The sequence below is a fragment of the Nocardia canadensis genome (assembly GCF_032656385.1).
GTDB lineage: Bacteria > Actinomycetota > Actinomycetes > Mycobacteriales > Mycobacteriaceae > Nocardia > Nocardia canadensis.
On sequence record NZ_JAVCWB010000002.1, the window covers coordinates 1,024,685 to 1,082,355 of the forward strand.

General features: G+C 71.1%; 44 protein-coding genes (1 of these 44 cut by a window edge). 14 read left to right on the forward strand and 30 right to left on the reverse strand.

From position 1 onward, the window contains the following. Positions 1–8,052 carry the 3' portion of a non-ribosomal peptide synthetase gene (locus Q7X29_RS07890; protein ID WP_316573651.1) on the forward strand. 5,529 nt of this gene lie to the left of the window's left edge, so the window shows 8,052 of its 13,581 coding nt (coding positions 5,530–13,581); its start codon lies beyond the left edge, outside the window; the stop codon is at positions 8,050–8,052. On the opposite strand, the gene Q7X29_RS07895 is transcribed toward Q7X29_RS07890, so the two are convergent. Together Q7X29_RS07895 and Q7X29_RS07900 are read right to left on the reverse strand one after the other, a co-directional pair. Next, a complete protein-coding gene (locus Q7X29_RS07895) occupies positions 8,049–8,333 on the reverse strand; it encodes a GNAT family N-acetyltransferase (protein ID WP_218720929.1) in 285 nt (94 codons plus the stop codon). The genes Q7X29_RS07890 and Q7X29_RS07895 overlap by 4 nt on opposite strands. A 37-nt stretch (positions 8,334–8,370) precedes the next feature. Continuing rightward, entirely contained in the window at positions 8,371–9,702 is a 1,332-nt protein-coding gene (locus Q7X29_RS07900) for an FAD-binding oxidoreductase (protein WP_394358664.1), read from the reverse strand. A 368-nt stretch (positions 9,703–10,070) separates the two neighbouring features. Between Q7X29_RS07900 and Q7X29_RS07905 the strand changes: the two genes are divergently transcribed. Further along, positions 10,071–10,406, forward strand: a complete 336-nt coding sequence (locus Q7X29_RS07905) for a hypothetical protein (protein ID WP_218720931.1) — start codon at positions 10,071–10,073, stop codon at positions 10,404–10,406. Positions 10,407–10,472: 66 nt separating this feature from the next. Continuing rightward, entirely contained in the window at positions 10,473–10,976 is a 504-nt protein-coding gene (locus tag Q7X29_RS07910) for a GtrA family protein (protein WP_316573653.1), read from the forward strand. On the opposite strand, the gene Q7X29_RS07915 is transcribed toward Q7X29_RS07910, so the two are convergent. From Q7X29_RS07915 to Q7X29_RS07925, 3 genes are read right to left on the reverse strand one after another with little or no spacing between them, the layout of a single operon-like run. After that, positions 10,947–11,621: a Type 1 glutamine amidotransferase-like domain-containing protein gene (locus Q7X29_RS07915; protein WP_218720933.1), complete on the reverse strand. Its 675-nt coding sequence runs from the start codon at positions 11,619–11,621 to the stop codon at positions 10,947–10,949. The two genes, Q7X29_RS07910 and Q7X29_RS07915, sit on opposite strands and share 30 nt — an antisense overlap. After that, positions 11,621–12,463 (reverse strand): maleylpyruvate isomerase family mycothiol-dependent enzyme, encoded by an 843-nt coding sequence (locus Q7X29_RS07920; protein WP_316573654.1) that lies wholly within the window; start codon positions 12,461–12,463, stop codon positions 11,621–11,623. Before Q7X29_RS07920 ends, Q7X29_RS07915 begins: the two co-directional genes overlap by 1 nt. After that, complete coding sequence (locus Q7X29_RS07925; protein ID WP_218720935.1) at positions 12,460–12,903, reverse strand: HIT family protein; 444 nt, start codon at positions 12,901–12,903, stop codon at positions 12,460–12,462. The genes Q7X29_RS07920 and Q7X29_RS07925 overlap by 4 nt, the downstream gene beginning before the upstream one ends. A gap of 407 nt (positions 12,904–13,310) precedes the next feature. Here Q7X29_RS07925 and Q7X29_RS07930 point away from each other — a divergent pair, with 407 nt between their 5' ends. The 3 genes from Q7X29_RS07930 to Q7X29_RS07940 are packed head-to-tail and all read left to right on the forward strand — an operon-like array spanning position 13,311 to position 16,170. Next, on the forward strand, positions 13,311–14,429 hold the full coding sequence (locus Q7X29_RS07930) for a Re/Si-specific NAD(P)(+) transhydrogenase subunit alpha (RefSeq protein ID WP_316573655.1): 1,119 nt from the start codon (positions 13,311–13,313) through the stop codon (positions 14,427–14,429). After that, a complete protein-coding gene (locus Q7X29_RS07935) occupies positions 14,429–14,731 on the forward strand; it encodes an NAD(P) transhydrogenase subunit alpha (protein WP_019045334.1) in 303 nt (100 codons plus the stop codon). Before Q7X29_RS07930 ends, Q7X29_RS07935 begins: the two co-directional genes overlap by 1 nt. A gap of 17 nt (positions 14,732–14,748) precedes the next feature. After that, the gene (locus Q7X29_RS07940; RefSeq protein ID WP_316573714.1) at positions 14,749–16,170 is read left to right on the forward strand and encodes an NAD(P)(+) transhydrogenase (Re/Si-specific) subunit beta; all 1,422 of its coding nucleotides are present in this window, start codon (positions 14,749–14,751) and stop codon (positions 16,168–16,170) included. A 63-nt stretch (positions 16,171–16,233) separates the two neighbouring features. Here Q7X29_RS07940 and Q7X29_RS07945 read toward each other — a convergent pair whose 3' ends face one another. From Q7X29_RS07945 to Q7X29_RS07970, 6 genes are all read right to left on the reverse strand, one after another. Then, positions 16,234–16,977 (reverse strand): hypothetical protein, encoded by a 744-nt coding sequence (locus Q7X29_RS07945; RefSeq protein WP_316573656.1) that lies wholly within the window; start codon positions 16,975–16,977, stop codon positions 16,234–16,236. A gap of 164 nt (positions 16,978–17,141) precedes the next feature. Next, a complete protein-coding gene (locus Q7X29_RS07950; RefSeq protein WP_316573657.1) occupies positions 17,142–18,143 on the reverse strand; it encodes an ABC transporter substrate-binding protein in 1,002 nt (333 codons plus the stop codon). A 33-nt stretch (positions 18,144–18,176) separates the two neighbouring features. Beyond that, positions 18,177–26,780: a non-ribosomal peptide synthetase gene (locus Q7X29_RS07955; RefSeq protein WP_316573658.1), complete on the reverse strand. Its 8,604-nt coding sequence runs from the start codon at positions 26,778–26,780 to the stop codon at positions 18,177–18,179. A 164-nt stretch (positions 26,781–26,944) separates the two neighbouring features. Beyond that, positions 26,945–27,601: an isochorismatase family protein gene (locus tag Q7X29_RS07960; RefSeq protein WP_218720939.1), complete on the reverse strand. Its 657-nt coding sequence runs from the start codon at positions 27,599–27,601 to the stop codon at positions 26,945–26,947. Between the two features lie 29 nt (positions 27,602–27,630). Next, positions 27,631–28,779: an isochorismate synthase gene (locus tag Q7X29_RS07965; protein ID WP_316573659.1), complete on the reverse strand. Its 1,149-nt coding sequence runs from the start codon at positions 28,777–28,779 to the stop codon at positions 27,631–27,633. Next, positions 28,776–29,618: an SDR family oxidoreductase gene (locus tag Q7X29_RS07970; RefSeq protein ID WP_316573660.1), complete on the reverse strand. Its 843-nt coding sequence runs from the start codon at positions 29,616–29,618 to the stop codon at positions 28,776–28,778. Before Q7X29_RS07970 ends, Q7X29_RS07965 begins: the two co-directional genes overlap by 4 nt. A gap of 87 nt (positions 29,619–29,705) precedes the next feature. On the opposite strand from Q7X29_RS07970, the gene Q7X29_RS07975 reads away from it, so the two are divergent. Further along, positions 29,706–31,364 carry a (2,3-dihydroxybenzoyl)adenylate synthase gene (locus tag Q7X29_RS07975; protein ID WP_316573715.1) on the forward strand — a complete coding sequence of 553 codons (1,659 nt, stop codon included), beginning with the start codon at positions 29,706–29,708 and terminating at the stop codon, positions 31,362–31,364. Positions 31,365–31,404: 40 nt separating this feature from the next. On the opposite strand, the gene Q7X29_RS07980 is transcribed toward Q7X29_RS07975, so the two are convergent. The 7 genes from Q7X29_RS07980 to Q7X29_RS08010 are packed head-to-tail and all read right to left on the reverse strand — an operon-like array spanning position 31,405 to position 37,646. Then, positions 31,405–31,620 carry a phosphopantetheine-binding protein gene (locus Q7X29_RS07980; protein WP_218720943.1) on the reverse strand — a complete coding sequence of 72 codons (216 nt, stop codon included), beginning with the start codon at positions 31,618–31,620 and terminating at the stop codon, positions 31,405–31,407. Between the two features lie 3 nt (positions 31,621–31,623). Further along, complete coding sequence (locus tag Q7X29_RS07985) at positions 31,624–32,463, reverse strand: siderophore-interacting protein (RefSeq protein ID WP_218720944.1); 840 nt, start codon at positions 32,461–32,463, stop codon at positions 31,624–31,626. Then, complete coding sequence (gene entS, locus Q7X29_RS07990; RefSeq protein ID WP_316573661.1) at positions 32,460–33,686, reverse strand: enterobactin transporter EntS; 1,227 nt, start codon at positions 33,684–33,686, stop codon at positions 32,460–32,462. Before entS ends, Q7X29_RS07985 begins: the two co-directional genes overlap by 4 nt. A gap of 34 nt (positions 33,687–33,720) precedes the next feature. Continuing rightward, a complete protein-coding gene (locus tag Q7X29_RS07995) occupies positions 33,721–34,716 on the reverse strand; it encodes an ABC transporter substrate-binding protein (RefSeq protein WP_316573662.1) in 996 nt (331 codons plus the stop codon). 56 nt (positions 34,717–34,772) lie between these two features. After that, positions 34,773–35,585: an ABC transporter ATP-binding protein gene (locus Q7X29_RS08000; protein ID WP_316573663.1), complete on the reverse strand. Its 813-nt coding sequence runs from the start codon at positions 35,583–35,585 to the stop codon at positions 34,773–34,775. A 10-nt stretch (positions 35,586–35,595) separates the two neighbouring features. Beyond that, on the reverse strand, positions 35,596–36,651 hold the full coding sequence (locus Q7X29_RS08005; RefSeq protein ID WP_316573664.1) for a FecCD family ABC transporter permease: 1,056 nt from the start codon (positions 36,649–36,651) through the stop codon (positions 35,596–35,598). Next, positions 36,648–37,646: an iron chelate uptake ABC transporter family permease subunit gene (locus Q7X29_RS08010; protein WP_316573665.1), complete on the reverse strand. Its 999-nt coding sequence runs from the start codon at positions 37,644–37,646 to the stop codon at positions 36,648–36,650. Before Q7X29_RS08010 ends, Q7X29_RS08005 begins: the two co-directional genes overlap by 4 nt. Positions 37,647–37,802: 156 nt before the next feature. Here Q7X29_RS08010 and Q7X29_RS08015 point away from each other — a divergent pair, with 156 nt between their 5' ends. Next, positions 37,803–38,522 carry a hypothetical protein gene (locus tag Q7X29_RS08015; protein ID WP_316573666.1) on the forward strand — a complete coding sequence of 240 codons (720 nt, stop codon included), beginning with the start codon at positions 37,803–37,805 and terminating at the stop codon, positions 38,520–38,522. A gap of 306 nt (positions 38,523–38,828) precedes the next feature. Then, the gene (locus Q7X29_RS08020) at positions 38,829–39,884 is read left to right on the forward strand and encodes a serine/threonine protein phosphatase (protein WP_316573667.1); all 1,056 of its coding nucleotides are present in this window, start codon (positions 38,829–38,831) and stop codon (positions 39,882–39,884) included. Here the strand turns inward: Q7X29_RS08020 and Q7X29_RS08025 are convergent. Next, positions 39,881–41,458 (reverse strand): MFS transporter, encoded by a 1,578-nt coding sequence (locus tag Q7X29_RS08025; protein ID WP_316573668.1) that lies wholly within the window; start codon positions 41,456–41,458, stop codon positions 39,881–39,883. The genes Q7X29_RS08020 and Q7X29_RS08025 overlap by 4 nt on opposite strands. A gap of 109 nt (positions 41,459–41,567) precedes the next feature. On the opposite strand from Q7X29_RS08025, the gene Q7X29_RS08030 reads away from it, so the two are divergent. Beyond that, on the forward strand, positions 41,568–42,722 hold the full coding sequence (locus Q7X29_RS08030; protein ID WP_316573669.1) for a DUF5925 domain-containing protein: 1,155 nt from the start codon (positions 41,568–41,570) through the stop codon (positions 42,720–42,722). 3 nt (positions 42,723–42,725) lie between these two features. On the opposite strand, the gene Q7X29_RS08035 is transcribed toward Q7X29_RS08030, so the two are convergent. After that, positions 42,726–43,289 (reverse strand): TetR/AcrR family transcriptional regulator, encoded by a 564-nt coding sequence (locus tag Q7X29_RS08035; RefSeq protein WP_316573670.1) that lies wholly within the window; start codon positions 43,287–43,289, stop codon positions 42,726–42,728. A 103-nt stretch (positions 43,290–43,392) separates the two neighbouring features. Here Q7X29_RS08035 and Q7X29_RS08040 point away from each other — a divergent pair, with 103 nt between their 5' ends. Beyond that, positions 43,393–45,093 (forward strand): nitroreductase family deazaflavin-dependent oxidoreductase, encoded by a 1,701-nt coding sequence (locus Q7X29_RS08040; protein WP_316573671.1) that lies wholly within the window; start codon positions 43,393–43,395, stop codon positions 45,091–45,093. Here Q7X29_RS08040 and Q7X29_RS08045 read toward each other — a convergent pair. Together Q7X29_RS08045 and Q7X29_RS08050 are read right to left on the reverse strand one after the other, a co-directional pair. Then, entirely contained in the window at positions 45,083–46,426 is a 1,344-nt protein-coding gene (locus tag Q7X29_RS08045; protein WP_316573672.1) for an MFS transporter, read from the reverse strand. The two genes, Q7X29_RS08040 and Q7X29_RS08045, sit on opposite strands and share 11 nt — an antisense overlap. Before the next feature lie 93 nt (positions 46,427–46,519). After that, on the reverse strand, positions 46,520–47,365 hold the full coding sequence (locus tag Q7X29_RS08050) for an NAD(P)H-binding protein (RefSeq protein ID WP_218720957.1): 846 nt from the start codon (positions 47,363–47,365) through the stop codon (positions 46,520–46,522). 81 nt (positions 47,366–47,446) lie between these two features. On the opposite strand from Q7X29_RS08050, the gene Q7X29_RS08055 reads away from it, so the two are divergent. Next, positions 47,447–48,397: an AraC family transcriptional regulator gene (locus tag Q7X29_RS08055; RefSeq protein WP_316573673.1), complete on the forward strand. Its 951-nt coding sequence runs from the start codon at positions 47,447–47,449 to the stop codon at positions 48,395–48,397. A 54-nt stretch (positions 48,398–48,451) separates the two neighbouring features. Further along, positions 48,452–48,886 carry an acyl-CoA thioesterase gene (locus Q7X29_RS08060; RefSeq protein WP_218720959.1) on the forward strand — a complete coding sequence of 145 codons (435 nt, stop codon included), beginning with the start codon at positions 48,452–48,454 and terminating at the stop codon, positions 48,884–48,886. Between the two features lie 6 nt (positions 48,887–48,892). On the opposite strand, the gene Q7X29_RS08065 is transcribed toward Q7X29_RS08060, so the two are convergent. The 7 genes from Q7X29_RS08065 to pdhA all read right to left on the reverse strand — a co-directional run bounded on the left by Q7X29_RS08065 (position 48,893) and on the right by pdhA (position 55,562). After that, a complete protein-coding gene (locus Q7X29_RS08065; RefSeq protein ID WP_218720960.1) occupies positions 48,893–49,111 on the reverse strand; it encodes a hypothetical protein in 219 nt (72 codons plus the stop codon). A gap of 124 nt (positions 49,112–49,235) precedes the next feature. Then, a complete protein-coding gene (locus Q7X29_RS08070) occupies positions 49,236–50,039 on the reverse strand; it encodes an SDR family oxidoreductase (RefSeq protein ID WP_218720961.1) in 804 nt (267 codons plus the stop codon). Between the two features lie 22 nt (positions 50,040–50,061). After that, positions 50,062–50,628, reverse strand: coding sequence for an antibiotic biosynthesis monooxygenase family protein (locus Q7X29_RS08075; protein WP_316573674.1), 567 nt, complete (start codon positions 50,626–50,628; stop codon positions 50,062–50,064). An 84-nt stretch (positions 50,629–50,712) separates the two neighbouring features. Beyond that, positions 50,713–52,086 (reverse strand): uracil-xanthine permease family protein, encoded by a 1,374-nt coding sequence (locus Q7X29_RS08080; protein ID WP_316573675.1) that lies wholly within the window; start codon positions 52,084–52,086, stop codon positions 50,713–50,715. Positions 52,087–52,162: 76 nt separating this feature from the next. Beyond that, complete coding sequence (locus Q7X29_RS08085) at positions 52,163–53,494, reverse strand: dihydrolipoamide acetyltransferase family protein (RefSeq protein ID WP_316573676.1); 1,332 nt, start codon at positions 53,492–53,494, stop codon at positions 52,163–52,165. Between the two features lie 14 nt (positions 53,495–53,508). Then, entirely contained in the window at positions 53,509–54,483 is a 975-nt protein-coding gene (locus Q7X29_RS08090) for an alpha-ketoacid dehydrogenase subunit beta (protein WP_316573677.1), read from the reverse strand. Further along, entirely contained in the window at positions 54,480–55,562 is a 1,083-nt protein-coding gene (gene pdhA, locus Q7X29_RS08095; protein ID WP_316573678.1) for a pyruvate dehydrogenase (acetyl-transferring) E1 component subunit alpha, read from the reverse strand. The genes Q7X29_RS08090 and pdhA overlap by 4 nt, the downstream gene beginning before the upstream one ends. A 170-nt stretch (positions 55,563–55,732) precedes the next feature. Here pdhA and Q7X29_RS08100 point away from each other — a divergent pair, with 170 nt between their 5' ends. After that, complete coding sequence (locus Q7X29_RS08100) at positions 55,733–56,227, forward strand: Lrp/AsnC family transcriptional regulator (protein ID WP_218720967.1); 495 nt, start codon at positions 55,733–55,735, stop codon at positions 56,225–56,227. 57 nt (positions 56,228–56,284) lie between these two features. Here the strand turns inward: Q7X29_RS08100 and Q7X29_RS08105 are convergent, their stop codons facing one another. Further along, positions 56,285–57,487 carry a benzoate/H(+) symporter BenE family transporter gene (locus Q7X29_RS08105; RefSeq protein WP_218720968.1) on the reverse strand — a complete coding sequence of 401 codons (1,203 nt, stop codon included), beginning with the start codon at positions 57,485–57,487 and terminating at the stop codon, positions 56,285–56,287. Positions 57,488–57,671: the final 184 nt, after the last annotated feature.

The window sequence follows — 57,671 nt, forward strand, 5'->3', positions numbered from 1 at the left end:
TTCGACACCGGCATGGTCTTCGAGTCCTACCCGATGGACGCCGAGGCCCTGCGCGCGGCCTCGGCGCAGGCGCGTTTGCGCGTCACCGACTTCCACGGCCGCGACGGCACCCACTACCCGCTGTGCCTGGCCGCCCACGACCGGGCCGGCCTGCGCCTCTCCCTCACCTGCTCGGACCGGTACTTCGACGACGCCGAGGCCACCGCGCTCGCGGATCGCCTGTCCCGCATCCTCACCTGCCTCGCCGACCCGGCCACCCCGGTCGCCGCCGTGCGCGGCCTCGCGGGCGCCGAGGTCCTGCGCACCCGGCCACAGCCGATCCAGCTGCTGCCGGAACTGCTGGCGGCCGGAGTGTCCGCAGGGCAGACCGCCGTCATCGGATCGTCTGTCGCGCAGGCGATTCAGGCGAGCGGACCTGGGCCCGTGAAAGTCGACGTCGGCGCCTCCGACGAGCTCGAGCCGGACGATATTTCCGGGCGCGAATACTGCCGTCGTGCGACTGTCGAGCCCGAGCCCGAGCCCGAGCCGGGACCGGAGTCAGGGCCGGTGCCGGGACCGGAGTCAGGGCAGGAACTCGGCGCGAGGGAGGCGGTGGTCGAGCTCGGGTACGCCGTGCTCGACGAGCAGTCGAATCGCTTGGCGCGCACCCTGATCGCCGACGGTGCCGGGCCCGAGGGCGCGGTGCTGGTCGCAATGCCTCGGTCACCGGAGTGGTTGGTGGCCGTTTGGGCGGTCGCCAAGTCGGGTGCGGCGTTCGTGCCCGTCGACGTCGACCACCCGGTCGACCGGATCGCCGCCGTCGCCCACGGCAGCGGCGCCCGGCTCGGCATCACCGTCGCCGCGCACCGGAAGACATTGCCGGACACAGTGTCCTGGCTGGTGCTCGACGACGACCCGGTCGCCACCAGTGTGGCCGCCCGCCCGGCCGACCCGGTGACCGACGCCGACCGGACCCGCCCGCTGCACGCCGGGCATCCCGCGTACCTGATCTACACCTCCGGCTCGACGGGCACACCCAAGGGCGTCGCGGTCACCCACGCGGGACTCAGCGGGCTCGTCGCCGGCGTCGCCGCGCGGCTGCGTCCCGGCCCACGCGACCGCTTCCTGCTGTGTATGAATCCCGCCTTCGACGCCTCGGTCCTGGTGTGGCTGAGCTGCTGTCACGCCGGCGCCACACTCGTCGTCGCCACGTCGACGGCCACGGCGGGCGACGAGCTCGCCCGCGTGATCACCGATCATCGGGTGACCCACCTGATCGCACCGCCCGCCGTCCTCACCACGCTGCCCACCGCGGCCGTCGCCGGGGTCCGCGCGATCGTGACCGGCGGCGAGCCCTGCCCGCCCGAACTCGTCGCGCGCCTGGGCACGGGCCGGACGATGCTGAACTCCTACGGCCCCGCCGAGTCGACGGTGGCGGTGACCCTGAGCGCGCCGCTGACCCCGGACGACGCGGCCGACCTCGGCACCCCGCTCCCCGGGTGCGGCCTCGCGGTGCTCGACAGCTGGCTGCGGCCGGTGCCGCGAGGCGCGGTCGGCGAGCTGTACCTGATCGGTCCGGGCCTGGCCCGCGGCTATGCCGGCGCCGCCGCGCGCACCGCGGAGCGCTTCGTCGCCAACCCGTTCGGTACCCCCGGCGAGCGGATGTATCGCACCGGCGACTTGGTGCGCCGGACCTCGTCCACCGGGCTGAACTATGTGGGCCGCAACGACTCCCAGGTGCAGTTGCACGGCATCCGGGTAGAGCCGGGCGAAGTGGACGCCGCGCTGCTGGCCGCGCCCGGCGTCGCGCTCGCCGTGACGGTCCCGCGTCCCGGGCCGACCGGTGACCAGACGCTGGCCTCGTATGTCGCGCCGGTCGCCGGGGCCGAGCCGAGCCCGACGGCGCTGCGCGAGTTCCTGGTACGGCGGCTGCCCCGGCACCTGGTGCCCGCGACGGTCACGGTCCTGGACGCGCTACCGGTCACCGGCAACGGCAAGGTCAACCTGTGCGCGCTCCCGGAACCCCAGCACACCAGCGCGCCGTACGTCGCCCCGGTCGGCGCCGAGCGGCTGGTCGCGCAGGCCTACGCCGCCGTCCTCGACCACCCGGAGGTCGGCGCCGACGACGACTTCTTCGCCCTCGGCGGCGACTCGCTGTCCGCGACGCGCGTCGCCGCCCGCCTCGGCGCGGAGCTGGGCGTACAGGTCCCGCTGCGGCTGCTGTTCGAGGCGCCGACCGTGCACGGGCTCGCGGCCCGGCTGGGCGGTGCGGCCGCGCTGCCCGCCGGGGTACTCGGCGGGCCGAGCACGGGGCCGCGCCCCGACCGGATCCCGCTCGCGCCCGCGCAGCGGCGGATGTGGTTCGTCAACCAGTACGACCCGGCCTCCGGCGCCTACAACATCCCGGTGGTGCTGCGGCTGACCGGACGGCTCGACCTCGCCGCGCTGCGGGCGGCCCTGCTCGACGTGGTCGAGCGGCACGAGGCGCTGCGCACCGTGTACCCCGGCCACGATGGCATCGGCTACCAGGTGGTCGTGGCGCCGGACGACCTCGCCGACCGGATCGAGGTCACCGACATCGACCCCACCCGCCTGGCGGCCGCCGTCCTCGCCTGTGTCACCGAGGGTTTCGATGTCGCCGCCGCGGTTCCCGTGCGGCTGCGGCTGTTCCGCGTCGGTCCCCAGGAACACGTGCTGGCCGTGGTGGTGCACCACATCAGCGCCGACGGCTCCTCGATGGGGCCGCTCGCGCGCGACGTGATGACCGCCTACGCCGCCCGCGCCGCCGGGTCGTCTCCCGCGTGGCGGGCGCCGGCGGTGCAGTTCGCGGACTACACCCTGTGGCAGCGTGATCGGCTCGGCAGCCCCGACGATCCCGAGGCGCTGTCGGCGCGGCAGCTGGCCTATTGGACCGACACCTTGGCGGGACTCCCGGACCGGCTGGAACTGCCCGCCGATCGTCCCCGCCCACCGGTCGCGTCCCTGCGCGCGGGCACCGTCGCCCGCACCGTGGATCCGGAGCTGCGAGCCGGGCTGGAACGTCTCGCCGCCGCCCGCCGGTGCTCGCTGTTCATGGTCCTGCACAGCGCCCTGGCGGTGCTGTTCGCCCGCCTCGGGGGCACCACCGACATCGCGCTGGGCACGCCCGTCGCGGGTCGCGGAGTGGCCGAACTCGACGAAGTGGTAGGCATGTTCGTCAATACGGTGGTGCTGCGCACCGAGGTGCCCGCCGCGCTGCCGTTCACCGACCTGCTCGACCGGGTCCGCCGTACCGACCTCGATGCCTTCGCCCACGCCGACGTCCCCTTCGAGAACCTCGTCGACCTGCTCGAACCCACCCGCTCGGCGGCCCGCCATCCGCTGATCCAGGCCATGCTGATCTTCCAGAACCTGGGCCGCGCCGAGTTCGCGCTACCCGGTCTGGGCGTCGAGGCACTCGAACTGGACCAGCAGAGCCTGCGCTTCGATCTCAGCGTCACCGTCGGTGACGACGGCGCCGAGGGATTGGCGGTCCGCCTGGGCTACGCGACCGACCTGTTCGACCCGAGCACCGCCGCCCGCTTCGCCGACCGCTGGCTGCGCATCCTGCGCGCCGTCGTCGCGAATCCCGCCGTGCCGGTGGGCGATATCGGCCTGCTCGATGCCCGCGAGCGCACGATCCTGCCCGGTGCCGCACTGCCTGCCGTCGTCGCCCCCGCCGTCCTGCCCGATCTGCTCGCCGCCGCCGTCACCACGAATCCGGACGGTGTCGCCGTCATCGACGGGCCGACCCACCTCACCTACCGTGACCTGGACGAGCGCTCGAACCGCCTGGCCCGCACCCTGATCCGCTGCGGCGCGGGTCCCGAGACCCCCGTGGTCATCGCCGTCCGCCGCAGCGCCGCCTCGGTCACCGCCGTCTGGGCCGTCGCCAAGACCGGCGCGCCCTTCGTCCCGGTCGACCCCGCCTATCCCGCCGACCGCATCGCCCAGATCGTCACCGACTCCGGCGCCCACCTCGGCATCACCACCCGCGACGCCACCGCCGTCGATCCGTGGCTCGACGCTCGGACGGCAGCGGGCAGGGCTCCCGGATCGGTGGTGCCGGGCGCGGACGCGATCCCCGCGTTGCGGTGGCTGTTCCTGGACGACCAGGTCGCGGGGGACCTCACCGTGTCGGCCGCGCCGATCGACCCCGCCGAACGCCTGGCACCCCCGCGACCGGCGCACGCCGCCTACCTCATCTTCACCTCCGGATCGACCGGCAGGCCGAAGGGCGTCGTGGTCACCCACGCCGGGCTGGCGAATCTGGTCGCCGCGCAGCGGGAACGGATGAGCATCACCAGCGACTCGCGCGTACTGCACGTGGCCTCACCGGGTTTCGACGCCGCCGTGCTGGAACTGCTGCTGGCCACGGGCGCGGGCGCCGCCCTGGTGGTCGCGGGGCCGACCGCGTACGGCGGGGCCGAGCTCGGCGAGCTGCTCGCCGGGGAACGGGTCACCCATATCGCGCTCACCCCCTCGGCGCTGAGCTCGGTGGACACCGTCGACCACGAGCACCTGCGGGCCATCGTCACCGGCGGCGAACCGTGCCCGCCGGAGCTGGTGCAGCGGTGGGCGGCGCCGGGGCGGGTGCATTTCAACGACTACGGGCCGACCGAGGCCACCATCTGGGCGACCGGCGCGGGCCCGCTGCTGCCCGGCGGCGAGATCACCATCGGCACACCGATTCCGGGCCTGGCCGCGCTGGTGCTCGACGAGCGGCTGCACCCGGTGCCCGACGGCGTCACCGGCGAGCTGTATCTGGCCGGGCCCGCGCTCGCCCGCGGCTACCAGGGCCGCGCCGATCTCACCGCCGCCCGTTTCGTCGCCGACCCGTTCGGCGGGCCGGGCGAACGGATGTATCGCACCGGTGATCTCGTGCGCCGCCGCGCGGGCGCGCTGGACTACCGCGGCCGCGGCGACCTCCAGGTGAAACTGCGCGGCCTGCGCATCGAACTGGGTGAGATCGAATCAGCGCTCATCGCGGACCCGGCGGTGCGGCAGGCCGCCGTCACCGTGTACACCGACCCCGCCGTCGGCGAACTGCTCGTGGCCTACCCGGTGCCCGAACAGCCGGGAACGCTCGACGTCGACGCGGTGAAAGCGGCGCTGGCGCTGCGTCTTCCGTCGTACATGGTGCCCTCGGCCTTCGTCGTCCTCGACGCGCTGCCGCGCACCGCCAACGGCAAGCTCGACCGGCGCGCGTTGCCCGCTCCCGACCTCAGATCCGGCCGGTTCCGGGCTCCGGTCACCGCGGCCGAGCGGGCGGTGGCCGACACCTTCGCCGACCTGCTCGGCGTGCCGAAGGTCGGCCTGGACGACGACTTCTTCGCCCTCGGCGGCAACTCGCTGATCGCGACCAGGATCGCGGCCCGGCTCGGCGCGGCCCTCGATACCCGCGTTCCGGTGCGCACCGTCTTCGACGCGCCGACCGTCGCCGAGCTGGCCGCCGCTATCCGCGCCGACGCGCGCCCGCCGGGCCCGCGTCCGGGCCCACGGCCGCGCTCCGACCGGATTCCGCTCTCGGCCGCGCAGCGGCGGATGTGGTTCCTCAACCGCTACGATCCGGATTCGCCCGCCCAGAACGTGCCGATCGCCGTCGAGGTGGACGGCGAGATCGACCCGGTGGTGTTGCGCGCCGCGGTCGACGACGTCGCGGCCCGGCATGAATCGCTGCGCACCGTGTACCCCGTCGACGCCGACGGTGACCCGTACCAGGATGTGCGCGCCGACGCCCGGGTGCCGGTGCGGGTGTCGGCGATCGCGCCGGACGGTATCCGGGCGGCGGTGGCGGGTGAGATCGCCCGGGGCTTCGACCTCACCACCGAAGTGCCGGTGCGGGTTGGCCTGTTCCGGATCGCCGCGCAGCGGTCGGTCCTGGCGGTCACCATGCACCACATCGCCTCCGACGGCTGGTCGCTGGCACCGCTGACCCGCGACGTCGCGATCGCCTACGCGGCGCGCCGCGCGGGCACCGCCCCGGCGTGGGCGCCGCTGCCGCTGCAGTACCCCGACTACGCGCTGTGGCAGCACGAAGTGCTCGGCGACGCGGACGATCCCGGCAGCGTGGCGTATCAGCAGCTGGCGTACTGGCGCGACCGCCTCGCGGGACTGCCCGAGGTCTCGGCGCTGCCCAGCGACCATCCGCGCCCGGCGATCCTCACCCACCGGGCGGGACTGGTCGAATTCGAGATCGACGCGACCGTCCAGATCCGGCTGCGCGAACTGGCCCGCTGGCACGGCGTCAGTGTGTTCATGGTGGCCCACGCGGCGCTGGCGGTCCTGCTGGCGCGGCTGTCCGGGACCGAGGAGGTGGCGATCGGTTCGGTCATCGCGGGCCGTGGCGCCGGTGAACTCGACGATCTCATCGGCATGTTCGTCAACACCCTGGTCCTGCGCAGCCGAGTGCGGTCCGCGGACACCTTCGAGGCGCTGCTCGCCGCGACCAAGGACGGCGACCTGGACGCCTTCGGCAATGCCGATGTCCCCTTCGAACAGCTCGTGGAAGTGCTGGCCCCCACCAGGTCCACCGCGCACCACCCGCTGTTCCAGGTGCTGCTGGTCTTCCAGAACTTCGATCGGGAGTCGTTCGATCTGCCCGATCTGCACGTTCGGCCGATCGAGATGCCGCCGGTCGGCGCGAAATTCGACCTGGAGTGGATGCTGGCCGAGGAGTTCGGTCCCGACGGCGCGCCCGCGGGCATGTCGGGCACCCTGACCTTCGCCCGCGACCTGTTCGAGGAATCGACCGCGGCGACCATCGCGCATCGCTTCGTCGACGTGCTCGACGCGGTCACCGCCGATCCCGGCCTGCTGGTCGGCGCGCTCGATGTCACCGCGCCACCCGGCACCGTGGTGCACGCGCTCGCGCCCGCGCCCGCGCACCGCGTCGACCTGCCGTACCGGCCGCCGGTGACGCCGACCGAGCACGCCGTGGTCACCGCGTTCGAGACGGTGCTCGATGTCGACCGGGTCGGCCTGGACGACAACTTCTTCGAGCTGGGCGGCACCTCCATGGTCGCCATCCGGTTGGTCGCGCAGGTGCGCGAGCTGCTCGACTTCCCGATGCCGGTGCAGTGGATGTTCGGCGACCCGTCGCCGGGCGCGCTCGCCGAGCGGATCGCCGCGTCCGGGGACACCCCCGTCGATCCGGCCCTGCGGACGCTGCTGCCGCTGCGTTCCGGCGGTACCGGCCCGGCCCTGTTCTGCGTGCATCCGGCGATCGGCGTCGCCTGGTGCTACGCGGGGCTGTCCGCTCATCTCGACCCCGGCTATCCGGTCTACGGCCTGCAATCACCCGGGATCGTGGCCGAACGACCCGACCGGCCGCTGCGCGAGCGGGTCGCGCACTACGCCGACGAGATCCAGGCGACCCAGCCCGACGGACCGTACCGGCTGCTCGGCTACTCCGCGGGCGGCCCGATCGCCCACGCGCTCGCGGTGGAACTCCAGCGCCGGGGCGCCCAGGTCGACGCGCTGATCGTCCTGGACGGTCGGGCCGACGTCGACCCGGCCAGCGCCGCGGACATGCCGCCGATGCAGGCCCTGCTCGCCGAGTTCGGCGGCCTCGATCCGGCCCGGCTCGGCGGCGGCGACCAGGCCGAACAGGCCGCCCGACTACTACGCGCCGGCGCTGCCGCCGACGCCGTCGATCGAATCGCGCCGACAGCGTCGTCGGCCGATTCCGCGGGGTATCGGGGTACTGCCGCACCGCTGCCCGGCGCCGACAACGAGGTCGGCGCCGGCCCCGGCAACCCGGCCGCCGGACTCCTCGACACCATCAGCGCGACGGACCTGCGCCGGCTCTACGCCGACTACCAGCAGATCGTCCGCGAAGCCGCCGGCTACGCGCCGGGCGTGTTCGACGGCGACCTGCTGTTCTTCAGCAGCACCAGCGCCCGTCCCGGCTACGCGCCCAACGCCGACACCTGGCGCCCCTACATCAGCGGCGAGATCATCGACCATCAGACCGGGCACGAGCACAACCGGCTCACCGGCCCCGAGGCGCTCGCCGTGATCGGCCCGATCCTGGCGGGCTACCTGCGGCGCTAGGCGACCAGGTCGGCGTACTCGCGGTGCTCGGCGATGTACTTCTCCACGTACCAGCAGGTGGGGATGACCTGGTAGCCGGCGGCGCGGGAATCGTCGAGGCCGAACTTCACCACATCGGCGGCCACGCCGCGGCCCCGGTACTCCGGGAAGGTCATGGTGTGGTGGAAATCGCGAACCTTGGGGTCGTCCCGTTCGGCGTAGTCGGCGTATCCCGCGAGGACGTCGTCGTGATAGATCTCGTAGCGGGTATCGGCGACGTTGTGCTCGAGCCTGGTGGTCATACCGGATGCTAACCCGGTGCCGGGACGGGTTGTTCCGCTAGAGCACCGCACCGGGGTTGAGGATGCCCTCGGGGTCGAGTGCGTCCTTGATCCGGCGGGTCAGCGCCATCACCTCGGGACCCACCTGATCCGGCAGCCACGCCTTCTTCAATCGGCCGACGCCGTGCTCGCCGGTGATGGTGCCGCCCAGCGCGATGGCGAGGTCCATGATCTCGCCGAAGGCGCGGTGCGCGCGGGCGGTGTTGTCGGGGTCGGTGGGGTCGTGCACGATCAGCGGGTGGGTGTTGCCGTCGCCCGCGTGCGCGATGACCGAGACCAGCACGTCGTTGCGTTCCCCGATGGCGGTGATCCCGGTGATCAGATCACCCAGCCGGGGCAGCGGGACGCCGACGTCCTCGAGCAGCAGCGGCCCGATCCGCTCCACGGCGGGGATCGCGAATCGCCTTGCGGCGGTGAAGGCTTCGCCCTCGGCGGGATCCTCGGTATCGAAAACCTCGGTCGCCCCGGCCTTCTCGCACAGCGACACCATCAACCGCGCTTCGTGCGCGGCGAATTCGCCCGGCGCGTCGGACCGGGCGACCAGCAGCGCGGCGGCGGTGCGGTCCAGCCCCATCCGCATCTCGTCCTCGACGGCGTTGATCGCGACGGTGTCCATGAACTCGAGCATCGCCGGGCGCAACGTCGAGGTGATGGCCAGGATCGCGTCGGTGGCGGCGGTGAGCGAGCCGAAACTCGCGACGACGGTCGCCTGCGGCGGCTGGGCCGGCAGCAGGCGCAGGGTCAGTTCGGTGATCACCCCGAGCGTGCCCTCGCTGCCGACGAACAGCTTGGTCAGCGACAGTCCGGCCGAGTCCTTCAGCCGCGGTCCGCCCAGCCGCACGGCGGTCCCGTCGGCCAGCACCACCTCCATGCCGAGCACGTAGTCGGTGGTGACGCCGTACTTCACGCAGCACAGTCCGCCCGCGTTGGTCGCCGCGTTGCCGCCGATGGAGCACATCTCGAACGAGGACGGATCGGGCGGATACCACAGGCCTTCCGCCGCGACGGCCCGCTTGACCTCGGCGTTGAGCAGCCCGGGCCCGACGACGGCGGTCCGGGTGACCGCGTCGACGCTGAGCGCGCGCATCAGTTCGGTGCTGAGCACGATCCCGCCGTCCACCGCGGTCGCGCCACCGGACAACCCCGACCCGGCCCCGCGCGGCACGACGGGCACCCGCCCCGCGTGCGCCCACCGCAGCGTGGCCACCACATCGGCGGTGTCGCGCGCCCGCACCACCGCCAGCGGCGTGCCCGCGTCCGGATCGCGCGCCCAGTCCTGCCGGTACCCCGCCAGCAGATCGGGATCGAGGACCACAGCCCCCTCGGACACCGCGGAAATCAACGACTCGAGGTCAACCCTGCTCTCGTCCACCTACTCAAATTAACCCGCGACGACCACCCCGCGTCGGTACTCCGGCCGGACTCGTGAACAGCGCTGACCCGCCGTGGGAGCGAGCTGGTCACCTGACCGACGTGATGTGCGCCCGACCAAGTGAATTTGCGCATGATTGTGATCCGGCGCGCCCGGTTGGTGTATACGGCGTCCAACCCGTCACAATGCCCATAGCGGGTGTGTCCGTCGGCGATCGGCCGTCGCGCACCCGGCGTGTTTCGCATTCCGCTCTACGGTGCGCTCGCTCGCGCATCGCACACACCGACGCGCCGCGTCGCACCGTACTCGCCGGGAGGGGCCGGAAGATGAAGGAACCGCAGGACCGCAACGAGTTGGTCGGCGCGCTGCTCGCCGCCGAGTTCGCCGATGCCGGGATCGACCCCGATGCCATGCGCCGGGTGCGCGACGGCGAACACGAGGAGTGGCTGTCCGCGCTGGAGGCCACCGGCATGTTCGGCATCCGCGCGCTGGCCGAGATCGCCGGTGAATGGTCCGCCGAACCGCGCCTGCTGCGGGACGCGCTGCTCGCCGAGGCCGACGAGTTCACCCGGCGCCGCTGCCTGGCCGCCTGGACCGCGCTCGGCCGCCCGGTCGTCGAGCAGCCGACCGCGCACGCGGTGGCCGTCGCCGTCCCGCACTGAGGCGGCGCACGCGCCCGTTTGCCGACTGCTCATCTCGGCGTCATCTCGCGCTGGCAGGCTGACGGCGTGGAGCAGCACGCGAGTGTCACCGACTCGATCGCCGACCGGTTCACCCGCTGGTGCGAGGCCGTCGTCGCCCGCCTGCCGTTCGGGCTGGACCGGATCGTGCCCGCGACGCTGCTCGGCTTCGGTCTGATCAACAGTTTCACCTTCGGTGTCGACCTGCTGCTGCTCACGCTGCTGCACACCGGGCTCGGGGTGCCGGTACCGGTGTCGATCACGCTGGCCTATGTCGCCGCCTTCGGCCTGGCCTTCCTGCTCAACCGCACCTTCAACTTCCACTCGCACGCGCCGATGGGCACGCAGGCCGTGGTGTACGCGGCGGTGGTGCTGGTGAACTATCTGGCCTTCATCCTCGGGGTCGGCTCCGGTCTGGTGGCGCTGGGCATGGAGTATCACCTCGCGCGGCTGGCCGCCGGGGCCTGCGAGGCCGTCTACATGTACTCCGCGATGCGCTGGATCGTGTTCCGGCGCAAGCGATCAGCGGATCCGGTCGGCGCCGGGCGCTGAACCGCCGCGCAGCACCTCGGTACGGTCGCCGTCGACCAGGACGACGTCGTCGTCGGTGAGGGCCCAGTGCGGGGTGCCCTCGGCGCGATAGCGGGCCAGCAGCTTCGCGGACTCGCCGTCGGGGTCGGTGGGGGAGTCGAGATGGACCACGAGCGGACGGTCCACCACACCCAGTCCGTCCCATCGTGATTCGACGCCGGTGGCCGGACGCACCTCGGCGGGGTCGTCCATCGTCTCCAGGCCGTGCAGGTCGGGGGCGAGCAGGCAGGCGCCCGCGCTGTAGCCCGCGTAGACCAGCGCGTCCTCGGCGAGCAGCGCGGGCAGCACGGAATCGGCTCCGCTGCGGGCGAATTGGGCCCGCAGGACGAAGGTGTTCCCGCCGCGCACCCACACCATGGCGAACGCGCGCAGACGCCGCTCCAGTTCACCCGGCGCGCCGAGGTGGTCGCGCAGGTCGACCACTTCCGGCGCGTACCCGTGCTGCCGCAGCGGGGTCAGGTCACTGGCCACCGCCGACGACCACGCGGCAGGCCACGCGTCACAGGCGTTGGGGATCACCGCGACCCGGCCGCCCGGCGCGCCGACGAGCCCGGCGAGCCGGTCGGCGAAGGCGCCGAACCGATAGGACGCCAGGAACAACCGCATCAGATGGTGAAGGCCAGGTTCTGCACGAGGCGCTCGCCGAGGGCCTTGTCACCGGTCACGGTGACCTCGTCACGGTGCGCGTCGGCGGTGGTCCGCCCGCCGCGCAAGCGCGCGAAGAGCCCGGAATCCATGCTGATCACGGCGTTCGGTTCGGCGTCGGCGGCGTCGAGCACCGCGCCGCGGCCGTCGAGCACCCCGAGGTGGATCTGCCGGGTGACCGGGCCGGTGAGGTCGAAGGTCAGGCGCGCGCCGTCGGGCGCCTTGGCCCCCTTCACCACGGCCCGGCCCAGCCCGATGGTGAGTTCGGCGAAGGCGGTCTCGGCGCGCGCGCCGCCCTCGGATACCGGGCGGCCGATGCCGTCGGCGAGGTCGAGTTCGTGCATCCAGCAGTCGAACAGGCGCACCCGCATGAACCGCCCGTAGGGCACCTGCCCGACCGGCGACACGGTCGGTGTCTGCCAGGCCTGCTCGTCCATCGCGGCCAGGGCGGCTCGCCGGCGATCGGTGACCTCGTCGAACAGCGCGAGCAGCCGCTTGCCGGACAGCGGGCGTAGTCGGTCGATCCAGATCTCGTTGAGCACCGCGACCTCGTTGCGCACGTGCGGCAGGGTCCGCACGTCGGTCTTGGGCCGCAGCGGGTCGTGCGGGGGCGGGGTCTCGCCGAGCAACCACGACTCGGTGCCGATCACATGCGCGACCACGTCGAACAGCGTCCAGCCCGGCAGCGGCGACGGCTTGCGCCACGCCTTCTCGTCGAGGTCGGCCACCAGGATGCCGATGGCCTCCCACTGCTGGGCGAGCAGGTCGGTCAGCTGCTCGCGGTCGGGCGTGCCCTCGGTCATCCCTGTGCTCCTTCAGCGTCGAGCGCCGTGAGTCCGGCGCGGATCGCGGCCGCGGTCGAGTTCGGTTCGTGGGGGCGGCGCAGCAGGAAGCCCTTGGCGAAGCTGAGCTTGTCCCCGTGTCTACGCGGCACCACGTGCAGGTGCACATGGCCGACGGTCTGGAAGGCCGCGATTCCGTCGTTGAGGATGAGATTGGCGCCGTCGCTGCTCAAGTCGCTACGGCGCAGGGCGCGCGCGAGCCGGTGCCCGGTACGGAAGAGTGTCGCGCCCAGATCGGGGGCGAGATCGTCGAGCTCGGTGGCGTGCTGCTTGGGAACGACCAGGGTGTGCCCGCGGGTGATCGGCCTGATGTCGAGGAACGCGCACACCGCGTCGTCCTCGTAGACCTTGGTCGCGGGCGCGGCACCCGCCACGATCCGACAGAAGACGCAGTCGTTCACAGCGACGACCCTACGGTGTGGCGTGGGTCGCGCAACAGTCCGAACCCCGCACCGACATGACGCGCGTCACGTATGTCGAGTAACCGGTCGGCTGACCAGCATTCGGACGTGGAAGTAAGTAGCCCACCTTCATGTGTGGTCTTGTCCGGCCCTACCTGCGGCGACGAATGTGATCATGGCCGCGGGGCCGCGGCCGCCGTGCGGAAAGGTCGTCAACTTGGCGAAACGGGTCGGGTCTGTCCTATTTCCCAGTGGATGGTCCAGCCCGCCGATGTGACGGGCATCTCGGCTAGGCTCACCGCGAGCCGAGTACAGTAGCGAGGATTTCAGCCGAACCTACTCGCAAGTAACGTCGGCTGACCCGTTGTTCCCCGGCTCGAAGCCAGCACAAGAAGGAAGTCTGACTAGTGGAGACAACGCAAAACGTGGGCGAGGGTTCGCCGCGCGGCGCGCGTGTCGGAGTCGTTCGCGAGTCCGGCCCGGGTGAGCGGCGGGTCGCATTGGTGCCCAAGATCATCCCCGCCCTGTCCAAGCAGGGTGTCGAGGTGGTCGTGGAAGCCGGTGCCGGCCTCGGCGCCCTCATCCCCGACGAAGCCTTTGTCGAGGCGGGCGCGACCATCGGTGATCCGTGGTCGGCCGAGGTCGTGGTCAAGGTCGCCCCGCCCAGCGATGCCGAGGTGGCCAAGCTGTCCTCCGGACAGACTCTGATCGGGTTCCTCGCGCCCCGCAACGCCGAGAACCAGATCGGCGCGCTGCGCTCCGCCGGTGTGCAGGCCTTCGCGGTCGAGGCGATTCCGCGTATCTCGCGCGCGCAGGTGATGGACGCGCTGTCCTCGCAGGCCAACGTCGCCGGATACAAGGCCGTGCTGCTCGCCGCCTCGGAGTCCACCCGCTTCTTCCCGATGCTGACCACCGCCGCGGGCACCGTGAAGCCGGCCACCGTGCTGGTGCTCGGTGTCGGTGTCGCCGGTCTGCAGGCGCTGGCCACGGCCAAGCGCCTCGGCGGCCGCACCACCGGCTACGACGTGCGTCCCGAGGTCGCCGACCAGGTGCGCTCGGTCGGCGCCCAGTGGCTCGACCTGGGCATCGACGCCGCCGGTGAGGGTGGCTACGCCCGCGAACTCACCGACGACGAGAAGGCCCAGCAGCAGAAGGCCCTCGAAGACGCCATCAAGGGCTTCGACGTGGTCATCACCACCGCGCTGGTGCCGGGTCGTCCCGCGCCGCGCCTGGTCACCGCCGCCGCCGTGGAGGGCATGAAGCCCGGCAGCGTGATCGTCGACCTGGCCGGGGAGACCGGCGGCAACTGCGAGCTCACCGAGCCCGGACAGACCGTGGTCAAGCACGAGGTGACCATCGCCTCGCCGCTGAACCTGCCCGCCACCATGCCCGAGCACGCCAGCGAGCTGTACTCCAAGAACATCGCGGCCCTGCTGGAGCTGATGCTGGTCGACGGCAAGCTCGCGCCCGATTTCGAGGACCAGGTGCTGGCCGATTCCTGTGTCACCCGTGAGGTGGAAGCCTGATGTACACCGAACTTCTCGCCAATATCGCGATCCTGGTCCTGTCCGGATTCGTCGGCTTCGCCGTCATCTCCAAGGTCCCCAACACCCTGCACACCCCGCTGATGTCGGGCACCAACGCCATCCACGGCATCGTGGTGCTCGGTGCGCTGGTGACGCTGGGCAACGTGAAGGACCCGTCCCTGCTGGTCCAGATCATCCTGTTCGTCGCCGTGGTGTTCGGAACGCTGAACGTCATCGGTGGCTTCGTGGTCACCGACCGCATGCTCGGCATGTTCAAGGGTAAGAAGAAGGCGGCCGAGTGATGCACGCAGTCGACAACATGACCTACCTGGTCAACGGCCTCTACATCGTGGCCTTCTCCATGTTCATCTACGGCCTGATGGGCCTGACCGGTCCGAAGACCGCGGTGCGCGGCAACCAGATCGCCGCGGTCGGCATGGCCATCGCCGTGATCGCCACGCTGATCTCGGTGCGCCACGCGGACCTGATCAACTGGATCCTGATCGGCGCGGGCCTGGTCGTCGGTGTGGCACTGGGTGTTCCGCCCGCCGTGCGCACCAAGATGACCGAGATGCCGCAGCTGGTCGCCGCGTTCAACGGTGTCGGTGGTGGCACGGTCGCGCTCATCGCGTGGGCCGAGTTCATCGACAGCTCGGGCTTCTCGGCGCTGCACGACGAGCCGAACATCCACATCATCATCGGCTCGCTGTTCGCCGCGGTGATCGGTTCGGTCTCGTTCTGGGGCTCGATCATCGCCTTCGCCAAGCTGCAGGAGATCCTGTCCGGCAAGCCGATCAGCGTCGGCCGCCTGCAGCAGCCGCTGAACCTGCTGCTGCTCGTCGGCGCGATCGTGTGCGCCGTGGTCATCGGCCTCGGTGCCGACAACGGCGGCGTCTCGCAGCTGTGGATGATCGGCCTGCTGGTGCTGGCCGGTGTGCTCGGCCTGATGGTCGTGCTGCCGATCGGTGGCGCGGACATGCCGGTCGTCATCTCGCTGCTCAACGCCCTGACCGGGCTGTCGGCCGCGGCCGCGGGCCTGGCGCTGAACAACACCGCGATGATCGTCGCGGGCATGATCGTCGGCGCGTCCGGCACCATTCTGACCAACCTCATGGCCAAGGCCATGAACCGCTCCATCCCGGCCATCGTCGCCGGTGGCTTCGGTGGCGGCGGCGGTGCGGCCGGTGGCGGCGCCGGTGGCGAGAACAAGCAGGCCAAGGCCACCTCGGCCGCCGACGCCGCGATCCAGATGGCCTACGCCAACCAGGTCATCGTGGTGCCCGGCTACGGTATGGCCGTCGCCCAGGCCCAGCACGCGGTCAAGGAGATGGCCTCGCTGCTCGAGGGCAAGGGTGTCGAGGTCAAGTACGCGATCCACCCGGTCGCCGGTCGCATGCCCGGTCACATGAACGTGCTGCTGGCCGAGGCCGAGGTCTCCTACGACGCGATGAAGGAAATGGACGACATCAACGGCGAATTCGGCCGTACCGATGTGGTCCTGGTCATCGGCGCCAACGATGTCACCAACCCGGCCGCCCGCGAGGACAAGTCCAGCCCGATCTACGGCATGCCGGTCCTCAACGTCGACCAGGCCAAGAGCGTCATCGTGCTCAAGCGCTCGATGAGCTCCGGCTTCGCCGGCATCGACAATCCGCTGTTCTACGCCGATCACACCTCCATGCTGTTCGGCGACGCCAAGAAGTCCGTCGGTGCGGTCACCGAGGAACTCAAGGCGCTGTAAGTCGCCACGTCCCGGGGCCCTTGCCGTTCATCGCGAACGGCAAGGGCCCCTTGCGTTGTCGGCTCAGAACAGCCGGTTGTACTTGCGGGTCCCCGGGAGATCCGGATAGGGGCAATCGGCGGAACCGGTGCGCAGGGTCGCGGTGGCGTCATCGGGGGCGATCCACTGGAGCTTGCCGCTGTCCAGCCAGGGTCTCAGATCGAAGTCCTTGCTGTTGGAGCCCCAGTTGTCGTCCCAGGCGGCGTACCGGCCCGGAGCCCGAACGACGTCGTAATGGTCACTGCCCCACACCGGTTCGAGCGCGATGCCGCGCGGCCGGTACACGGAGCAGTGGTAGGTGATCGGCCAGCCGGTGTGCGGACCGACCCGCAGCTGGGTGATCACGGCGCGTATCTCGGGATGGCCGAGTACCTGGGGATACACATAAGGCACGTCGGGGCCTACGCGGCGGGCGAACGGCGCGGGCGCGGGCGGGCCGTCGAGCCGCATCGCACCGGCCATCAACAACCAGGTGTGCGGTACGGGGTCCAAGCGGCGAACCGGGTTGGACGACATCCAGAACCACCCGTCGACATCGGCGATGTCGAGCGGCCAGTACACCAGCTGTCCGGTGAACGGGCACCGCGAGACCACGATGTCGGGCAGCAGTTCCTGGTACCGGGCGTGGAGCGCGGAGAAACGCTGGTAGGCCGCCCAGCCGTCGTCGGTGGCGCCCAGCTCCTGGTAGCGGGCGGTGAAGTGATTGCCTTCCGCGAGCAGAGCCGAACGCTCGGTGACGAACGGCTCCACTCCGACGATCTTGCGCACCGTTGACCCCCCACTCCCACGCGACTGTCGCGGAACCGACTGTGCCACAGCCGGAATCCTCGGCCAACCCGTCCGTGCGTGGTGCGGTGCCGCCGAAACGCGGCCACCCCGCCCGCTGGAGGTCCGGCGGACGGGGTGATCGGGACGGCGTCGGTGCCCGAGGACTACTTCTTGAAGCGCTCGGCCAGCAGATCGAGGGTCGCCATGGCCTGCCGGTAGTCCGGCCGCTTGCTGGCGGCGGGCAGCTCGTAGACCTGGCCCCGCTGGAAGGCGGGCAGCATGGCCAGCGCCGGATCCTGCTTCAGCTGGGCGATGTCGCGGCCGCCGTCGAGCTTGATCACGAACAGCACCGGAGCGTCGACGACGGTGCTCAGCAGTTCGGGGCTGAAGGTGACCCAGTCACCGGCCTCGGCCTTGGTCGGGTTGCCCGCCTTCGCTTCGATCTTGTCGTCGACGGTGAAGCCGACCCCGGACAGCAGCGTGGCCAGCGGGGTGTTGGGGGCGAGCAGGATGGGCTTGCCATCGGACTGGGACTGCATCACCGCCGTCGCGCCCTGCGGCAGCCGCACGGCGGATTTCACCTCGTCGACCCGCGTGTTGTAGGCGGTGATCATGCCGTCGACCTTCTCGGGGCGGTTGACGAAGTCGGCCACCGCCTTCAGCTGGTCCTGCCAGTTGGCGAGGTTGGACGCCACCAGCGCGGTGGGCGCGACCGCGGCCAGCTTGTCGTAGTTCTTGATCGTCTGCTGACCCGGCCAGCCCGGTCCGCCGCCGATGATCAGGTCGGGCTGCTGGGCGGCGATGAACTCCAGGTTCAGGTCGTCGCCGGAAGGCACCGCCACGGTGCCCTGTGCCTCGGCGTCGGCGGCCCAGGCGGCGGGGAACTCGCCGGGCTGCAGCGTGACACCCAGAATCCGTGGATCCGCGGCCTTCACCTTGGCGTCGAGGTCGAACAGGTACCCGGCGAGCGCGCCGTTGAGGACCACGATGCGCTGCGGGTCGGCGGGCACGGTGACCGGGCCCTTGGCGGTTTCCACCTGGTGAGTGCCGGACTCGGCCGCCTGCTCGGAGGTGGAGCTGCCGCAGCCCACGGCCGTCGCGGTCACCGCGACGATCAGGAGGGCGACGGCGGCACGCATGCGTGCCGTCATTCGGTGCGCTGACATGGAGTGATTTCCTTCTTTCTATCCAGTGGAAGGTCAGGTGCGGATCGCGGGATCCACGTCGAGCAGCGCGGCGACCTCGGTCCAGCCGGTCGGCATCGCGATCTCGTTGTGCGTGTAGGGAAGTCGCCGGACCACCAGGTGCGCGCCCGCGGCCTGCCACCCGGTGAGCTGGGCGTGCACGCGTTCGGGTTCCAGGCCGTTGTCCGCGCAGTACAGGGCCATCGGGCCGCGATAGCGCGGTGACGCGGACTCGGTGACCATGCGCAGCAGCTCGGTCGCCGCGTTGCGCACCACTTCCGCCAATTCCGGTGCGTACTCCGCGATTTCGGGCAGCAGCGCGTCCATGCCGGAGGGGTCGGCCAGGGTCGCGGCGGCCCGATCGGTCAGGTTCGACAGCGGATGCGAGTCCAGCAGACCAACGAAGCCGACCTGCTCGCCCTCGGCCTCCAGGATGGCCGCCATCGCGTGGGCCAGGTTGCCGCCCAGCGAGTAGCCGAGCAGGTGGTACGGGCCTCGCGGCTGGATGCGGCGCACGGCGTCGAGGTAGAACCGGGCCAGATCGTCGAGCGTGGGCGTCCGCCTGTCCGGCTCGGTGAGCTGGGGCATCTGCACACCGATGATCGGCCGGTCGGCCCGCAGCAGCCGGGCCAGCGGCGCGTACTTCCAGGCGGTGCCGCCGATTTGGTGGATGCAGAACAGCGGTGGGGCCGATCCCTCGGCGCGCAGCTCCAGCACCGGATCGAGGCGGCTGCCCAGACTGGCGAGACCGTCCGCCGGGCGCGCCGCGGTGGGATCGACCGCGCCGATCCGGGCCGCGAGCGCACGTGGTGTGGGAGCGCTGAAGACGTCGTCGAGGACGGCGGGCAGGTCGGCCCGGGTCAACCGGCCGATCAGCCGCACCGCGAGCAGCGAGTGCCCGCCCTGATCGAAGAAGTCGTCGTCCGCGCCGATCTCGTCGATCGACAGGACCGCGGCCATGGCCTGACGGATCGCGTCGAGCAGGCCGGGTTCGGTCGGCGCCGGGACTGTGGTCGCCGTGGCGGGTGTGTGCGCGGGGACCGCCCCGGGCCGGACGGATTCCGGCGCGGGCAGTTCCTGCCGGGCGATCTTCTCGGTCGCGGTGCGCGGGATGTGATCGAGCACCAGGAAAGCGGCGGGAATCATGTACGCGGGCAGCGCTGTTCGCAGCTGCTCGCGCACCGCGTCGGTGTCGAGTACGGTCCCGGACTCGGCGATGAGGTAGGCGACCAGGCGCTGGTCACCCGGGGTGTCCTCGCGCAGCAGCACCACCGCGTGGGCCACTCCGGCACAGGTGAGCAGGGCGGATTCGATATCGCCCAGTTCGACGCGCTGGCCGCGCAACTTCACCTGGCTGTCGGTGCGGCCGACGTACTCGAGCTCACCGCGCGGGTTCCTTCGCACGAGATCGCCGGTGCGGTACATCCTTTCGCCCGTCCCGTACGGGTCGGCCACGAAGGCGGCCGCGCTCAGGTCGGGACGGGCCAGGTAGCCGCGCGCCAGCCGGACGCCGGTCAGGTAGAGCTCGCCGACGGTCCCCTCGGGCACCGGCCGCAGCCGGTCGTCGAGAATGCGGATCGGATCGGCGGGCGCGCCGACCGGCACCGAGGTCGTGTCGGCGTCGACGGTCTGGTGGAAGGTGAAGCCGATCGCGGCCTCGGTGGGACCGTAGAAGTTGTACACGGCGGTGCCGGTCAGCGCGCGCATGCGCTGCGCGGTCGCGGGCGGCAGCACCTCACCGCCGGTGAGGACACAGCGCAGGTCCGTGCAGCCCGAGAGGTCGGCCTCCTCGGCGAGCACGGTCAGCAGGGAGGTCGTCATCCACATCGCGGTCACGCGCTCGGTGCTCATGAGCCGCGCCTGGTAGTAGGGATCGCGGTGCCCGCCCGGCCGGGCCAGCACGATCCGCGCGCCGACGCACAGCGGCAGGAACATCTCCAGGAGCGAGGCGTCGAAGATCGGCGGCGTGCGGTAGAGCATGGTGTCGCCCGGCCCGAACCGGCGTTCGCGGTGCAGCCACTCGAAGGTGGAGATGATCGAGGCGTGCGACAGGCTCACGCCCTTGGGCACCCCGGTGGAGCCGGAGGTGAACAGCAGGCAGGCGGTATTGGCCGGGCGCAGCGGCGCGCGCCGGTCGGCGTCGGTGAGCGCCGCGTCGGCGAATCCGCTGCTGTCGGCCTGGTCCAGCGAGCGCAGCACCATGGCGGGCGCGGCCGTGGCGAGGATCTGCTCGACGCGCTGTGCGGGCTGTTCCGGGTCCACCGGCAGGTACACGCCACCGGCCCGGCAGATCGCGTGCGCCGTGACGACCGAATCGATGGAGCGTGGCATGGCGACGGCGACCACGGTCTCGGGACCGACGCCGCGCGAGACGAGCCACCGGGCAAGACGATTCACCCTGGCATCGAATTCGCCGAAGTCGAGGGTGACGTCCTGCGCGGTGATCGCGGGGGCCGCCGGATCGACGGGCGTTCCCCAGACGGCGAGCGTGTCGCCGTGGGGGACCGGCTGTTCGCCGGTGGGCTGTGCGACGGCGGCGGTCGATGCCGTCGCGACCGGCACGGGTGTGAGCGGTGCGAGGAACATCGCGGGACGCAGGTCGGTGTCGGCGATGACCGCGGTCAGGATCTCGGTGATCCGCTCGGTGATCCGGGCGAGCGTGCTGTCGTGGACGGCGGCGCGGTCGTACCAGATCACCAGCGTCAGCTGATCGCCCGGCGGGGCGATCAAGGTCAGCGGATAGTGCGTGTTGCCGTGGTTGTGGAATTCGCCGCGGCGCAGCTCGTGCGACTCCGGCTGCCCGGCACCGGAATCCGGGAAGTTCTCGAAGGCGACCAGGGTGTCGAACAATGTCCCGAGGCCCGCGATCCGTTCGATCTCCGCCAGGCCCGCGTAGTCGAATTCCTGCATGGCGAACTGGTTGTCCTGGAGCTCGGCCAGCTGCGCGAGCAGCGCGCGCTCGGGGTCCACGGCGCAGCGCACCGGCACGGTGTTGGCGAACAGGCCGACGATGCCGGCCACGCCGGGCAGTTCGGCGGGTCTGCCGGAGACGGTCGCGCCGAACACGACGTCGGCGCGTCCGGTGAGCGCGGCCAGGATCAGTGCCCAGGTGCCCTGGACCAGGGTGCTCATCGTCAGGCCGCGGCGGCGGCCCAGCTCGGCCAGTGCCGTGGACAGCGATGCGGGCAGCGGCACCTGCCACTGCCGGAACTCGCGTGCGCGGCCGGTGTCGGTGCGCACCAGCGTGGGTCCGGCGAGTCCGGCCAGCCGCGCCGACCAGGCCGCGCGGACCGCCGCGCGGTCGCGGGTGCCGAGCCAGGCCAGATAGTCGCGGTAGGAGGCGGGTGCGGGCAGGTCGTCGCCGTGGTAGGCGGCGAGCACCTCGCGCAGGACGATCGGGGTGGACCAGCCGTCGATCACCAGATGATGGGTGTTGAGGACCAGCCGGTGCGCGTCACCGGGCATCCGGATCAGCGTGGCGCGCAACATCGGCGACCGGTCCACCGGGAAGCGGTGCCGGGTCGCTTCGGCTTCCAGCCGGTCGGCGGCGGCTCGCGCCGTGGGCAGCGGCAACCGGGACAGATCGATCTCCCGCCACGGCATGCCGACCGCACGCGGGACGGCCTGCACGGGCTGGTCCAAGCCCGCGTAGTGGAAGGCGGCGGCCATGGTGGGATGGCGGCCGACGACGGTGTCGAACGCGGCCGACAGCCGCGCGCCGTCCAGCGGACCGTGCAGGTCGACGCGGGCGCTCAGCGCGTAGACGTCGTCGGCTCCGTCGCGAATCGCGTGGAACAGCAGCCCTTCCTGCAAGGGGGACAGCGGCAGCAGCTCGGCCAGCGGACCGTGCGCGGTCTCGAGCGCATCGATCGTCTCCTGGGTGACGGCGAGGCCGGGGGCGTCCGACGGCGTGAGCCCGCCGGGGAACAGCACCGTGTGCGCGGCGAACGCCGCCAGCGCGCGGTCGAAGTGCCGCTGGATGTCGGCGACCTGATCCGCGCCGAGAATTCGGCTCGCCGAGGTCCACTCCACCGCCAGCCGGGCGCTACCCGGCTGCGCGGCGGGGGGTTCGTGTACGAAGACGTTGAGCGAAAGTACTTCCGTGAGCGCCTTTTCCGGCGGTTCCGTCACCGCGAACGCGTCGTGGTCGGGCAGCCGCCAGCCTGCGGTGCCCCCGCCCCCGAAGCGCCCGAGATAGTTCAGCAGCACCTCGGGTGCGCGCCGCCCGGCGAGTCGCGGCACGGTTTCCGGGTCGAGCCAGCGCAGCACGCCGTAGCCCACACCGTTGCCGGGGACGGCCCGCTTGGCCTCTTTGACCGCGCGCAGCAGCCGTCCGGCCGCCGCGCCGCCTGCCAGGGCGTCGGCCAGCCCGTCCGGGTCGTCGATCCCGGTGGCGGGTGTCCACACCGGGAACTCGGTGGTGAACCAGCCGATGGTGCCGGCGACATCGGTATCGGCACGCGGGGCTTCGCGCCCGTGTCCCTCGACCGTGACGGGCCTGCCGGACTCGAGGGCTTCGCCTCGCTCGTGCCGCCAGGCGTTGAGCGCCAGCACGAGCGCGGCGAGCAGCACGTCGTCGGTCTTGGCCCGATAGGCGCTGGGCAGCGTGGTCAGCAGCGCCTCGGAGACCTCGGCAGCGGCGAAAGTTCTCGTCCGCTGGGCGCTCTCGACGCGGTCCACCGTGTGGTCGAGCGCGCGTGCGCCCAATGTCGCGACGGTGTCGTCACCGAGCGCGCGCTCCCAGTGCGCCAGTTCCGGGCGGTGCGCGCCCGCGGCGCCGGACTCGGCGAGCAATGTGGCGTAGCGCCGCCACGAACTGCTCTTCGCCGACATCCGCGCCGGACGGTCCTCGCGCGCCGCCGCACACGCCTCGTACAGTTCGGGCACCAGAATGCGCCACGAAACCCCGTCCACCACCAGGTGGTTGGCGACCAGGACCAGCCGGTCGGCGGTTCCCGGCGCGGTGCGCACCACCGCGGCGCGGATCTCGACACCGGCGGCGGGATCGAGTTCCCCCGACAGTGTGGTCGCCACCGACTCGACCAGCGCGTCCACGTCGCTGTGCGGTGTCGCGGCCTTCGCGCCTGCGGGGTGGAGCCGGTCATAGAACAGCTCGCTGACCAGCTCCGATGCGCGGACAGTGCCGACACCGGCGACCTCGAGCCGGTCCGATTCGCCGAGGATCAGGCGTAGGGCGTCGTGGCGGTCGAGCAGGGCCTGGAGGCCGGCGGTCAGGTGGTCGAGGGTGAGGTCCTCGAGCAGGGTCAGGGCGGTCCACTGGGCGTAGCCGGCCACCGCGGCGCGATCGGGGTTCGCCGCGAGCAGCGCGGCCACCATAGGGGTGATCGGAACGGGGCCGGTCGCCTCGTCCGGGACCGGGGCGTCGGCGTGCTGGTCGCTCACCAGGGCCGTGGCGGCGATCGTGGCCAGATCACGCTGGGCCAGCAGTGTTTTCGGCGGGACTGCCCAGCCGAGGGCGCGCAGCCGACTGCTCACGCCGATCGCGGTGATGCTGTCGCCGCCGAGCCCGAAGAAGTCGTCGGTGGCGTTGACCTGGACCATGCCGAGCACCTCGGCCACCACGCCGCACAGCGCCCGCTCCTGCTCGGTGCGGGCCGGTCGCCCGGTGGAGGTCAGCTGGGGCGCGGGCAGCGCCGCGCGATCGAGCTTGCCGTTCACGGTGGTGGGCAGGGCGTCGAGCACCACGAGCGCCGAGGGCACCAGATGGTCGGGGACCAGCGTGGTGAGCCGGTGCCGCAGCTGATCGCCGTCGAGCGCGCGCCCGGCCTCGGGGACCAGGTAGCCCACCAGCCGCGTGCTGTCGCCGGACGTGCGCACGGTGGCGGCCGCGGCGGCCACGCCGGGCAGCGCGCCGAGCGCGGCCTCGACCTCGCCCAGTTCCACGCGGTAGCCACGGACCTTGATCTGCGCGTCGGCACGGCCGAGATAGTCGTAGCCGCGGCCGGGGAGCCAGCGCGCCCGGTCGCCGGTGCGGTACATGCGCTCGCCGGCCACGAACGGATCGGCGACGAACCGCTCCGCCGTCACCTCGACCCGGCCGAGATAGCCGCGCGCCAATTGCGGCCCCGCCAAATACAACTCGCCGATCTCGCCGTCGGGGACCAGGTGCAGCGCACCGTCGAGCAGATAGGCGCGGGTGCCGTCGAGCGGCCCGCCGACATGCGGCAGCGCGCCGGTCACCGGGGCACTGAGCGCGTCGACCGTGGCCTCGGTCGGCCCGTACATGTTGCGGGCGGCCACCCCCGAGGCGACGATGATCGACCACAGCGCGGGCGGGGTCGCCTCGCCGCCGAGCAGCAGCAGCCCGGGACGGTGCGCGCCGGCGAGCAGCCCGTTGTCGATCAGGGCGGTCGCCATCGACGGGGTGGTGTCGACGACGTCGATGCGATCGGCGCCGAACGCGGCGACCTGCGCGGCCGCGTCTTTCTGGATCTCGGTGTCGTACAGGTGCACTCGGTGCCCGCACCACAGCCACAACAGCTGGTCCAGCGCCGCGTCGAAGGCGAACGAGTAGGTGTGCGCGACGTGCAGCCGGCGCCCGCCCGCGCGTTGGGCGGCCTCGGCGTAGACGGTCGACCGATGGTGGTGCAGCAGCTGGGCCATCGCACCGCAGGAGATCTGCACGCCCTTGGGCTTGCCGGTGGACCCCGAGGTGTACACGACGTAGGCCAGATGCGCGGGCGAGCGCGGCGCGGCGAGCTCCGCGGTGGTCAGCGGACCGTCGGCGAGCCCGGCGACGGCCTCGCGAATGCCGCTGTCCGAGAGTCGGATCAGACCGCACACGGCGTCGTGGGTCGCTCGTTCGGCCGATGCCGCGTCGGTGATCGGGAGCGGGGCGTCGGACCGATCGGCGAACACCGTCGTCGCGACCGCGTCGTCGGTCAGGATCAGCACCGGCGCGGCGTCGTCGACGATGTCGGCGAGGCGCTGCGCGGGGTGCCCGATGTCGAGGACGAGGTAGGCCGCGCCCGCGTGCCGGACCGCGAGCAGCGCGACGACCAGGTCCACGGTGCGCGGGAGCGCGATCCCGACGATGTCCTCGGGGCCGACGCCGAGGCCGCGCAGGTATCGGGCCAGCCGGTGCACGCGGGCGCCCAGGTCGGCGGCGGTGAGCCGGTGGGCGCCGGCGACGAGCACGATGTCGTCTCCGCGCGCCGCGACCATGCGGTCGAAGACCTCCACCGTGTCCACCGCGTGGCCGGGCAGCGCGGCGCCGGCACGCTCGACAGCGATGCCGTCACTGATCTCGTTCCGGTACAGGGTGATCGCGCCGATCGGGGTGTCCGCTCCGTCGACCAGTGCGGTGATCAGCGTGACCAGCGCGGCCATCCGCCGCCGGGCCGTGGTGGCGTCGAGCGAGCGGGCGTCGACCTCGAAGCCGAGCTGGATCCGGTCCTCCGACAGCGGGGTGACGGTCAGGCCCAGGTCCTCCGGCGGGCCACCGGCGACATTGCGCAAGGTGCCGGTGGCGCCGTCGAAGTCGAGCGCGAAGTCGAACGCCTTGAGGTTGATGCCGATGCCGTGCAGCAGCGCGCCGGTCTGGGCGCCGCCGAATTCGCGAGCCAGGTCCTCACCGCGGAACCGCTGGTGCGCGCGCATCTCCCGCAGCGCGTCGGCCACCCGCTTACCCAGGTCGCCTAGGCGATCCTGGCTGGAAACCGCGATCCGCAGCGGCAGTACGTTGACCGCCATGGACGGGGTGGTGAGGGCGGTCTTGCCGACCCGCGCCATCACCGGCAGGGCGATGACGACATCGGTCTCGCCGAGCAGCCGGTGCACGAACCCGACGTAGCCGGCGACGAGCACATCGGCCCAGGTGATACCGGCGGCGGTGGCCGCCTCCTTGATGCGGGCCACCAGGTCGGCGTCGAGGACGGCGCGGGCCAGGTGGGTCCGCTCGACCACGCCCTCGGGCGCGCGGCCGCGACCGTCCAGCGGCGGCAGCGGGGTCAGCCGGTCGCGCCAGTAGTCGCGATCGTGCTGATGTGCCTGGCTCGCCCGGTATTCCAGGTCCTCGGCCACCAGCGTCTCGATCGAGCCCCACCGCAGGCGCGGCACGTCACCGCCGCGACGCAGCGCGGTGTAGTGGGCGGCGACCCGGCGCGAGACCATGGCCGCGCTGTAGCCGTCGATGATCAGGTGGTGGTAGAGCTGGATGCACCACACCTCGGTGTCGGTGAGGCGCAGCAGCGTGTAGGTGTAGAGCTGCCGGTCGACCATGGCGCGGCAATAGGTGGCCGAGCGTTCGCGTTCGGCCGCGACCAGCCGGTGCGCGGCCGCGATCGGGTCGGCCTCGCCACGCAGGTCGACGAGCGGACGCAGTTCGGGTTCGTGCTCGGTGATCCGCTGGCGCGGGCCGTCCGGGGTGTCGGCGAATCGCAGTCGCATGGTGTCGGTTTCGGCGATGGTGCGGCGAATCGCGGTGTCCAGCAAAGCGACATCGAGTGGCTCGGGTCCGGCGATCTCGAGTACCTCGCCGACCAGGTAGCTGAGCGAGTCGGGATCCAGGCGCTGGGCGTTCCAGATGCCCAGTTGCGCTCCGGTGAGCGGTAATCCGGGAGTTTCGGCGCTTACGTCGTCCCGTTCCACCGAGCTCACAACGACTCCTTCATCAACGTTCTCGACCCCCGCGCGCAGGCGATCCCGGCTGGCGAAGAGCGCAGCGGGACGCGGCAAAGGTAGGTTAGCCTAAGTTTATTTCTAATGGCGGAATGTGGCCCGCGTCACCGCATCCGGCGCGGTACCGATGACGCGACGCCTGGTCAGGCGTCTGCTTCGATCCGGGCCGGATCGAGGTGACGCAGCAGCTCCGCGGTGCCGGTGACCGCCCCGCATCGCCGCGCGACGTAGTTGAGCGCCATCACGTGCTCGTCGCGGCTGAAGTCCGCGGTCGCGTCGTGGACGAGGAACGGGCGCACGTCGCTCATGAAGGCCTCGGCGGCACTGAGCATGCAGCCCATGTGGGTGTAGACGCCGGTGACCAGGAGCTGATCGCGCTGGTAGTAGCCGAGCAGCTCGCGCAGGTCGGTGCGCTGGAACGCCGAATACCGCCACTTGGTGACCTGGATGTCCTGCGGTTCCGGGGCGATGGCATTGATGACGTGGGTGTCGGCCCCCTCGGCCATGCCGCTGCCCCAGAAGTCGGCGAGGATGCCACGCCGGGAGGGATGCTGGTTGCCGGGTTGCATCGTGTAGATCACCGGGATGCCCAGCTCGTGGCAACGGTCGCGCAGCAGGGCGATGTTCGCGATCAGGGTGCGGGCGGGATCGCGGTGCACGTCGTAGGCGTCGAGGAAATACTGCTGCATGTCGTGGATCAGCAGCGCGCAGCGCCCGGGCTCGGCGGTCCAGTCGACCTGGCCGGCGGGGACCTCGTCGGCGCCCGGCATCGGATAGGGCGCGATCGGGGGGATAGGCATAGCGGTCTCTCGTTCGGGGGAAGTCGGCCTCAGCCGACGGTGACGGGCAGATCCGCGATACCGAGCGGACCGAGGATGCGCTGGAACTTGCCGGTGGTCTCGGCCAGTTCGGCGGCTGGATCGGATTCGGCGACGATGCCGCCGCCCGCGTGCGCGAGCAGCGTGGTGCCGTCGGCGGACAGCTCGGCGCAGCGGATGCTCACCATCCACTCACCGTTGCCGTCGGCATCGCACCAGCCGACCGCGCCCGCGTAGAAGCCGCGCTCGCCCTCGAGTTCGGCGATGAGCCGCGCGGCCGCGCCGGTGGGCGTGCCGCAGATCGCGGGGGTGGGGTGCAGGGCCGCCGCCAGCTCGAGCGCGGAGGGACCGGCCGGCGGGACCGTCGCCGAGATCGGCGTACCGAGGTGCCACATGGCGGGGGTCTGGGTGAGTTCCGGTGCGGGCGTGCGCACTTCGGCGCAGCGGTCGCTGAGCACGGCCGAGACCTGATCGACGACGTAGCGGTGCTCGGTGTGGTCCTTGGCCGAGGCCAGCAGCGCGTCGGCGGCGGCCCGATCGGCCGCGGCGTCGTCGGCCACCCGGCGCGCGGAACCGGCCAGCGGATGACTCAGCACCTGGTGGCCGCTGCGGCGGGCCAGGATCTCCGGGCTGGAACCGACGAGATGGCGGCCGAGATGGCGGCCGCCGGCGGCGGAGAGGTCGACCAGGAAGCCGTTGGACAGCGGATCCGAGCCCACCATCAGGTCCAGGATGTCGTGCGGGCGGACGGGTCGCGCCGATACCGCGCGAATAGCCCTGGCCAGCACCACCTTCCGGATCGGATGTGCCGGATCGCCGAGGAGCTCGACGGCGCGGGCGACCCGCCGCTGATGTTCCTCCGGGTCGGGCACTGCGGCATCGATCTCGAAGTGGGGGACCGTGGTGCGCGGGTCGGGCGTGTGCGGTGCCTCGACGACGCGCACCGACTCCGGCGCCCACAGCGCCGTGGGTGCGCCGGGGGTGAACGGCAGGGCGCCCACGATATGGCTGATCCGCCCACTGCGCAGGGCGGTGACCGCGTCGTGCGCCGAACGGAAGATCGTCGCGCCCCCGGACGCGGACACGGTCCGCCGTGGACGGGACAGCACGAAAGCGGGGTCTGAACTGTCGGTACTGATGGTGATCACCCTTTCGGTCACATGTCGAGCGTTGCGCCACCGTCGACCCGCAGGTCATGCATGGTGATGTGGCGGGCGCCCTCGGACGCCAGGAAGTAGACGGTTTCGGCGATATCCGCGGGAGCGGCGATGCGGCGCAACGGGATACCCAGCCGGTAGACGGTCGGGTCGCCGTCGAGCAGCGCGGTCTCGGCGGCCGCGTCGATCCGATCGCCGCCGAACATCTCGCGCAGCATGGCGGTGTCGGTGGAGCCGGGGGAGACGAGATTGACCCGCACGCCCAGCGGGGCGACCTGTAGGGCCAGGGCTTTCGTGTAGGCCGTCGCGGCCGCCTTCGCCGCGCCGTAGGCGGCCATGTTCACCCGGGGCATGGCGGCGGCGTTGGAGGAGACCACGACGATCGAGCCGCGCCCGGCCGCGACCATCTCGGTGGCGGCGCGCTGGGTGACCAGCATGGTGCCGGTGGCGTTGACGGTCAGGCAGCGGGTCCACTCGGCGGCGTCGAGTTCGAGCGCGTTGCCGCCGACCATGACTCCCGCCGCGTGCACGACCACGTCGGCGGGCCCGTGCGCGGCGCCGAATCGGTCGAACGCGGTCCGCACGGCCTCGGCATCGCAGACATCGACTTCGACGCCGTGCACGGATTCGGCCGCGTCCCAAGCTTTGTCACGCCCAGCCGCGACGGCGCGGTCGACGGCGCGCTGGGCGAGGTCGGCGGCGACGGCGTGCACCGCGCTCTCGCGGTCCCACAGCGACAGCACTCGCGCCTCGGCGGCGAACCTGGCGGCGATCGCGGCGCCGATCCCCCCGGCCGCGCCGGTCACGACAACGGTCTGCCCCGTGGAATAGCCCTTAGACATGAGGTTAGCCTAACCTGAATCGGACGTCGGATGGTTACCTTCCCTCAGAACATCCGACGGGCAGTTCCGCAGATCCGCTGGAAAGAGGTGCTCGACTTGACCGCTCCCGTACTCCCCGGATTCACTCCGTGGCCGCCTGAACAGGCGCAACGCTATCGAGAGCAGAACCTTTGGGCCGGTGAGACATTCGGCGATCTGCTCGCCGCACGCGCGGCCGCGACCCCCGACCGGATCGCCGTCGTCGACGCCGCGAACCGCTGGACCTACGCCGAGCTCGCGCACCGCGCGGGCGCCCTGGCGACCGGTTTGGCCCGCCTCGGGCTGACGCCGGGCGACCGGGTGCTGGTCCAGCTGCCCAACCGCGCCGAATTCGTCGAGGTGATCTTCGCGCTGTTCGAACTGGGCGCGCTGCCGGTGTTCTGCCTGCCCGCCCATCGCGGCGCCGAACTGGTGCCGATCGCCAGGGCGGCGCGGGCGCGCGCCATGATCACCTGCGCGACCCACCAGCGCTTCGACTACGCGGCGCTGGCGGAGTCGGTGCGCGCGGAGGTGCCGAGCCTGCGGCACGTGCTGCTCGTATGCGACGAAACCGGGCCGGTGCGGGGCGAGGGTGTCCACGATCTCGCCGACTTCCGCGACACGCCCACCGAATTGCCGCGCGTCTCGGCGAGTTCGGTTGCGTTCCTGCAACTCTCCGGCGGCAGCACCGGGATTCCGAAGCTCATCGCCCGCACCCACGACGACTACCTCTACAGCGTCCGGCGCAGCGCCGAGATCTGCGAACTCGACAGCGACACGGTCTATCTCGCCACTCTGCCGGTGGCACACAACTTCCCGATGAGCTCGCCGGGCATTCTCGGGGCGCTGTGGGCGGGCGGCACCGTCGCGATGACACCGGACCCCACCCCGGCGACGGCGTTCCCGCTGATCGAGCGGTTCGGCGTCACCATCACCGGCCTGGTCCCGCCGCTGGCCCGGCTGTGGACCGAGCGCGCCGAGGCGGGCGATACGCCGGATCTGTCCAGCCTGCGGGTACTCCAGGTGGGCGGCGCCCGCTGTCAGGAGGAATTGGCCCGCCGGATCGGGCCCGCGCTCGGCGTCACCCTGCAGCAGGTGTTCGGGATGGCCGAGGGCCTGGTCTGCTACACCCGGCTCGACGATCCGATCGAGGTGGTGGTGAGCACCCAGGGGCGGCCGATGTCGGAGTTCGATCGGATCGCGGTCGTCGACGACGACGGCGCCGAGGTGGCGCCGGGCGCCCAGGGCAATCTGATCACCCAGGGCCCGTACACGATTCGCGGCTACTACAACAATCCCGAGGCCGACGCGCGCAGCTTCACCGCCGAGGGCTGGTATCGCACCGGCGATATCGTCTCGGTGCGGCCCGACGGCAATCTGGTGGTCGCGGGCCGCGCCGGTGACTGGGTGAACCGCGGCGGGGAGAAGGTGTCGGCGGAGGAACTCGAGGCGCACCTGCTCGAGCACCCCGACGTGCGCGAGGCGGTGATCGTCGGCACGCCCGATCCCGTTCTCGGCCAGCGCATCTGCGCGTTCGTCCAGCCCGTCGACCCGGCACGGCGGCTCACTCTCACCTCGGTGCGCTCGTTCGTGCGGGGTCGCGGGGTCGCGGCCTGGAAGATGCCCGACGCGGTGGTCGTGGTCGACCGGTTCCCCGAGACGGGCGTCGGCAAGACCAGCCGCAAGGAGCTGCGGCGATTGCTGGCCGACGGCGCGCACGGGAACTGAACCGGCCCGGGGTGGCGTGCCCGGCACGCCACCCCTCGGCTCAGGCCAGCAGTTCGATCCAGGACCCGAGGACGGGATCGCCCGCGAGCGTGGGGAAGTCGATCTCCGCATGTCCAGCCGACCGCCATTTCTCCACCAGCGCCATGATGCGCACCGAATCGAGCCCGGCATCGAGCAGATCGGTCTCCGTGGTCAGCTCGGCGGGCTCGATACCCAGCGCGGTGGCCACGTCACCGATCACCTGTTCGTCGGTCATGTCTCATTCCTCTCGATCGAAGTCGGCGACGCCGCGCTTCCAGTACCCGGCGATGAGCGAGTCCTTGGGGCCGATGCCCAGGTCGTCGCGGACGATCTTGCGGACTCCGCGCAGGCAGCCCGCCTCACCGGCCACCCACGCGAAGACGCGGTGCCCGGCGGGGACTTCCACGCCGCGCACGGCCTGCTCGAGCAGGTCGCCGGTGCCCGGCTCGCGCTCACCTCGATGCAGCCACCGCACCGCGACGCCGTCGGGGCCGTCGAGCGGGATCTGCTCCTCGGGCCCGGCCACCTCGATCAGCGCCCAGCCGGTGGTCTCGCGCGGCATGCGCTCGAGCAGGCGAGCGATGGCGGGTAGCGCGGTGATGTCACCGACGAGCAGATAGTCGTCATAGGTCTGCGGAATGACGACACCACCGGGCGGGCCCGCGATGTACACCTTGGTCCCCGGGGTGACCGAGCCCGCCCAGTCGGAGGCGAGGCCACCGGGATGGATGACGAAATCGATGTCGAGTTCGTTGTCTTCGACGCTGTGGCGGCGCACCGTGTACTCCCGCGAGACCGGTCGCGGGTTACCCCACTCGAGCATCGTGCCCTCGAGCTTGGGCAGCCGGAGCACGCCGTCCGCGCCCGGGAAGATCAGCCGCACATGCTCATCGGGGACATAGCTGTGGAACGTCGCGATGTCCGGGCCGCCGAAGGTGATCCGCCGCAGTGCCGCGCCGAGGGGAACGACCCGCACCACCTCGACTTCCTGCAGGCCGATCGGGTACGGCACCTTGGCGTAGTGCTCACCGGCGAGCACCTCGGCGATGTTGTCGGCGTAGGCACTGCGATCCTTCACCCTTGTTCCTTTCTGTACAGCGGCCCGGCGCCGAGCGCCATCAGGCCGGTGAGTATCAGGACGACGACGCCGTAGAGCACGAGCGCCCGTCCGGGAGCGAACATCTGGCCCGCGACACCGGCCACCATCGAGCCGACCGCGGTACCGGCGACCGACTGGACCATCAGCAGGCCCGACATCCGCCCCCGCAGGTGATCGGGCGTGGCCTGCTGCAGCATGGCGTAGCGCAGCACCATGTTCACGGCTCTGGCCAGGCCGAACCCGGCGAGACCGAGGAACACCAGCGCCGCGTGCGACCACAGCCCGGCCGCGATGACGCCGACCGGCATCAGCGCCAGCGAGATCAGCAGGGCCCGGCCGGTATGGACGCGGCTCATCCAGCCGCTGCTGAGCGTGCCGAGCACCGCACCGGCTCCCGGCGCCGCGTAGAGCAGGCCGAGAGTGCCGGCGCCCGCGTCGAGTTCGACATCGGCGAAGGCGGGCAGCAGCACCAGCGGTCCGCTGACGAGCATCCCGATCAGCCCGGTCAGCAGGATGAGCCGGATGGATTCGTGGCGCGCGGCGAAGGCGATGCCCGCCGCGAGCTCGCGCACCGGGTTCTGCAGGTCGCGTTGCGGTGGCGGGGAGGGTCCGATCGCGGTGATCAGCCCGACGGTCGCGGTGGTCGCCAGGGCGCAGAGGAAATAGGCCGTGGCCACACCGGCTTTCGCGACGAGCAGTCCGGCGACCGCCGGGGTGAGCATCGTGCCGAGGTCGGTGGTCAGCGAGACCAGCGCGCCCGCGGCCGCCACCTTCTCCCGGCCCACCAGCACCGGAACCATGGCCATCAGCGCCGAACCGCTCACCCCGCCAGCGAGGCCGTCGACGACGGCGGCGAGATAGATCGCGGGCAGCATCGGATCCGGCAGCACGGCGTTCACCCCGAGCAGCAGGAAGCCGATCCCCGCCGCGCTGCGCGACCATTGGATCACCGTGCGGCGGTCGTAACGGTCGGCGACCACGCCGCCGGCGAGACTGCCGAGGAACAGGGCCGCCGCGGTCGTGGTGGCGACCCCGGCGACCTGCACGCTCGAGCCGGTCAGCTGATAGACCTGCAACGGCAGGGCCACCATCAGCAGCCCGATGCCCAGCACCGACACCAGCCGCGCCGCGAACGCGCACCGGAACGGGCGCGAGACCCGCAGCGGGCTGAGGTCGATGAGCAGGCCGCCGGCGGCGCTCATGGGCGGCGATCCGTCCGGGGCGATTCGACCGGGCTCACTTGAAGCGTCCCACGAGCAGATCGAGGGTGGTCATGACCGTGCGGTAGTCCGGCCGCGAGCTGGTCGCGGGGAGCTCGAACACGGTGCCCGCCTTGAACGCGGGCAGTGTCGCGTACATCGGATCGGCGCGCAGTTCCTCGAGCGAACGGCCACCGGCGAGCGGGATGGTGAACAGCACCGGCGCATCGATCACGGTGTTGAGCAGTTCGGGGCTGAAGCTGATGAAATCGGCGCTCTGCTCCTTGGCCGGATTGCCCGCCTTGTCCTCGAGCCGCGTGTCCAGCGTGAACCCGACCTCCGAGAGCAGGGTCGGCAGCGCGGCGGTCGGCACGAACAGGGTCGGCTTCTGGCTCTTGATCGACTGCATGACCACGGTCGCGCCGGCCGGCGCCTTGATCTTGCTCTTGGCCTCGGCCAGCTTGGCCTGGTAGTTCGCGATCAGGGTGTCGACCTTGCCCGGCTTGTTCACCGTCGCCGCGATGAACCGCAGCTGGTCCTGCCAGTAGGTGGTCTCGGTCGGCATCAGCACGGTCGGCGCGATGGCGCTGAGCTGGTCGTAGGCGTTCACCGACTGCTGGCCCGGGAAGCCCTGGCCGCCGCCGATGATCAGATCGGGACGCTGCGCGGCGATGAACTCCAGGTTGATGTTCTCACCGGACGGAACCGGCTGGGTGCCTTGCTTCTTCGCGTCCTCGGCCCAGCCGCTCGGGAACTCGCCCGGCTTGTTGGGCACACCGAGCAGGCGCGGGTCCGCCGCGACGACCGTGGCCTCGAGATCGTAGAGGTAGCCGGCCAGGTTGCCGTTGAGCACCACGATGCGCTGCGGATCGGCGGGAACCTTGATGGGCCCCTTCGCGGACGGCACTTCGCGCGGGCCCGAGTCGGTGGACTCCGAGGTCGAGGTGCCGCACGCGGTGAGCGCCGCGACCAGGGCGAGAACGAGCAGGGCGAGGGCGGCGCGGAGGCGGCCCGATGATCGGTTGCTGAACATGGACGGGGATTTCCTCATTTCTGTCGAACGGCTGCTACTGCGGGTCGGCCCGTGCGTCACTGGACCTGGGCCGCGTTCGTCGCCAGCGGAATCACCAGTGGCGTCCCGGTTTCCGGGTCGTCGACGATCCGGCAGCGCAGCGAGAAGACCTCGTGGACGAGCTCGGCGGTGACGATCTGGGCAGGCGCGCCGGTGGCGACGATCCGCCCGTCCCGCATGGCGATCAGGTGATCGGCGTAGCGGAAGGCGTGGTTCAGGTCGTGCAGGACGGCGACGACCGTGCGGCCCGACTCGCGGTTCAGCGTTCGGCACAGGTCGAGCAGCTGGATCTGGTAGGCGATGTCGAGATAGGTCGTCGGCTCGTCGAGCAGGATGATCGGGGTGTCCTGGGCGAGCACCATGGCGATCCAGACGCGTTGGCGCTGACCGCCCGACAGCTCTTCGACCGGTCGCGCCGACAGCTCGGTGACGCCGGTGGCCGCCATCGCGGCCGCCACGGCCTGCTCGTCGGCCGTGGACCACTGCCGCAGCAGGGTCTGGTGGGGATAGCGGCCGCGCGCGACGAGATCGGCGACCCGGATGCCGTCCGGCGCGGTGGAGGTCTGCGGCAGCAGGCCGATCTGCCTGGCCACCACCTTCGCGGGCGGCGCGGTGATCGGCTTGCCATCGAGCAACACGGTGCCGGTCTCGGGGGTGAGCAGGCGGGCCAGGGCCCGCAGCAGTGTCGATTTGCCGCAGGCGTTGGGGCCGATGATCACGGTGAACTCGCCGTCGGGGATGTCCACGGAGAGCTGGTCGCTGATCGTGGTGCCCTGGTAGCCGAGGCGGACCCGGTCGGCGCGCAGCCGTGAGGCGTGAGAGTCGGTCATGTCGCTTTCCCTAGTTCCGTCGCGCTTCGGCGACGAGCAGATACGCCAGGTAGAGGCCGCCGATCGAGGCGGTGACGATGCCGACCGGCACGGTGGTCGGCGCCAACGCGTGCTGGGCGATCCAGTCGCAGGTGGCCAGCAGCGTCGCGCCCATCACCGCCGCGGGCACCAGCGCGATCGACGGTGTGCGGGTGAGCCTGCGCGCCAGATGCGGTGCGGCGAGCGCGACGAAGGCGATCGGGCCTGCCACCGCCGTGGCCACCGAGGTGAACGCGACGCTGAGCGCGATCAGCCAGCCGGTCGCCCTGCTGACGTTCAGGCCGAACGCGCGCGCGGTGTCGTCACCGAGCTCGAGGATCCGCAGCCGCGGCGCCGCGGGGATCAGTGCCAGCGCCGGCACCGCCAGGATGATCAGGGTCGGTGCGACCTGCGGCCAGGACAGGCCGTTGAGCGAGCCGGCGCCCCAGGCCGCCGCCGACATCGCCGCGTCCAGGTCGGCGCGCAGGATCAGCCAGGTGTTGATCGAGGCCAGCATGGCACTGACGCCGATGCCGACGATGATCATCCGGAAGCCGGTCACGTTGTACCGGAAGGCGAGCAGGTGGATCACCAGCGCGGCGCCGAGGCCGCCGATGATCGCGCCCGCCGCGGTCTGGAAGTGCCCGCCGCCCAGGGTCAGGATGGCGATCAGCGCGCCGGTGTAGGCGCCGGTGTTGAACCCGATGATGTCGGGGCTGCCCAGCGGATTCCTGGTCACCGACTGCAGGATCGCCCCGCTCACGCCGAGCGCGGCGCCCAGCGCCAGGGCCAGCAGGATGCGCGGCAACCGCCAGTCCCACACCACCAGCCGGTCGAACCGCTCGTCGCCGACGAACAGCGCGCGCAGCACCCGGGCCGGCGGGATCAGGTAGTCGCCGCTGCCCAGCGCGAGCACGGCGGTCGCGAGGGCGATCACCAGCAGCACCGCGCACACCACCACGGTGCGCACGCCGATCCTGGCGGTGAAACCCAGCCGGCGGGGCCGGATCACCAGCATCGCCCGGCCGAAATCGATTCCCGAACTCATACGGCGGCACCCACTTTCGCGCGGCGGGCCAGCCAGATCAGCACCGGTGCGCCGAGGAACGCGGTGATCAGGCCGGCGGGGACCTCATCGGGGCGGATGATGACGCGGCCCAGCACATCCGCGGTGATCACCAGGATCGGCGCCAGCACCAGCGAGTAGGCGAAGATCCAGCGCTGATCGGGGCCGACCAGCCACCGGGCGATATGCGGGACCGCCAGGCCGACGAAGGCGACCGGGCCCACCGCGGCGGTCGCGGTGCCGCACAACAGGACCAGCGCCAGGGCGGTGCACAGCCGGGTGCGGGTGACGTGCACACCCAGCGATCGCGCCAGGTCGTCGCCGAGGGCCACCGCGTTGAGCGAGCGGGCGCACAGCGCCGCGATCAGCAGCCCGACCACGATGAACGGGGTCGCGCCCGTGACGATCTCGAAGCCGCGTCCGGCCAGCGAGCCGGAGTCCCAGCGACGCATCTCGTCGAAGGCCTTGGGGTCGAGCAGCATCAGGCCGCGGGTGAGTCCGCTGAGCACCGCGGTCGCGGCCACGCCCGCCAGGGTCAGCCGCACCGGATCGGTCCCGGTTCGCCCGGCGGTGCCGAGCCGGTACACGACGACGGAAACCAGTGCGGCGCCGGCGAATCCGAACCAGACGTAGGAGGTGATATCGCTCACGCCGAGGAGTCCGACCGCGATGGTGATCGCGAACGCCGCGCCCGCGTTGACGCCGAGCAGGCCCGGATCGGCCAGCGGATTGCGGGTCAGACCCTGCATCAAGCAGCCCGCGACACCGAGCGCGAGCCCGGCCAGCAGGCCGAGCAGCGTGCGGGGGACCCGGTACTCCATGACGGTCACGTGGTCGGGTGTGGTGCTCGTCCCCGTCAGCGCCAGCCAGACCTCGCCGACCGGAATCGATTTCGTGCCGACGAGCAGGCTGAGTACGCAGGCCGCGACCAGCACGGTTACCGCCAGCAACCACCCGCACCACCGCGGACTCTTCATCAGGGGTTCTCTCTCGCTGCGAACACTGTCTCGAAGGGAGGTTAGCCTAAGCAAGGTCTTGATAGGTGAGGCTTACCTAGCTATGGTCTCGGTTCGTTCGGTCCGCAGTTTGTGCGCCGCGCAGTTCACCACGAGGAACACGAAAGGTTCACCCCCGTGAAAATCACCAAGTTCGCCCTGCTGGCCTCCACCGTCAGCGTTGCCCTCGGCATCGCGGCAGGCACCAGCCACGCAGCCCCCGCCGCGGACCCGAGCGCGCCGATCAACTACACCGCCACCACCACCGAGACCAACACGGTCATCGGGACCGACTCGGGCTCGCTGGTTGTCGAGGACGGGGTGTTCAAGATCAAGGCGGCCGACGGCACCACCGTCGCCGGCAGCGAACTATCGTTCCGTGTCGACGAATTCGTGTTCCCGATCGCCGCCGACATCTCCGGCCGCACCGCGACCCTGACCCCGCAGTTCGACCTCGCGCACGCCACCTACAAGCCGGTCGCGCTGCCGTACGAGGACAAGGCGCCGTGGAAGAACGAGTACGACCGTGAGCAGGCCGCCTGGAGCCGTCTGGGCAGCACCATCTCCCTGGGCGCCAGCATCGCGACCCTGGTCGGCGGCCTCGGCGGCGGCGCGGTCGGCTGCGTGCTCGGCGGCATCGCGGGCGCCACCATCGCCTCGGCCACCATCGTCGGCATGTTCGGCCCGTTCATCCCCGCCGCGGCCGTCGGCTGCGTCGCGGGCATCATGGCCATCGGCGCCCTGGGCACCCTCGCCGGCCAGATCTTCATCACCGCCCCCGTCGCGATCATGGCCGCGGTCCAGTACTTCACCACCATCAACTCCCCGATGCCGAACAACCCCGCGCCCGCCAAGTAGGTCGCCCCAGAACACTCGTGGAGGGGACAACTGACGAGCTGACGAATCCCGCCCGACTACCGTCGCGCGGGATCTCGTCGGCTCGTAGATCCGGCCGAGAGGAAGAGTGGTGACACCGCTGTCGTAGTCGGACCGAACGACGATCTCGTACACCTTGTTCAGTACCCATCTCGACGATGAGTGGGAGGCGGGCTGGGGGCGAACGCGTGCCGAGATCAACTCGCCATGAGTCGCGCGGCAACCGGTCGCTGATCAGCCACCCCGACGAGCGGCTCGCGCATCAGCGGCCGGTGGCAGAATCGTGCGATGACAGCCGACCGGGCCGACCTGCACCGCGAACTCTCGGCCTTTCTGGCTTCCCGCAACGACATCGAACTGGCCGCGCTCGTGGACGAGGGGCGCGGGGTCGGTGTGGGCGTTGGCGGCGGGGCGGCGGTAATCGACGTCGACGGCGTCGCGGTATTCGTCAAGCGCATCCCGCTGAGTGATCGCGAGCTCGCCCACTGGGGTAGTACCGCGAATCTGTTCGACCTACCGGTCTTCTGTCAGTACGGCATCGCGGGCCCGAGTTTCACCGCGTGGCGGGAACTCGCCGCGAATGTCCTTGTCACCGAGGCGGTTCTGGCGGGAGAAGCTCGGTTGTTCCCACTGCTGTATCACTGGCGGGTGCTGCCCGGCCGGGCGCCGATCGCGGCCGAACACACCGATATCGACACGGTCGTCGCCGCGCAGGGTGATTCGCCCGCGGTGCGGGTCCGTCTCGAGGCGCTGGCTGCCGCGACGGCGAGCCTCGTGCTGTTCTGTGAATACCTTCCGTACGGGATTGCGGACTGGCTGCGGGAGGACCCGGTGGGCAGGGCCGTGGTCGTCGAGCGGCAGATGTCGGAGATCGTGGGATTCCTCGGCGATCGGGAATTACTGCATATGGACGGGCATTTCGGCAATCTGCGCAGCGACGGGGAGCGGATCTATCTCACCGACTTCGGGCTGGCCACCTCGCCGCGCTTCGACTTGTCGGACGCCGAGCGCGAATTCGTCGCACGTCACGTGACGCTTGACGCCGACTATCTCGCCATGCGACTGGTCAACTGGGTGGTGACCGATATCTGCGGAATATCGACGCCGGCCGGGAGTGCTCCCGTCGCCCGCAACGAGTACGTACTCCGATGCGCGGCGGGGCATATCCCCGACGACGTGGCACCGGTCGTAGCCGCGATCCTGGCTCGCCACGCACCCGCCGCGGCGACGCTGAACGCCTTCTACTGGAAACTGTTCGCAGGCGAGGTCCACGCGGAATACCCCGGCACAGCGAGAGCGGCCGATTCCCAGGTCGGTCGTCGGCACGGGCCGCCAGGGGACTAGCTCGGGTCGGCGTCCGGGGTGGGCGTTGCGTCGTTCGGGGCCGGGAGGTGACGGAGCAGAACCAGCACCAGGACCGTGGCGACCGCGGTGAGGCCGATGGCGACCAGTGAATTCACCTGGAGGGCATGGGTGTAGGACTGGCGGGCGAGAGTGGCGAGTTCGGCGCCGAGGGTTTCCGGGAGCATGGCGGCGACGTGGAGAGCTCCGGCCAGGGTGTCCTCGGCGGCGTGCGTGACCTCGGTGGGCAGCCCGGCGGGCAGGCTCTCGGTCATCCGGCCGCGGTAGACCGCGGTTCCGATGCTGCCGATCACGGCGACACCGAGCGCGGCGGACAGTTCCTGGCCGGTCTCGGAGATCGCGGACGCGGCGCCGGCGCGGGCCGGGTCGACGGCGCCGACGATCAGGTCCAGGCCGAGCACGAACATCGGACTCAGGCCGAGGGAGAACACGACCATGCCGGTGACGATCAGCGCAAGGTCGTCGGCGCCGGAGAGCTGGGTGAAGATCGCGTACCCGGCCATGGCGATCACCAGCCCGCCCGCCATCAGATAGGCCGGCCGCACCCGTGGTGCGAGGGCGCTCACCACCCCGGCCGCCACGACCATCGCCGCGGCCTGCGGCACCGTCCACAGCCCGGCTTCGAAGGCCGACAGCCCGAGTACCAGTTGCAGGTACTGCGACAGCAGCAGGAACAGTCCGCCCATGGCGAGCATGGCGACCATCAGCGCGACGAGCGAACCGCTGAATCGCACATTGCCGAACAGCCGCAGGTCGATGAGCGGATCGGTGAGCCGCCGCTGCCGCAGGACGAACACCGTGCCCAGCACCAGTCCGGTCCCCAGTACCGCGATCGCGTCGACCGCCCAGCCGTCCTTGGCCAGTTCCTTGATGCCGTAGATGACGGCCATCACCGACAGCAGCGACAACACCGCGCTCAGCACATCGAGCCTGCCCGGATTCGGGTCCTTGTACTCGGGCAACAGGATCGGCCCGGCGACCAGCAGCAGCACCATCGCGGGCACCGCGACCAGGAACACCGAGCCCCACCAGAAGTTCTCCAGCATCGCCCCGCCGACCAGTGGGCCGATCACCATGCCGATCATGAAGCTGGTCATCCACACGCTGATCGCGGTGGTGCGCTGGCGGTCGTCGTGGAACATGTTGCGGATCAGCGCCAGCGTCGACGGCATCAGGGTCGCGCCCGCGATGCCGAGCAGCGCCCGCGTGCCGATCAGCATGTTCGCGCTGGTGGAGTACGCGGCGACGATCGAGGCGACGCCGAACGCGAGCGCGCCGATCATCAGCAGCCGGCGCCTGCCGATCCGGTCACCGACGGTGCCCATGGTGATGAGGAATCCGGCGACCAGGAAGCCGTAGATGTCGAGGATCCACAGCAGCTGGGAGCTGCTCGGTTGCAGCGCCTCGCTGATCTGCGGGATGGCGAGGTAGAGGACGCTCAGATCCATCGAGATCAACAGCGTCGGCAGGGCGAGTACCGCCAGTCCGATCCACTCCCTGAGCCCGGCCGTCGTGGTGGGTTCGCCTGCGGCCTGCTCGCTCTGCGTGGACGTCACGGCCTCGACGTTACCGACGAATCGGCCGCATGTGCCAGGCGTTTTTCGGCGCCGCGGCCGGTCCGCCCGCCGAGAAGTCATTGGACATTGCCGGGCCGGTGCCGCGAGGATGGGCGCGGTGTCCTCACGTAATGAACAGCTCAGGCTCGTCGATCCGCCGCGTCAGCCGGAGGATCCGGGCGAGCGGTTTCCGTGGTCGGCGGCCATCGACTCCACCTACTCGACCCGCGACGCCATCGACGCGCTGGCGCTCGCGCCGTTCCTGCGCGGTGACCAGTCCTTCGCCCGGCAGGCGCACCTGGATCGGGTGCGCCCCGACGCGCCCCTGCGCCCGGCCGACTCCCGGATCGTGCGCTCGGTGGCCGACGACGACAGCAGCGCGTTGCTGGTCGAAGGCGACGGCTGGTCGCTGCGGGCGGTGCGCTGGGCGGGCGGGTCGGCCACGGTCGAGGTGACCGCGGTCAGCGACGAACTCGCCGTCGCCGTGCTGGCCGGGGCCACGGCCGACGCCGTGCAGCCGCCGGGTGCCGGCGCCACCGTGGAAATGGGCTTCTGGCACATGGATGTCCGGCGGCCGCTGCGCAGGCGCCGCCAGATCAGCGCGCCCGCCTGGGCGGAGATCCGCGGCAACTACGCCGCGCCGGTCTCGGCGAGCATGGATCGGTTGATGGCGCTCGAGGTCGCCGAGATCAGAGGCAGGCTGGTGCTGCTGCACGGCGAACCGGGCACCGGCAAGACCACCGCGTTGCGCGCGCTCGCGCGGGCGTGGTCGTCGTGGTGTCAGGTCGACTGTGTCGTCGACCCCGAGGAACTGTTCAGCAATCCCGGCTATCTCATGGAAGTGGCGGCGGGCGCCGACGGCGACGACGGCAGCCGCTGGCGCCTGCTGGTGCTCGAGGACTGCGACGAACTCATCCGCGGCGAAGCGAAAGAGGCCGCGGGACAGAAACTGTCGCGCCTGCTCAACCTCACCGACGGCATGCTCGGGCAGGGCCGCAACGTGCTGATCGCGGTCACCACCAACGAGGACCTGTCCCGCCTGCATCCCGCGGTGGTGCGCCCAGGCCGCTGCCTGGCCCAGATCGAGGTCGGCCGCCTGTCGCCCACCGAGGCCCGCGACTGGCTCACCGCACAGGACTGTCCGCCGGGCGAGCCGATCGGTCGCGAGGGCGCGACCCTCGCGGAGCTGGTCGCCCGCCGCGACGGCGAGATCCAGATCCAGTCCGTCACCCCGGACGCGACCGAGGTCGGCATGTACCTGTGACGCTCACGCGGGCGTGTGGGCCCTGATCAGTTCGGTGAGGTGGCGGCCGACGCGATCCAGCGGCTCGGTGCTGTGCTTGGCCAGCGACATCACCACCGCGCCCTCGATCGAGGCGATGACCGTGGTCGCCAGGGATCGGGCGGTGTCGGGGGCGATGTTCTCCGCGCGCAGCCGCGTCTCCAGGGCATGTTCCCAGTCCCCGAAGGCCTCGCCCGCGGCGTCGGCCGCCGACGCGGATTCCGAGCGGCCGAGGGCGGCCGCGACGATCGGGCAGCCCGCCAGGAAATCGCTGGACTCGACGACGTGCTTCCACGCGTCGGCGAAGGAGGCGATGGTCGTCTCCGGCTTCGCGTCGGCGCCGAACGTCTCGATGAGCGTCGTCATCGCCCGCCCGGCGACCCGGGTGGCCTCGGTGATCAGCTCGGATTTGCCGCCGGGGAAGTTCAGGTAGATCGTCCGGCGGGAGAGCCCGCTGTGGTCGAGCAGTTGCGCGACTCCGGTCCCGGTCACGCCGTTGCGGCGGACCAGGTCGATCGCGCTCTGCACGAGTCCGTCGCGCGCTGCCATCGGCGTCCTTTCGGTCGGTTCGATTGAAGTATACCGATCGGTGTACTACCGTTCGGGCAAGTACACCGATCGGTGTAGCGCGCGATCCGTGGAGGAGTCGACGATGACAGCCCTGAGTGACCCGCTCGCCCTGCCGTGCGGCCAGGTGCTCGGCAACCGGCTGATGAAGGCCGCCCTGAGCGAGGGTCTCGGCACCCCGGCGGCGGGACCGGACGAACGCCTCGACCGGCTCTATCGCCGCTGGGGAACCGGCGGCTTCGGCCTGGTGGTGACCGGCAATGTCATGGTCGATCGCGACCATCTCGGCGAACCGGGCAATGTCGTCGTCGAGGACGAGCGCCATCTCGACGACCTGCGCCGCTGGTCGGCCCACGCGACCGGGGCGGGCGCCCGGATCTGGATGCAGATCAATCATCCCGGGCGCCAAGCGAATCCGCTGATGACCAAAGTCCAGCCGGTGGCGCCGTCGGCGATCGGCCTGGGCCTGCCCGGCATCCCCGCGCCGCGCGCGCTCACCGACGCCGAGATCGTCGAGATCGTGCACCGCTTCGCCACCACCGCGCGGATCGCCGAGCGGGCGGGTTTCGACGGCGTGCAGATCCACGGCGCGCACGGATATCTCGTCTCCCAGTTCCTCTCGCCGCTGGCCAATCAGCGCGAGGACCGCTGGGGCGGCGACCCCGAGCGGCGGGCGCGGTTCGTGCTCGAGGTGGTCCGCGCGATCAGGGCCGAGGTGTCCTCGACGTTCGCGGTCGCGATCAAGCTCAACTCCGCCGACTTCCAGCGCGGTGGTTTCACCGAGGACGAGTCGCGCGCGGTGGTGCGGCGCCTGGCCGACGAGCGTCTCGACCTGATCGAGATCAGCGGCGGCAGTTACGAATCGCCGGCCATGATGGGCAGGCCGGTGGCCCGCTCGGCGAGCACGGCGGCGCGCGAGGCGTACTTCCTCGAGTACGCGCGGTCGGTACGGGCGGTCGCGGGCTCGGTGCCGCTGGCCGTCACCGGCGGCTTCCGGTCCCGTCCGGCCATGCTCGACGCGGTCGAGTCGGGGGAGTGCGATGTGGTCGGCCTCGGGCGTCCCACCGCCGTCGATCCCGGCGCGGCCGCGCAGATCCTGCATCAGCGCACCGAGCGCCTGCATTCGCCCAGCATCACGCTCGGCCTGCCCGCGCGGGTGGCGACGCTGCCCAATGTCAAGAGTCTCGAAGGCGCCCTCGACCTGCAGTGGCACACCGACCAGCTGCATCGTCTCGGCGCGGGCGCCGACCCTGATCCCGACCGCGCGCCGTGGCTCACGGCGGCGGCCATGCTCAAACACCATGGTGTCGACGCGTTCCGGAGCAGAAGGAGTTCTACCGTGACCCGGCCGGCGAAGGACCCGGCTCTGCGCAAGTTCGAGTTCGAACGCGCGGTGGGGCGCTATCTCGCCAACCCGACCGTCCGCGCTCTGAGCCGCATCGGCATCCGCACTTCGTTCGCGACCGAACTGGAGACGACCGGCCGCAAGTCCGGGCAGGCCAGGGTGGTCCCGGTGTCGGTGTCGTTCGACGACACCGGCGCCTGGGTGATCAGCCAGCACGGGACCAGGTCGGGCTGGGCGGCCAATATCGGGGCCGAGCCGAAAGTTCGCGTCCGCCAGGGTGATCGGTGGCGGACCGGGGTCGCGGAATTGCGTCCGGCCGACGACGTCGTCGCGCGGGCGCGCAGCTTCGCGCCCAACCCGGTCTTCGCCGGGCTGACGGCGGCGACCTTCCGCGCATTGCAGAGCACGCCGATCTCGGTCCGGATCACCTTCACCGACTGACGACCTCGGCCCGCGCGGCACAGGCCAGGGTGAGCACGAGCGGCACGGCCAGCGCCGCGGTGAGCGGGACGAGGGCGGTCAGCCAGCCGATCATGGCCGGCCCGGCCAGCAGCCCGAGATAGCCGATGGTGAACACCCGGGACATGTCGGTCGCGGCGGTCGTGCCACCCAGATTGCCCGCCGCGGTGAAGATCTGGGGCACTCCACCGGCCAGCCCCAGGCCGCACATCGCCCAGCCCGCCAAGGTCAGCGGCAACCACGGCGACGCGATGACCACCGCGAAACCGGCCGCGGCCAGCAGGCTGCCGTAGCGCACGATGGCGACCGGACCGATCGCGCCGCTGACCCGGTCGGCCAGGAACCGGCCCAGCGTCATGGTCGCGGAGAAGGCGCCGAACGCCAGGGCGGCATCGGATTCGGAGACGCCCAGGTGTTCGCGCGCCTGGAGCGCGCTCCAATCGCCCGCGACGCCTTCGGCGAGCAGCAGGACGAAGGCGATGACACCGAGGGAGAGCACTTTTCGGGTGCGCACTCGGGCGCGCTGTTCTGTCGTCGGCCCGGTGGACGGGTCCGACGCCGTGATCGTCGATCGGGTGGCATCGGTGGCGCCCGGTTCGGCGCCCACCGGCGGGGCGAGTTCCGGGCGCCCGTCGCGGGTCATCGCCTCGGCCGGGTACGCGCGGTCGGGCTCACCCGCGTCCGCCTCGGGCGTCCGGTCGGGGTCGTCGTAGTGCTCCGGTCGTGAATCGGCGTCGGACCGGTGGTGCGGAATCAGGTGTGGCACGAGCACGGCGGTGACAGCCAGTCCAGCGATCCCCGCGAGGGTCAGCGTCAACTGCGGTGACCAGCCGAGGCGCTGGGTGGCGGCGCCGACCAGCGCGCCCGCGAACCCGCCGCCGGAGAACATGGCGTGGAACGCCGACATGATCGGCCGGTGATAGGCCCGCTCGACGTGCACCGCCTGGGTGTTCATCGAGACATCGAGCGCGCCGTTGCCGAGTCCGAAACAGGCCAGCGCGATCGCCAGCGTCACCGGGCCCGTGGCCAGCGCGGGACCGAGCACCGTCACCGAGACGGTGGTCGCGGCCACCGCGACGAGTGTGCGGCTGCCGAATCGGTCGGCGGCCGGGCCCGCGAGCCGCATCCCCACGATCGCGGCCCCGGCCAGCAGCAGGACGAACATCCCGAGCAACGAGGCCGACACCCCGGTCCGATCGGTGATCGCCGGAATGTGCACCACCCACATGGCCAGCAGGAACCCGTTCAGTGTGAACACGGAGAACACGGCGGCCCTGGCGAACCGGAGCTCGCGGTCGATCGTCGCTGGAGTCACCGATTCGACGGTACCCGCGCCCGCTGCCGGACGCGGGCAGACCGAGCCGACCACGCGCTGCCGGTCCGGGCGCGCAGCGCGTTGGCAGCCGGCTCACTCCTGGGGCGTCCAGATTCCAGTGGCCGCGGTCTCCTTGGCGTATTCGCTGAAATCCCGCGGCGCGCGGCCGAGCGCGCGCTCGACGCCGTCGGCGGTGGCGGAGTTGCGGCCGTCGAGGATGGTGCCGAACAGGTAGTCGAGCAGGCTGATCACATCGTCGGGGACCTGGTATTCGGCCAGTGTCGCAACGAATTCCGGGCGCGAGGCCGGGATGAACGCGATCTCGCGGCCGCTGGCCGCGGCGATCTCGCCCACGGCCTCGGCGAAGGTCAGGGCCCGCGCCCCGGTGATCTCGTAGATCTCGCCCGCGTGCCGGGCATCGGTGAGCGCGGCCACGGCGACCTCGGCGATGTCGTCGGCGTGCGCGAACGGTTCGGGCACATCGCCGTTGGGCAGGGCGACCGCGCCGGCGAGCACGTCGGGCAGGAAGGCGCCCTCGCTGAAGTTCTCCGCGAAGAAGGCGGAGCGGACCACGGTCCAGGCCAGGCCCGAATTCTCCACGATCACTTCGCATTCGCGCGCTTCGGGCTCGCCGCGACCGGACAACAGGACCACCGAGGTCACCCCGGCCGCCTTCGCGGCGGCGGTGAACGCGTGGATGACATCCGGTGCGCCGGGGACGGCGAGATCGGGCTGGTAGGACAGGTAGACCGAGTCGACCCCGGCCAGGGCCGGGCCCCAGGTGGCCCGGTCGGTCCAGTCGAACGGGATCGGGGCGGTACGCGAGCCGAGCCGGACCGGGTGGCCCGCGGCCGCCAGGCGCGCCGCGACACGGCTGCCGGTCTTGCCGGTGCCGCCGGTGACGAGGAAAAGCTGCTGGTGAGAAGCGGTGTTTGTCATGAGATAAGTACATCGGTCCTGGGCCGCGGGCAACATCGTCGTACCGCTCGCGAACATGCGCGGTCGTCTACTGTGGACGACGTGGATGCGTTGGCCGGACTGCTCGAAGGGCCGCGTGCTCGCGGTGCGTTCCTGATGTGCTCGCTGCTGAACCCGCCGTGGTCACTGCGGATCCAGGACGGCGCGCCGTTGACGGTGCTCGCGATGATCCGGGGAAACGCCTGGGTCGGTACCGATTCCCAGCCGCCGCGGCAGCTCCGCGCCGGTGATGTCGCGATCTTCCGTGGGCCGCACCCGTATACGGTGGCCGACGATCCGGCGACCGAACCGCAGATCATCATCCAGCCGGGTCAGGTCACCACCACCGCCGATGGTGAGATCCTGTGCGAGACACTGAGTCTCGGGGTACGACAGTGGGGCACCGACGCCGACGGCGAGACGCTGATGGTGACCGGCACCTACGAATCGGCGGGTGCGGTGAGCAGGCGGCTGCTGCGGGCGCTGCCGCAGGTCGCGGTGCTGCCGCGTGGTGATCTCGACACCCGGCTGCTCGATCTGCTCGTCGACGAGGCCACCAAGGACCTGCCTGCCCAGACCGCCGTGCTGGACCGCCTGCTCGACCTGCTGCTCATCGCCGCCCTGCGCGCGTGGTTCGCCCGCGACGACGCCCCCGCCTGGTATCACGCCTACAGCGATCCGCTGGTCGGCAAGGCCCTGCGCCTGCTCCAGCACAACCCGGCCCACCCGTGGACGGTGGTCGCGCTGGCCGAGGCGGTCGGGATGTCGCGGGCCGCGCTGGCCCGGCGGTTCACCGAGTTGGTCGGCGAGCCACCGATGACGTTCCTGACCGAATGGCGGCTGTCACTGGCCGCCGATCTGCTGGCCGAGTCCGACGCGACGGTGGAAGCCATCGCCCACCAGGTCGGCTACGGCAGCGCCTTCGCGCTCAGCACCGCATTCAAGCGGCACTTCGGGGTGAGTCCGCGCGACCACCGGCAGGGGAACACGGCCGCGCTGTCGTCGTCCGCATGAGCGGTCGGTTCCCGGCGGCGATCGCGGAACGTGGCCACGCCGGGCCGCGGGCCCATGCTGCATGATGACAGCGTGAGCTATCCCGTCCTGTGGCCGATGCCGACTCGCTGGGCCGACAACGACCAGTACGGCCACGTGAACAACGTGACCTACTACTCCTACTTCGACACCGCGGTGAACGCCTGGCTGATGCGCGCCACCGGCACGGATATCACCGCGCTGCCCGCGCTCGGCGTCGTCGCCCAGACCTCGTGCCGGTTCCACGGTTCGGTGAGCTTCCCCGACCAGTTGCAGGTCGGCCTGCGCATCGCCCGCCTCGGCACCTCGAGCATCACCTACGACCTGGCGATCTTCAAGGAGACCGAGGCGGGACTCGAACTGGCCGCGACGGGCGATTTCGTGCACGTCTATGTCGACGCCGACACCCGCAAACCGGTGGCGATCCCGGAGGTCGTCCGGACCGCCGCGGCCGAACTCGTCACCGAGTAGCCGAACTCAGGAGGCGATGACGCCGACCTCCGGCCATTCGCTCGCACGGCGGGCGCGCAGGATGATCTGGCCCGCCGGGCTGTAGCCGGGCGGGCCGGGTAGCGCCGAGAAGGTGGTCTTATCGATCACCAGCGCGGAATCGAGCTGGTCACGGCTGGGGCCGAAATGGTATTCGACCTCGGTGGTTTCGTCGCGAACCTTCTTGAAATACACCAGTGTTGCCATCGCCGGATCTCCGCGTAGACCTGCGCCGGTCAGCGGATCGTGACCGGCGGCTACCGACCATCGTGGCAGGGATCGAGCGATCGCGCGGCTACCTCGGGTGAATTGTTCCGAGCGAGTTGCGCGCTCACCCGCGCAGCATCGTCTGGAATCGGCGCATGCCGGAAATCCACCGGTCGTAGTCGGAGCCCTTGTTGCGGTACATCTGCAGGACCTCCTGGTGCGGCAGGATCAGGAAGTGCTCGGCGGCCATCGCCTCGATCACCGTCTCGGCGACCTCCTCGGTCGAGAGCACCGCGCCCGCCGTCGTCACGGCCTTGATCGCCAGCGCGGCCGCCTCCGGTGCGTCGGGGATCAGGTCGCCGCTGAGCAGCCGGGTATCGACGCCCATCGGGCACAGGCAGCTCACCCGGACGCCCTGGTCGCCGTAGGTGACCGAGAGCCATTCGGCGAAGCCGACCGCCGCGTGCTTGGTCACCGAATAGGGCGCCGAGCCGATCTGGGTGAGCAGCCCGGCCGCCGACGCGGTCGAGACGAAGTACCCGCCGCCGCGCTCGACCCAGCCGGGTACGAGCAGCCGCGCGGCGCGCACATGCGCCATCACGTTCACCTCGAGTGCCGCCGACCACTGGTCCTCGGTGCTCTCCAGACCGGGTCCGCCGCCGATGCCCGCGTTCGCGAAGAACAGATCGACCGGACCGAACGAGCCTTCCGCCGCCGCGATGAGCTCGGCGATCACCTGCTCGTCGGCCACGTCACCGCCGACCGCGACGGCGTTCTCGCCCAGCTCATTTGCTACTTTCGCCGCGGTGTCCGCGTCGATGTCGGCGACGACGACCCGCGCGCCGCCCGCGACGAGCCGATGCGCGAGCGCGGCGCCGATGCCGCCGCCCGCGCCCGTGACGATGCCGACCTTGCCTGCAATCTCCATGACCGCACCCTAACGGCGGCCGTCACCGCCCGGCGGGGAATTCCGCCACCACGGTGTACAGCGCGGGGTGCGCGGTGGCATAACTCGGCGCGGCCGAGAGCCGCCGCTGGAATTCGGGGCTCGCGCCCGCGGCGCGCCAGGCCTGCTCGCCGTCCCAGTGCGCGATATCGACCAGTGGGAAGCGGACGCCGGGGTCGATGGCTCGGTGCAGGCGGTTGTCCCGGAGACCGGGCGCGCGCGACATCAGGCCGGCGCGGGTGTGCCAGTGCCCGATGAACTCGTCGATCCGCGCCACGGGCAGATCGAAGGCGTTGACGAAGACGATGCCCGCACCGGTCGCCGGCGCCTCGGCGGTGTACTGGGCGGCCACGCCGTAGCTGCCGGTCGCCGCCTCGACCGGCGCCGTGAACAGGGGCGTGGTGCTGTCGACGTCGACGACGCCGACCGAGATCAGCTGATGCGCGGTGCCGCGCTCGATCGCCCGGAGCAGGACGGCGGTAGCCACGCCCGGCACGAGATCGGGCCGCCACGCGGGCCGCAGGGCGTCGACTCGCGCGGCCGAGGTCTCGACGATGCTGATCTCGATCATGGTGCCCACCTGAGGAATTCGGCCCGTTCCCGACGCGGTGCCGCTGCGTCGAGGATAGGCCGAGTCACCGCGTCGTGCCCGCCGTCAGGTGGTGACCGCCGCCGCGGGCTGCGGTGCCTGCGCCACCGGTTCGGCCGGGGCGATCGCGGCGCGGGCCATGGTGCCGAGGCGGGTGTGGTTGAAGACCAGGTTCAGCAGGAACGCGGCGCCGGCGCCCAGCGTGACGCCGCTGTCGAGCAGGATCTGCGCCGAGGTCGGGAACTTGGTGAACATGCCGCTGGTCAGCTCGGGCAGCAGGCCGATGCCGATCGCGGTCGCGGCGATGGTGGCGTTGACCCGGTCGAGCAGGTCGGCCTGGCGCAGCGTGTTGACGCCGACCACCGCGACCGTCGCGAACAGCACCAGCCCGACCCCGCCGACCACCGGCTTCGGGATCGCCGCGACGACCTCGCCGATCCGTGGCACCAGCCCCAGGACCACCAGGATCGCGCCGCTCACCGCGGTCACGTACCGGCTGTAGATCCGCGTCGCCGCGACCGCGCCGACGTTCTGGTTGAAAATCGTGTCGACGAACGCGGTGAAGACCCCGCCCAGCACGCCCGAGAGGCCGTCACCGACCAGGCCGCGGGCCAGATCGCCCTTGCCGACGGGCTTGCCGGTGATCTCGCTGATCGCGAGCATGCTCGCGGTCGACTCGGCGAACACCACGGCCATCACGATGCTCATCGCCACCACCGCGGTCACCGGGAACTGCGGTGCGCCGAAGTGGAAGGGCTGCGGGATCCCGACCCAGTCCGCGGTGCCGATGCCCGCGGTGCTCACCAGGCCCATCGGCAGCGCGATCGCGATCCCGGCGACCAGCGCGATGAGCACGCCCAGTTGCGACCACACCCCGCGGCCGAGGCAGACGAACCCGACCGCGATCAGCACCACGACCGCGGCCAGCCCGATGTTCGACGGCGCGGCGAAGCTCGGCGACTTCGGGTCGGTGCCGATGATCAGGCCCCCGGCGACCCCGATCAGCGACACCCCGACCACCGTCAGCACGGTTCCGGTGACCAGCGGTGGGAACAAGCGCACGACCCGGGCGAACGGCCAGGCCAGCGCGATGCCGACGACACCGCCGATCAGCATCGACCCGTAGACGGCGTCCAGGCCGTACTCCTTGGCGATCAGGATCATCGGATTCAGGCCGACGAAGGTCGCGCCACATACGATCGGCAGGCGCGCGCCCGCCAGCTTGCCAACGCCGAGGCTCTGCACCAGCGTGATGATCCCGGCGACCAGCAGATCGGCGCTGATCAGCAGTCCAATCGTCGACCGGTCGAGCCCAGCGGCCGCGCCGAACACCAGCGGCACGGTGATACATCCGGTGTACATGATCAAGACGTGCTGGATGCCGAACACCAGCTGCCGCGCGAACGGCAGCCGGGTGTCGACGGGATGTAACTCACTCATGCACCTGTTTGTAGCCCGCCATTTTTACCGCCGATGCGCGTCGTGTTTCGGCGGTGTGACGGGTCGGGTATATCGCTCAGACGCGGCTGAGCAGCGTCAACGGGTCCTCGAGGAAGCCGGCGGTGGTCGCGAGGAAGCGGGCGCCGAGCTCGCCGTCGACCATCCGGTGATCGAAGCTCAGACCCAGTGTGGTCACCCAGCGCACGGCCAGTTCGTCGCGGAACACCCACGGCCGCTTGCGGATCGACCCGAGGCACAGGATCGCGGCCTCGCCCGGATTCACCAGCGGCACCCCGGTGTCCACGCCGAACACCCCGACATTGGTGATGGTGAAGGTGCCGCCGCGCAGATCGGCGGGCGTGGCGTTGCCCGATCGGGCCGTCTCGGCCGACCAGCTGATCTCCCGGCACAGTTCACGCAGGCTCAGCGACTGCGCCTCCTTGAGATTCGGCACCAGCAGCCCGCGCTCGGCGGCCACCGCGATCCCCAGGTTCACGTAGTGCTTGGTGACGATCTCCTGGTTCTGCTCGTCCCAGGCGGCATTGATTCCCGGATACTCCGCGATCGCCGCCAGCGCGGCCTTGGCCACCAGGGCCAGCGGAGTGAGGGTGAGTCCCTCGAACGATGTCGTCGTGCGCAGGTGATCGAGCAGTTCCATCGTGGCGGTGCAGTCGACGGTGACGAAGGTGCTGGCCTGCGGGATCGTGCGGGAGCTGGCCTGCATCGCCGCGGCGGTGCGCTTGCGGATGCCGGTGACGGGGGTGCGGTGCTCGCGGGCGGTCGGCTCGATCAGCCCGCCGTCGGCGTCGCCGGAGTGCCCGTCGACCGGCGCGGGCGCGGTCTCACCCGCGCGCGCCGGTGTCCTCGGTGCCGTCAGCGGGACGGCCGAGCGCACGTCCTCCACGGTGACCGCGCCCTCCGGCCCCGAGCCTGCGACGAACCACAGATCGATGCCGAGTTCCTTGGCCAGCTTGCGCGCCGCGGGCGTGGCCGCCGCGCGATGAGTGCTCGGCGTGCTCGACGCCATCGCGGCCGCCGGGGTGGATCTGCGCCTGCGCGAGGTGGATTCGGCCTCCGGGCCGTAGCCGACCAGCACGTCGTTGCGGGTGACGTGGTCGGCGGTCGGCGGCGCGGTGACCTCGAGATCGTTGCGCACCCGGATCAGCGGCGCACCGACCGGAACGGTGTCGCCCGGCTGGGCCAGCAGCTCCACGACCACCCCGGAGAACGGCGACGGCAGCGCGACGACGGCCTTGGCGGTCTCGACCTCCGCGATGGTCTGGTTCAGTTCCACCGTGTCGCCGACCGCGACAGCCCAGGACACCAGGTCACCGTCGGCGAGGCCCTCGCCCAGATCGGGTAGGCGGAATTCGAGAACATGACCGTCGTCGGCGGCTTGTTCCGGCACTGCGGCACCTTTCATCACGCGGCTAGACAGCGATCGACCGCCGCCAGAATGCGGTCGGGGTCGGGCAGGTGGTGCTTTTCGAGCTTAGCCGGGGGGTAGGGGATGTCGTAGCCACCGACGCGCAGCACCGGCGCCTCGAGGTGATAGAAGCAGCGTTCGGTGATCCTGGCCGCGATCTCGGCGCCGAGCCCGGCGAAGACCGGCGCCTCGTGCACGATGATCAACCGGCCGGTCTTGTCGACCGATTCGGCGATCGTGTCGACGTCGATCGGCGAGAGACTGCGCAGATCGATCACCTCCAGCGAATGTCCTTCCTCGGCCGCGATCTTCGCCGCAGTGAGCGCGGTGGCGACGGTGCCGCCGTAGGCGACCACGGTCGCGTCCGCGCCGCGGGTGCACACCCTGGCCTTGTGCAGCGGCAGATCCGGTTCGCCGTCGAAATCTACGTCGGATTTGTCCCAATAGCGACGTTTCGGTTCGAAGAACACCACCGGATCGTCCAGCGCGATGGCCTGGCGGATCATCGAATACGCGTCCGCGGGGGTGCTCGGCGAGACGACCCGCAGGCCCGCGGTATGCGCGAAATACACCTCCGGCGACTCCGAATGGTGCTCGACCGCGCCGATGCCGCCACCGAACGGAATGCGAATCGTCAACGGCGCCTTCACCTTGCCGCCGGTGCGGTAGTGGATCTTGGCGACCTGGGAGACGATCTGGTCGAAGGCGGGATAGACGAAACCGTCGAACTGGATCTCCACCACCGGGCGGTAGCCGCGCAAGGCCATTCCGAAAGCCGTGCCGACGATGCCGGATTCGGCCAGGGGAGTGTCGATCACGCGGTTGTCGCCGAAGTCCTTCTGCAAGGTGTCGGTCACCCGGAACACGCCACCGAGCCTGCCGATGTCCTCGCCGAGCAGGACCACCTTGGCGTCGTCTTCCATGGCGCGGCGCAGGCCGGTGTTGAGGGCGGCGGCGAAGGTGGTGATCATGACTGGGCTCCTTCGGCGAGGTAGGCCGAGAACTGCTGTGCCTCTTCGGTGATCAGGGGGTGCTCGGTCGCGTAGACGTGGTCGAACATGCGCTCGGGGTCGGGATCGGGCATCTCCAGCGTCGCGGTGCGCACGCGGCGGGCGACGTCGTCGGCGGTGGCGGCCACCTGGCGGGCGAACTCCGGGTCGAGGTGGCCCTCGCGGTCGAGCAGCAGGCGGATGCGCTCGATCGGGTCGCGGTGTTCCCAGTACTCGGTGTCGGCGGCGGTGCGGTAGCGCGACGGGTCGTCGGCGGTGGTGTGCGGGCCCATCCGGTAGGTCATCGCCTCGATGAAGGTGGGGCCGCCGCCGGTGCGGGCCCGCTCCACCGCCTGGCGGGTGACGGCGAGGACCGCCAGCACATCGTTGCCGTCGACCTGCACGCCCGGGATGCCGTAGCCGTCGGCCCGGCGCACCAGCGGCACGTGGCTCTGCACCGTCACCGGTTCGCTGATCGCCCACTGGTTGTTCTGGCAGAAGAAGACCACCGGCGCGCTCCAGGTCGCGGCGAAGCCGAGCGCTTCGGCGATGTCGCCCTGGCTGGTCGCGCCGTCACCGAAGTAGGCGATGGTGGCGATGTCGGCGCCGTCGAGGTGGGCGGCGTAGGCGTAGCCGGTGGCATGCAGCCCCTGGGAGCCGACGACGATGTTGGCGTTGGTCATGTTGACCGTGTCCGGGTCCCAGCAGTGATGGGCGACGCCGCGCCACAGGGTGGTCAGCTGCTCGGGCGCGACACCGCGGACGTAGGCCACCGCGGTCTCGCGGTAGGAGCAGAACACGTAGTCGTCGGGGTGCAGGGCGTGCGCCGAGCCCACCTGGGCGGCCTCCTGGCCGAGCAGCGGGGGCCACAGGCCGAGCTGTCCCTGGCGTTGCAGGGCGGTAGCCTCGACGTCGATCCGGCGGGTCACGACCAGGTCCTCGTAGAGCTGCCGCAACCGCCCGGCATCGATGTCGGCGACCAGCGCGGCGTGTTCGCGATCGAACACGCGCCTGCCGTCCGGCTGAACCAACTGGACCGGGTAGGTCTGCTTCTCCGACATCGAGATCGCCTCCTCACCACCGCGCCTTGTGGGCCGATGCAAGTACGACAATCGCTGAGTGCGATGTGTATCACTCAGCATCCACGATAAAGCCGACTGCGCAAGCGACCGACACGGCAATGAGCAGAATGCACGGTCTGGACCCGGCGCGCGCTGTCATACTGCGTCGTATGACAAGTCGCGAACCCGACGCCGTGACACTGGACGCCACCGACGCGCGGCTGCTGCGCGAGCTGATCGCCAATCCCCGGGCCACCGGCGTCGAGCTGGCCGCCCGCCTCGGCTTGTCCCGCAATACCGTCCAGGCCCGGCTGGCCCGCTGGGACAACGGCGGCGTGCTGGGCAGCTTCGAGCGACGCGTCGAGCCCCGCGCTCTCGGCTACCCGCTGGCGGCCTTCGTCGCGGTGGTCGTCGACCAGCATCAACTCGACTCCGTCGTCGACGAACTCGCCGACGTCCCCGAGGTCACCGAGGTCTGCGGCATGACCGGCTCCACCGACCTCACCGTCCGTATCGTCGCCCGCGACGCCGACGACCTCTACCGCATCGCCGGCCGGATCCTCAAGATCCCCGGCGTGGAACGCACCAACATGGCCCTGGTGATGCGCGAACTCGTCGGCCCCCGCACCGCCCCCCTCCTCGACCGCCTCGCCGGGCCGAACTGAGAGCCGTCGGCGGTGCGCCGCCCTGTGCCGATCGTGTTGCCCAGCGCGGTGTCGGCCCTACGTGCCGGACGGCAGGAAGCGGCGGACGAGGAGACCGGCCAGGAGGGCCCAGAAGGCTCCACCGATGCCGAAGAAAGTGGTGCCGGAGGCGGCTACCAGGAAGGTGACCAGGCCGGACATGCGGTGGTCGGGGTCGGTGAGGGCGCCGGTGAGGGCGGCGGCGAGGGTAGCGAGCAGCGCCAGGCCCGCCACGGTTTCCAGGGTGCCTGCCGGGGCGGCGGCGATCAGGGTGACCAGGGCGGCCGAGGCGAGGCCGAGGATCAGGTAGGCGGCGCCCGCGGTGGCGGCGGCGATCCAGCGGCGTTTCGGGTCGGGGCTCGCGGCGGGGGCGGCGGACAGCGCGGCGCTGATGGCGGCGAGGTTGATCGCGTGGCCGCCCGCGGCGGCGCCGGCGATGGTGCCGATGCCCGTGACGAGCATCGACGCGCGCCAGGGCACCTGGTAGTCGAACGAGCGCATCACCGCGACGCCGGGAATGTTCTGCGAGGCCATCGTGACGATGTAGAGCGGCACCGCGATGCCGACGATCGCCTGCCAATGCCAGTGCGGCGCCGTCCATTCCACGGTCGGGACCATCGCGGCGAGATCGAGGTGCCGGTCGCGGACCGCGATGTCGACGCCGGTGCCGATCGCCGCGGTGGCGAAGGCCACCAGCACCGCCCACTTCGGCGCGTACCGCTGCAGCACCAGCCACACCAGGATGACCGGCACGACCACGGCGGGGGAGGTGTGCAGCGCCTTGACCGGCGCCAAGCACAGCGGGACGAGTACTCCGGCGAGCATCGCCTGCGCGATCGGCACCGGGATCGCCGCCACCAGCGACCCGAGCCGCTGCCACAGCCCGGTGATGACGATGAGCACGCCGGTCACCGCGAACGCCGCGACCGCGCCGGGCCAGCCGCCGGCCACCAGCCCGGTGCTCGCCAGCAGCGCCGCGCCCGGCGTCGACCAGGCCAGCGTGATCGGGATCCGGTACCGGAAACTGAGCAGCAGAATGCCGATGCCCTGCGTGAAGCACAGGATCATCAGCCCGGATGCCGCCTGCGCCGGGCTCGCGCCCACCGCCCGCAAACCGCTGAGCACCACCGCGAACGAACTGGTGAACCCGACCAGTGCGGTGATCGCGCCCGCGCCGAGCGGTTGCGCGATTCCGGCCCGAGGTTCGGTGACCTCATCGGGCGTGGTGGTGACCTGCGACATTGTCCCGATATTGCCGGTCGGTGCTGCCGCTGTCGCCTGCCAGTACCGGGAAAGTGGCCTGATCTGCGGTCGGCGCCGGGCAGTCCAGTTCGTGCCGGCAGGCGGTCGAGGATGGACCATGTCGGCGCGTCGCCGCAGTCGGTTCACCCGGCCGGTGGCCGGATTCGTCGGTCGAGCCGAGGTC

Coding starts and splice junctions, on each gene's coding strand:
- Q7X29_RS08030 (WP_316573669.1), top strand. CDS start 41,568: ATGGGCGCGGTGTCCTCACGTAATGAACAGCTCAGGCTCGTCGATCCG.
- Q7X29_RS07915 (WP_218720933.1), bottom strand. CDS start 11,621: ATGCGGTTGTTCCTGGCGTCCTATCGGTTCGGCGCCTTCGCCGACCGG.
- Q7X29_RS07950 (WP_316573657.1), bottom strand. CDS start 18,143: ATGTCAGCGCACCGAATGACGGCACGCATGCGTGCCGCCGTCGCCCTC.
- Q7X29_RS07920 (WP_316573654.1), bottom strand. CDS start 12,463: ATGACCGAGGGCACGCCCGACCGCGAGCAGCTGACCGACCTGCTCGCC.
- Q7X29_RS08000 (WP_316573663.1), bottom strand. CDS start 35,585: ATGACCGACTCTCACGCCTCACGGCTGCGCGCCGACCGGGTCCGCCTC.
- Q7X29_RS07960 (WP_218720939.1), bottom strand. CDS start 27,601: ATGCCTATCCCCCCGATCGCGCCCTATCCGATGCCGGGCGCCGACGAG.
- Q7X29_RS07995 (WP_316573662.1), bottom strand. CDS start 34,716: ATGTTCAGCAACCGATCATCGGGCCGCCTCCGCGCCGCCCTCGCCCTG.
- Q7X29_RS08090 (WP_316573677.1), bottom strand. CDS start 54,483: ATGATCACCACCTTCGCCGCCGCCCTCAACACCGGCCTGCGCCGCGCC.
- Q7X29_RS08060 (WP_218720959.1), top strand. CDS start 48,452: ATGCTGCATGATGACAGCGTGAGCTATCCCGTCCTGTGGCCGATGCCG.
- Q7X29_RS08020 (WP_316573667.1), top strand. CDS start 38,829: ATGACAGCCGACCGGGCCGACCTGCACCGCGAACTCTCGGCCTTTCTG.
- Q7X29_RS08050 (WP_218720957.1), bottom strand. CDS start 47,365: ATGACAAACACCGCTTCTCACCAGCAGCTTTTCCTCGTCACCGGCGGC.
- Q7X29_RS08105 (WP_218720968.1), bottom strand. CDS start 57,487: ATGTCGCAGGTCACCACCACGCCCGATGAGGTCACCGAACCTCGGGCC.
- Q7X29_RS07905 (WP_218720931.1), top strand. CDS start 10,071: ATGAAGGAACCGCAGGACCGCAACGAGTTGGTCGGCGCGCTGCTCGCC.
- Q7X29_RS07970 (WP_316573660.1), bottom strand. CDS start 29,618: ATGTCTAAGGGCTATTCCACGGGGCAGACCGTTGTCGTGACCGGCGCG.
- Q7X29_RS08075 (WP_316573674.1), bottom strand. CDS start 50,628: ATGATCGAGATCAGCATCGTCGAGACCTCGGCCGCGCGAGTCGACGCC.
- entS (WP_316573661.1), bottom strand. CDS start 33,686: ATGAGCGCCGCCGGCGGCCTGCTCATCGACCTCAGCCCGCTGCGGGTC.
- Q7X29_RS07980 (WP_218720943.1), bottom strand. CDS start 31,620: ATGACCGACGAACAGGTGATCGGTGACGTGGCCACCGCGCTGGGTATC.
- Q7X29_RS07895 (WP_218720929.1), bottom strand. CDS start 8,333: ATGACCACCAGGCTCGAGCACAACGTCGCCGATACCCGCTACGAGATC.
- Q7X29_RS08100 (WP_218720967.1), top strand. CDS start 55,733: ATGACAAGTCGCGAACCCGACGCCGTGACACTGGACGCCACCGACGCG.
- Q7X29_RS08080 (WP_316573675.1), bottom strand. CDS start 52,086: ATGAGTGAGTTACATCCCGTCGACACCCGGCTGCCGTTCGCGCGGCAG.
- Q7X29_RS08040 (WP_316573671.1), top strand. CDS start 43,393: ATGACAGCCCTGAGTGACCCGCTCGCCCTGCCGTGCGGCCAGGTGCTC.
- Q7X29_RS07935 (WP_019045334.1), top strand. CDS start 14,429: ATGTACACCGAACTTCTCGCCAATATCGCGATCCTGGTCCTGTCCGGA.
- Q7X29_RS08010 (WP_316573665.1), bottom strand. CDS start 37,646: ATGAAGAGTCCGCGGTGGTGCGGGTGGTTGCTGGCGGTAACCGTGCTG.
- Q7X29_RS08035 (WP_316573670.1), bottom strand. CDS start 43,289: ATGGCAGCGCGCGACGGACTCGTGCAGAGCGCGATCGACCTGGTCCGC.
- Q7X29_RS08065 (WP_218720960.1), bottom strand. CDS start 49,111: ATGGCAACACTGGTGTATTTCAAGAAGGTTCGCGACGAAACCACCGAG.
- Q7X29_RS07940 (WP_316573714.1), top strand. CDS start 14,749: ATGACCTACCTGGTCAACGGCCTCTACATCGTGGCCTTCTCCATGTTC.
- Q7X29_RS08070 (WP_218720961.1), bottom strand. CDS start 50,039: ATGGAGATTGCAGGCAAGGTCGGCATCGTCACGGGCGCGGGCGGCGGC.
- pdhA (WP_316573678.1), bottom strand. CDS start 55,562: ATGTCGGAGAAGCAGACCTACCCGGTCCAGTTGGTTCAGCCGGACGGC.
- Q7X29_RS08005 (WP_316573664.1), bottom strand. CDS start 36,651: ATGAGTTCGGGAATCGATTTCGGCCGGGCGATGCTGGTGATCCGGCCC.